Source organism: Aeromonas dhakensis, assembly GCF_000820305.1.
In the GTDB taxonomy this organism is placed as follows: Bacteria; Pseudomonadota; Gammaproteobacteria; order Enterobacterales; family Aeromonadaceae; genus Aeromonas; species Aeromonas dhakensis.
This window is the reverse complement of the sequence record NZ_CDBH01000033.1, coordinates 1-46,981: the sequence shown is the minus strand read 5'-3', so window position 1 is coordinate 46,981 and position 46,981 is coordinate 1. Positions and strand designations below refer to the sequence as shown.

41 protein-coding genes, 1 pseudogene and 1 riboswitch are annotated in these 46,981 nt (G+C 62.1%); of the genes and pseudogenes, 16 read left to right on the top strand and 26 right to left on the bottom strand.

The window, feature by feature from the left end; genetic code table 11:
• The 6 genes from BN1143_RS08370 to arcB all read right to left on the bottom strand — a co-directional run.
• Positions 1-1,081 (bottom strand): CHASE3 domain-containing protein (locus BN1143_RS08370; RefSeq protein WP_042050266.1); only part of this gene is annotated, 1,081 nt, incomplete at its 3' end.
• Positions 1,082-1,119: 38 nt separating this feature from the next.
• On the bottom strand, positions 1,120-2,331 hold the full coding sequence (locus BN1143_RS08365) for an EAL domain-containing response regulator (protein WP_024942274.1): 1,212 nt from the start codon (positions 2,329-2,331) through the stop codon (positions 1,120-1,122).
• On the bottom strand, positions 2,312-6,589 hold the full coding sequence (locus BN1143_RS08360) for a transporter substrate-binding domain-containing protein (protein WP_042050265.1): 4,278 nt from the start codon (positions 6,587-6,589) through the stop codon (positions 2,312-2,314). Before BN1143_RS08360 ends, BN1143_RS08365 begins: the two co-directional genes overlap by 20 nt.
• Positions 6,590-6,737: 148 nt before the next feature.
• Positions 6,738-6,941 carry a hypothetical protein gene (locus BN1143_RS08355; RefSeq protein ID WP_017787667.1) on the bottom strand — a complete coding sequence of 68 codons (204 nt, stop codon included), beginning with the start codon at positions 6,939-6,941 and terminating at the stop codon, positions 6,738-6,740.
• A 321-nt stretch (positions 6,942-7,262) separates the two neighbouring features.
• Positions 7,263-8,639, bottom strand: a complete 1,377-nt coding sequence (gene dgt / locus BN1143_RS08350) for a dGTPase (protein ID WP_042050264.1) — start codon at positions 8,637-8,639, stop codon at positions 7,263-7,265.
• A 28-nt stretch (positions 8,640-8,667) separates the two neighbouring features.
• Positions 8,668-10,980, bottom strand: a complete 2,313-nt coding sequence (gene arcB / locus BN1143_RS08345; RefSeq protein ID WP_042050263.1) for an aerobic respiration two-component sensor histidine kinase ArcB — start codon at positions 10,978-10,980, stop codon at positions 8,668-8,670.
• Between the two features lie 207 nt (positions 10,981-11,187).
• Here arcB and BN1143_RS08340 point away from each other — a divergent pair, with 207 nt between their 5' ends.
• Positions 11,188-12,186: a DUF2860 family protein gene (locus BN1143_RS08340; protein WP_010634959.1), complete on the top strand. Its 999-nt coding sequence runs from the start codon at positions 11,188-11,190 to the stop codon at positions 12,184-12,186.
• A 68-nt stretch (positions 12,187-12,254) separates the two neighbouring features.
• Here BN1143_RS08340 and BN1143_RS08335 read toward each other — a convergent pair whose 3' ends face one another.
• The 4 genes from BN1143_RS08335 to BN1143_RS08320 form a co-directional block, all read right to left on the bottom strand.
• A complete protein-coding gene (locus BN1143_RS08335; RefSeq protein WP_010634960.1) occupies positions 12,255-12,953 on the bottom strand; it encodes a DUF3334 family protein in 699 nt (232 codons plus the stop codon).
• 98 nt (positions 12,954-13,051) lie between these two features.
• Entirely contained in the window at positions 13,052-13,489 is a 438-nt protein-coding gene (locus BN1143_RS08330; protein ID WP_017763836.1) for an HIT domain-containing protein, read from the bottom strand.
• A 72-nt stretch (positions 13,490-13,561) separates the two neighbouring features.
• The gene (locus BN1143_RS08325; RefSeq protein WP_042050262.1) at positions 13,562-14,218 is read right to left on the bottom strand and encodes a DUF2057 domain-containing protein; all 657 of its coding nucleotides are present in this window, start codon (positions 14,216-14,218) and stop codon (positions 13,562-13,564) included.
• Positions 14,219-14,290: 72 nt separating this feature from the next.
• The gene (locus BN1143_RS08320; protein ID WP_017782125.1) at positions 14,291-15,190 is read right to left on the bottom strand and encodes a LysR family transcriptional regulator; all 900 of its coding nucleotides are present in this window, start codon (positions 15,188-15,190) and stop codon (positions 14,291-14,293) included.
• A gap of 97 nt (positions 15,191-15,287) precedes the next feature.
• Here BN1143_RS08320 and BN1143_RS08315 point away from each other — a divergent pair, with 97 nt between their 5' ends.
• A complete protein-coding gene (locus BN1143_RS08315) occupies positions 15,288-15,890 on the top strand; it encodes a short chain dehydrogenase (protein WP_042050261.1) in 603 nt (200 codons plus the stop codon).
• 142 nt (positions 15,891-16,032) lie between these two features.
• Here BN1143_RS08315 and BN1143_RS08310 read toward each other — a convergent pair whose 3' ends face one another.
• The 3 genes from BN1143_RS08310 to dapA all read right to left on the bottom strand — a co-directional run bounded on the left by BN1143_RS08310 (position 16,033) and on the right by dapA (position 19,206).
• Positions 16,033-17,136, bottom strand: a complete 1,104-nt coding sequence (locus BN1143_RS08310; RefSeq protein WP_010634965.1) for a phosphoribosylaminoimidazolesuccinocarboxamide synthase — start codon at positions 17,134-17,136, stop codon at positions 16,033-16,035.
• Between the two features lie 65 nt (positions 17,137-17,201).
• Positions 17,202-18,326 carry an outer membrane protein assembly factor BamC gene (gene bamC / locus BN1143_RS08305; RefSeq protein ID WP_082038484.1) on the bottom strand — a complete coding sequence of 375 codons (1,125 nt, stop codon included), beginning with the start codon at positions 18,324-18,326 and terminating at the stop codon, positions 17,202-17,204.
• On the bottom strand, positions 18,319-19,206 hold the full coding sequence (dapA, locus tag BN1143_RS08300; protein WP_005304320.1) for a 4-hydroxy-tetrahydrodipicolinate synthase: 888 nt from the start codon (positions 19,204-19,206) through the stop codon (positions 18,319-18,321). Before dapA ends, bamC begins: the two co-directional genes overlap by 8 nt.
• A 272-nt stretch (positions 19,207-19,478) precedes the next feature.
• Between dapA and BN1143_RS08295 the strand changes: the two genes are divergently transcribed.
• The 3 genes from BN1143_RS08295 (at position 19,479) to BN1143_RS08285 (ending at position 21,405) form a co-directional block, all read left to right on the top strand.
• The gene (locus BN1143_RS08295; RefSeq protein ID WP_005304323.1) at positions 19,479-20,012 is read left to right on the top strand and encodes a glycine cleavage system transcriptional repressor; all 534 of its coding nucleotides are present in this window, start codon (positions 19,479-19,481) and stop codon (positions 20,010-20,012) included.
• Positions 20,013-20,032: 20 nt separating this feature from the next.
• Positions 20,033-20,497, top strand: coding sequence for a thioredoxin-dependent thiol peroxidase (gene bcp, locus BN1143_RS08290; RefSeq protein ID WP_042050259.1), 465 nt, complete (start codon positions 20,033-20,035; stop codon positions 20,495-20,497).
• Between the two features lie 407 nt (positions 20,498-20,904).
• A complete protein-coding gene (locus BN1143_RS08285; protein WP_024942265.1) occupies positions 20,905-21,405 on the top strand; it encodes a YfbU family protein in 501 nt (166 codons plus the stop codon).
• Between the two features lie 61 nt (positions 21,406-21,466).
• Here BN1143_RS08285 and yfbV read toward each other — a convergent pair whose 3' ends face one another.
• Positions 21,467-21,907 (bottom strand): terminus macrodomain insulation protein YfbV, encoded by a 441-nt coding sequence (gene yfbV, locus BN1143_RS08280; RefSeq protein ID WP_017779105.1) that lies wholly within the window; start codon positions 21,905-21,907, stop codon positions 21,467-21,469.
• A 302-nt stretch (positions 21,908-22,209) separates the two neighbouring features.
• Between yfbV and BN1143_RS08275 the strand changes: the two genes are divergently transcribed.
• Entirely contained in the window at positions 22,210-23,412 is a 1,203-nt protein-coding gene (locus BN1143_RS08275; RefSeq protein ID WP_005304335.1) for an acetate kinase, read from the top strand.
• A 51-nt stretch (positions 23,413-23,463) separates the two neighbouring features.
• On the top strand, positions 23,464-25,635 hold the full coding sequence (pta, locus tag BN1143_RS08270; RefSeq protein WP_017763828.1) for a phosphate acetyltransferase: 2,172 nt from the start codon (positions 23,464-23,466) through the stop codon (positions 25,633-25,635).
• 406 nt (positions 25,636-26,041) lie between these two features.
• Here pta and ilvN read toward each other — a convergent pair whose 3' ends face one another.
• The 6 genes from ilvN to BN1143_RS08245 all read right to left on the bottom strand — a co-directional run bounded on the left by ilvN (position 26,042) and on the right by BN1143_RS08245 (position 31,191).
• Complete coding sequence (ilvN, locus tag BN1143_RS08265; RefSeq protein ID WP_005304342.1) at positions 26,042-26,536, bottom strand: acetolactate synthase small subunit; 495 nt, start codon at positions 26,534-26,536, stop codon at positions 26,042-26,044.
• Entirely contained in the window at positions 26,536-28,254 is a 1,719-nt protein-coding gene (locus tag BN1143_RS08260) for an acetolactate synthase 3 large subunit (RefSeq protein ID WP_010634971.1), read from the bottom strand. The genes ilvN and BN1143_RS08260 overlap by 1 nt, the downstream gene beginning before the upstream one ends.
• A 389-nt stretch (positions 28,255-28,643) precedes the next feature.
• Positions 28,644-28,796: a hypothetical protein gene (locus tag BN1143_RS21845; RefSeq protein ID WP_005304348.1), complete on the bottom strand. Its 153-nt coding sequence runs from the start codon at positions 28,794-28,796 to the stop codon at positions 28,644-28,646.
• Positions 28,797-28,832: 36 nt separating this feature from the next.
• The gene (locus tag BN1143_RS08255) at positions 28,833-29,942 is read right to left on the bottom strand and encodes an MJ1255/VC2487 family glycosyltransferase (protein WP_042050258.1); all 1,110 of its coding nucleotides are present in this window, start codon (positions 29,940-29,942) and stop codon (positions 28,833-28,835) included.
• Positions 29,939-30,442 (bottom strand): phosphatase PAP2 family protein, encoded by a 504-nt coding sequence (locus BN1143_RS08250; protein ID WP_042050257.1) that lies wholly within the window; start codon positions 30,440-30,442, stop codon positions 29,939-29,941. The genes BN1143_RS08255 and BN1143_RS08250 overlap by 4 nt, the downstream gene beginning before the upstream one ends.
• Positions 30,443-30,567: 125 nt before the next feature.
• Complete coding sequence (locus BN1143_RS08245) at positions 30,568-31,191, bottom strand: TetR/AcrR family transcriptional regulator (RefSeq protein ID WP_005304358.1); 624 nt, start codon at positions 31,189-31,191, stop codon at positions 30,568-30,570.
• A gap of 407 nt (positions 31,192-31,598) precedes the next feature.
• Here BN1143_RS08245 and leuA point away from each other — a divergent pair, with 407 nt between their 5' ends.
• The 5 genes from leuA (at position 31,599) to BN1143_RS08220 (ending at position 37,436) form a co-directional block, all read left to right on the top strand.
• Positions 31,599-33,173, top strand: a complete 1,575-nt coding sequence (gene leuA, locus BN1143_RS08240; protein ID WP_042050256.1) for a 2-isopropylmalate synthase — start codon at positions 31,599-31,601, stop codon at positions 33,171-33,173.
• Positions 33,174-33,175: 2 nt separating this feature from the next.
• Complete coding sequence (leuB, locus tag BN1143_RS08235) at positions 33,176-34,261, top strand: 3-isopropylmalate dehydrogenase (protein WP_082038483.1); 1,086 nt, start codon at positions 33,176-33,178, stop codon at positions 34,259-34,261.
• A 32-nt stretch (positions 34,262-34,293) separates the two neighbouring features.
• A complete protein-coding gene (leuC, locus tag BN1143_RS08230) occupies positions 34,294-35,691 on the top strand; it encodes a 3-isopropylmalate dehydratase large subunit (protein ID WP_042050254.1) in 1,398 nt (465 codons plus the stop codon).
• Between the two features lie 99 nt (positions 35,692-35,790).
• Positions 35,791-36,390 (top strand): 3-isopropylmalate dehydratase small subunit, encoded by a 600-nt coding sequence (leuD, locus tag BN1143_RS08225; protein WP_042050253.1) that lies wholly within the window; start codon positions 35,791-35,793, stop codon positions 36,388-36,390.
• A 116-nt stretch (positions 36,391-36,506) separates the two neighbouring features.
• Complete coding sequence (locus tag BN1143_RS08220; RefSeq protein ID WP_042050252.1) at positions 36,507-37,436, top strand: hypothetical protein; 930 nt, start codon at positions 36,507-36,509, stop codon at positions 37,434-37,436.
• 88 nt (positions 37,437-37,524) lie between these two features.
• On the opposite strand, the gene BN1143_RS08215 is transcribed toward BN1143_RS08220, so the two are convergent.
• Complete coding sequence (locus tag BN1143_RS08215; protein WP_005304376.1) at positions 37,525-37,815, bottom strand: PilZ domain-containing protein; 291 nt, start codon at positions 37,813-37,815, stop codon at positions 37,525-37,527.
• Positions 37,816-37,906: 91 nt separating this feature from the next.
• Positions 37,907-37,997: riboswitch (TPP riboswitch) on the top strand.
• 52 nt (positions 37,998-38,049) lie between these two features.
• Between BN1143_RS08215 and thiB the strand changes: the two genes are divergently transcribed.
• The 4 genes and pseudogenes from thiB to BN1143_RS22620 all read left to right on the top strand — a co-directional run.
• Positions 38,050-39,030 (top strand): thiamine ABC transporter substrate binding subunit, encoded by a 981-nt coding sequence (gene thiB, locus BN1143_RS08210; RefSeq protein WP_042050251.1) that lies wholly within the window; start codon positions 38,050-38,052, stop codon positions 39,028-39,030.
• Entirely contained in the window at positions 39,027-40,649 is a 1,623-nt protein-coding gene (gene thiP / locus BN1143_RS08205; protein WP_042050250.1) for a thiamine/thiamine pyrophosphate ABC transporter permease, read from the top strand. The genes thiB and thiP overlap by 4 nt, the downstream gene beginning before the upstream one ends.
• A gap of 72 nt (positions 40,650-40,721) precedes the next feature.
• Entirely contained in the window at positions 40,722-41,429 is a 708-nt protein-coding gene (gene thiQ / locus BN1143_RS08200) for a thiamine ABC transporter ATP-binding protein (protein ID WP_042050249.1), read from the top strand.
• Between the two features lie 37 nt (positions 41,430-41,466).
• Positions 41,467-41,609: pseudogene (locus BN1143_RS22620) on the top strand (thiamine ABC transporter ATP-binding protein); the annotation flags it as partial.
• 68 nt (positions 41,610-41,677) lie between these two features.
• Here the strand turns inward: BN1143_RS22620 and BN1143_RS08195 are convergent.
• The 5 genes from BN1143_RS08195 to BN1143_RS22750 all read right to left on the bottom strand — a co-directional run.
• A complete protein-coding gene (locus tag BN1143_RS08195; protein WP_042050248.1) occupies positions 41,678-43,048 on the bottom strand; it encodes a PhoH family protein in 1,371 nt (456 codons plus the stop codon).
• 186 nt (positions 43,049-43,234) lie between these two features.
• Entirely contained in the window at positions 43,235-43,918 is a 684-nt protein-coding gene (locus BN1143_RS08190) for a TSCPD domain-containing protein (RefSeq protein ID WP_010634984.1), read from the bottom strand.
• Between the two features lie 10 nt (positions 43,919-43,928).
• Positions 43,929-46,076 carry an adenosylcobalamin-dependent ribonucleoside-diphosphate reductase gene (locus tag BN1143_RS08185; RefSeq protein ID WP_042050267.1) on the bottom strand — a complete coding sequence of 716 codons (2,148 nt, stop codon included), beginning with the start codon at positions 46,074-46,076 and terminating at the stop codon, positions 43,929-43,931.
• Positions 46,077-46,284: 208 nt separating this feature from the next.
• On the bottom strand, positions 46,285-46,737 hold the full coding sequence (locus BN1143_RS08180) for an early set domain-containing protein (RefSeq protein WP_042050247.1): 453 nt from the start codon (positions 46,735-46,737) through the stop codon (positions 46,285-46,287).
• 56 nt (positions 46,738-46,793) lie between these two features.
• Positions 46,794-46,981 (bottom strand): hypothetical protein (locus BN1143_RS22750; protein ID WP_231570565.1); only part of this gene is annotated, 188 nt, incomplete at its 5' end.

Genomic DNA, 46,981 nt, shown 5'->3' with positions numbered 1-46,981 from the left:
CCAGCTCATCCTGGCTCTGCACCGGCAGGGGACGGGCCGGCAACCGACCATTGGCCACCTGATCGGCTCGCAGCACCAGGCTGGCGATGTCCCGGGTCAGGCGGCGACTGAACAGCAGCGCCACCAGGGTACCCAGCACGATCACGGTCAGGGTGGCCAGCAGCAGGGTACGATTGATGGCCTGACCGGCACTGGTCATCTTCTGGCCCATGCTCTGTACCTCGGCACGGGTCTCGGTCACCTGGCCGGCCAGCTGGGTCGCCAGCTGGCCGAGGGCGGGTTCAATCTCGGTCGCCATCAGGTAATTGGCCTGATCCCAGTCCGGGGCCTGACGCTTCTCGATCACCTGGCCCACCAGCTCGGCAAAGGGGGCCGACATCTCCTCGAACAGCGACCAGATCCCTTTCTGCGCCTCGGTAAAGTTGGCCTCTTGCTGCTTCAGCTCGGCCACCCGCTGCTGGTGGAACTGGTAATAGTCCTGGTATTTGGTGCGATAGTCCGGATCCCCCGAGATGAGGAAGTCACGCAGGGCGGAGAGCGCATTGGAGAGGCCGTTGTAGGCATCCCCCACCTGCTTGAGCAGCAGGCGGCGATCGCCGGGCAGCTGATCCTGCGGGGTCGCCACCTCTTCGTTGGCAAAGGACTGCAGTTGATCGAGGGCTGACTCTGCCAACGGCCCCGCCTCCTGCAGCATCAGGGTATGGGCGGGCAGATTCTCGTCGGTCTGGGCGATGTCCCACACCTTCTGCTGGCTGGTCTTGAAGGCCTTGAGCGAGCGGGCAAGCTCGGCGGTGAACTGCTGGTGTTCGATCACCTGCCAGGCCCCCTCCCACTCCTGTTTGAGGCGGTCGGCCTGCGCCGGATCCTTGCCCAAGATGAGATAGGCCCGCAGGGAGGAGATAGTCGCCACCAGCGCCTTCTGGCTGGCCTCATCCCGTTGCAGGGCTGGCAGGGCCTGCTCCATCAGAGCGCTGCCGGCCTGTCCGATGCGGCCGAGCTGGTGGTAGACCAGGCTGGAAGAGAGGATCACCAGCAGATTGATAAAACAGAAGCTGAGCAGCAACTTGCTTGAAATTTTCATGAACGTCCTTGTTTCTTTGCGGGCATCCTGCCCGATATTCACTCCCCGAGCAGCGCCGGTAGCCGTTCACGCCAGGAGTCGTGCCATCCCAACAACTCCTCGCGCGGCATGGGCCGGGCAGAGAAGAAGCCCTGGCACACGTCGCACCCCAGCCGTGCCAGCAGCCGCCAAGTGAGTTCGTCCTCCACCCCTTCGGCGACGGACTTGAGCCCCAGTTTGCGGGCCAGCTCGATGCTTGACTCTATTATGGCCAAGCGAGAGGGGTCCTCAAAGCAGTGATCCACGAAAGAGCGATCCAGCTTGAGTTCGGTGAAGGGCAGCAGGGCCAGCTGCTGCATGGAGGAGTAGCCGGTACCGAAGTCATCGATGGAGAGGCCGAAACCGTGCATGCGCAGGCGCGTCAGCACCTCCAGCGACTTGCCCAGATCCTGCACGAACGCGCTCTCGGTCACCTCCAGGGTGATGAGCTCGGGGTTGATGCTCCAGCGCTGGCACTGGTTGATCAGGGTGTTGCACAGATCCCCCTCGATCAGCGAGGTGGTGGAGAGGTTCATCGAGAGGTTGAGGGATAGCCCGGTCTGCTCCCACAGGTGGCCGTCTCGCAGCGATTTGCTGATGATCACCTCGGTCAGCCGATCGATGAGACCGTTGTGCTCCGCCAGCGGAATGAAGCGGGCCGGCGAGATGAGGCCGTACTCCGGATGCTGCCAGCGGGCCAGCGCCTCCATGCCAACCCACTGGCCGGAGCCGAAGCTCACCTTGGGCTGATACCAGGGCAGCAGCTGATCCTGCTCCAGCGCCAGGCTCAGCTCATCCAGGGTCAGACGGTGGCCATCTTCCTCCTGGGCTCGCTCCTGCTGCGGGCGCCAGGCCCCGATCAGCTGGCTGATCTGCTGCTGGCTGGAGGGTTTCTCGATGCGCCCCAGCACCTGCAAGCCATAGGCGGCGCTCATGCGCAGCACGGCCTCGACCACGTCATCCTCCAGCGCGCTGGAGAGGATGATGCCGCCGCGAAAGCCGCCGAGGGAGAGGCGGCGCAACAGCGCCATGCCATCCATGCCCGGCATGCGCAGATCGCAAAACAGGATGTCGACCTGATGACGCTGGCACATGGCCAACGCCTCCACCCCGTCCTGCGCCTCCAGCAGGGAAGCGTAACCGAGCCCGCGGATCTGGTGCATCAACGCCTTGCGCTGGAAGGCGTGATCTTCCACCACCATGATCACCAACTCATGCTGTGTCTTGTTCATCGAGCCATAATCCAATTTCACCTGTAATAGCCTTCATCAGCGCCAGCACCGTCTGGCTCAGTTCACTGAGCTCGTCCAGCTGCTTGAGGCGGGCCGCCGCTTCGAGCCGGGCCGCCTCCTCCGCCAATGCCTGCTGCCCCACCATGCGGGCAGCCCCCTTGATCCGATGCGCCGTCTCCACCAGGGCATAGGTATCCTGCCTGGCCAGTGCCTGCATCATGTCATCTCCGTCCTGGCGATTGGAATCCAGGTATTCCCGCGCCATGCTGCGCGCCACCGCCTCATCGCCAAACAGCGAGAGCCAGCGCTCCCCCTGCTCGCTGGCAGGGGCAGGGACCTGGCTGGGTTCCTGCGCCTGACGGCTCACCGGCAGCCAGCGCATCAGCACCTGCCGCAGCGTATCCAGGGTATAGGGTTTGAACAACATGTCGTTCATGCCCGCCTCCTGCATCTGCAGGCCGGCCTCTTCGGAGGTGTCGGCCGTCACCCCGATGACAGGGGCCGATACCCTCTGCTCTCGCAGCGCCCGGGTCAGGCTGTAACCATCCATCGCCGGCATGTGGCAGTCGGTCAGCAGCAGGGCGAATCCCTGCCCCTGCCAGGTGCGCAAGGCCTTGTCGCCGTCATCCACCACCTCGGCATCCACGCCGAGAATGGCCAGCTGGCGGGCCAGCAGGGCGCGGTTGATGGGGTGATCGTCGGCCACCAGCACCCGCCCCTGCAGCTTGGGCGCATTGGCTTCCACCGGGCTGATCGCCGCCTCCCCCAGCAACTGATGGCAAGTCTCCAGCAACAGGTCGGGATAGAGCGGCGATTGTCCCAGCCGCCACCAGGCACTCGACCCCATGCGACCGCGCAGGGCCTCCTGCGGGGAGAGCACTATGCCCTTGAGGGTCGACTGCTGCAAATGGCCCAGCCAGTCGCTGCCGAGCGCCTGCTCGAGCCAGCTCTCCTCCGCCAGCAACAGGCCGTTGAGGGGCTGCCGCCACTGCTGTGGATCCAGACGATGCAGCCTGGCCCCCAGCCGCTGCATGGCGCTCTGCAAGGCAACATCTTCGCCAAACAGCCACCACTCCTGGCCGGCCAGCGGCGGGGCATCCCACTGACACTCGCTCAGCGGGAACTCGAAGGTGAGCCGGGTGCCGTGCCCCGGTTTGCTCTCGAGCGTCAGCGTGCCCCCCATCTTCTGGGCCAGCTGGTGGCAGATGGCCAGGCCCAGCCCGGTACCGCCGAAGCGTCGGGTTATGTCGGACTCCACCTGCTCGAACGGGGTGAACAGGCGATCCTGCTTCTCTTCGGCGATGCCGATGCCGGTGTCGCTGACCGTGATGGCCAGTCGCTCGGCCTGCAGGCCCACCTGGATGCGGATCTCGCCCCGCTCGGTGAACTTGACCGCATTGTTGAGCAGGTTGGAGAGCACCTGACCCACCCGCACCGCATCGATGCGGGCCTGATCCGGCACCTCGGTGCCCCAGTCCAGCGTCACTCTGAGCCCCTTGCCATGGGCCAGGGTGGCATGGCCGCGGATCACGTCACAGATGACGGAGGCAAGCCGGCACTCCTGATAATGGAGCTGCAGTTGGCCCGCCTCTATCTTGGAGAAGTCGAGCACATCGTTGACCAGATAGAGCAGGTTGTTGGTGGAGGTGACCACGTTACGCAGCAGGTAGCGCTGATCCTCGTTCAGCTCGCTCATCTGCAGCAGCTCCAGCATGCCATGCATGCCGGAGATGGGGGTTCTGAGCTCGTGGCTCATGGTGGCGAGGAAGCGGCTGCGCACCTGCATCGCCTGCTCGGCATAGGCCCGCGCCTCCCTCAGCTCGTGCTCCTGGCGCTTGAGGGCCGTGATGTCCTGGATCACCCCGTTGAGGATCAGGTGCCCCTCCTCCTGCGGCACAAAGCTGCCGCGCACCTGCAGATAGCGCGCCCCCTCAGGCCGCTCCACCTTGACCTCGAGATCGAGAGGGGCCAAGGTCTGAGCATGGTTGGCCACCTTGCTGACGAAGTCCTGCAGCGCCTCCTCGGTAAAGCCGAACACCTCTCCCCCCGACTCGGCCGACAGCATCTCCTGCCGGCTGGCCCCCAGGATCTCGCTCGCCCCCTGCGAGGCATAGAGGAAGCGCCCCTTGCCGGGTCCGATCCAGAGGTACTGATAGACGATGCCTGGCATGCTGTCGGTGATCTGGGTGAGGCGGGTCTCCGCCTTGCGGGCCCGCGCCTCGGCCTCCTTGATGCGGGTCACGTCGGTCAGCACGGTCAAGACACCGAGCATGTCTCCATCCGGGGAGGTGTAGGGGCGCTTGGTATAGATGACGTGGAACATGGCGCCATCCTGGCGGCGGCTGTTGCCCGCCCCCTCCAGTTGTGCGCCGCTCTGCCACACCTCCTGCTCTTCTTTCAGTACCCGCACCCGCTCTCTGGCCGGCATGCGGTCCAGATCGTCGCCCCCCTCCTTCATCGGGTCGCCGATGAAGGCATCCCGATAGGCCCGGTTGCAGAGGGTGATGCGCTGCTCGCGATCCCGCAGCACCACCATGTTGGGCAGGGAGTTGAGCAGGGTCTGCACAAACGTCAGCTGCTCGTTCAATTTGTGCTCGGCCAGCTGGCGCTGCACTATCTGGCGACGCAGGGTCCGGTTCCAGCCCATGAACAGCAGCACGCAGAGCAGGAAGGCCCCCAGCCCCAAGGCGGACCAGAGCGCCACCGTGGTCGGATTGATGCCGGTCTGGATGGTCAGAGTCAGCCACTTGTGCTCCAGCTTGGTCATCTCTTCCGGCCGGATGGAGAGCAGCACCTTGGTCAGGATCTGCTGCAACATGGGATCCTGTTGATGCACCGCCATGGCGACCGGCACCCTCAGCTCGTTGCCGGAAAATACTACCTGGTAGCGGTTGTTGAACCCTTTCTGCAATGCCTGCTCCAGGGTGGTCATGCTCATCAGCACATAGTCGACCTGGTGCCCGTCCAGCAGGGGCAGCAGCTTGGTGTCGCTGCTCGTTGCCACAGGGCTGGCGCCCACCTCCTTGAGCACCAGCTCCTCCACCGAGCCGCCGACGATCCCCACCCGGCGTCCCTTGAGCTCGTTGAGACTGGCCAGCTCTTCACTCCCCTGCCTGGCGGCAATCACCCGGTGGATGAAGGCGTAGTCGGGGGTAAACAGGGCGTACTGGCGCCGTTCGGCGGTCGGGGTGATGGCCGGAATGAAATCCAGCTTGCGCGCCTGCAGCAGGCTCTGGGTCTCGGCCCAGCTGCTGGTAGGTACCAGGCTGAAGTGCAGGCCGGACCGCAGGCTCACCAGCTTGAGCAGGTCGGCGATGAAGCCCTTGAGCTGGCCATTGCCATCGATCTCGCTCACCGCCGGCCAGTCCGGCGCCACCCCGAAGCGCAGGGTCGGATGGCGGGCCAGCCAGTCCAGTTCGCTCTGGTTGAACACTATCTGGCGAGGGCCGTTGGCCAGCTCGTAGTCGACGATACCGCCGGTCTCCAGAATGCGGCGGCGCTCATCCAGCGACATGTCGTTGAGAGCCAGCTCCAGCAGATCGCGCAGCCCCTGATTGTCCCGCCTCACCGCCATGGCCAGCGAGGTATCCGTCACCCACTCCGGGGTGATCACCTTGAGCCCGGTCTGCGGCTGCAGGCGCTGCAGTCGCATCAGCGAGGGCAGATCGGAGAGATAGGCATCCGCCAGCCCCTTCTTGACCATGAAGACGGCTTCGTCGCTGCTGTCCGCCTCGATCAGCTGGGTCATTCCGAGCTGGGCCAACTCCTCGCAGGAGCTGAAGCCGTGCTCGCACACCCAGCGCAACTGGCGTGCCGCGGCCAGGGTCGGCTCCCCCTCTTCCCGCGTCAGCAGGACGGCGCGCGGCAGGGTCATCAGATCCGAGGTAAAGCGCATCTTCTCCTGACGCGACTGGCTGGGCGTCACGCCGATCAGCATGTCCACCTCCCCATCGAGCAGCGCCTGCTGGGCATCGGCATAGTAGGGATAGGTCTTGTAGCGCACGGTCAGCCCCAGCCGGCCGGCAATCTGGTTGGCAAAGTCGTCGAGCGGGCCATTGAAGCCACCCCGGCCATTGGTATAGATGTAGGGGGGCCAGGCCATCGAGGGCATGCCCACCACCAGGTCATTGCGCGAGGCGAGCCACAGCCGCTCCGTCAGTCCCAGCTGATCCTTGTCCAGAGAGGTTTCTGCCGCAGCCACATGGCTCCAGCAAGCAAACCAGCACAACAGAATGGCGCGATAACAGAGGCGCAGCATGGATGACTCCTGAACAGATCGGAGAGCGATCATAGGGATTTTGGCAAAATGTGTGAATAAAAATTCGTAACAGAACTCGTGCGGATACGAAAAACGGCAGGCTCACGCCTGCCGTTTTCTAGCAAGAAAGGGGCCAAGCCCCACCTTATCAGGTTATTCGGTTCCCAAGCCGGAAGCCGGTTTGATACTCCTGCTCACGGATGTGGGCGATCTGCACATTTTGCCCTTCCAGACCTATGTCTTTGAGCAGGGCGGGCGACAGGTGCAGATAACAGGTGCGGCGTTCCAGCCGGGTGATCCGTTTCTGGACCAGGGTTTCGACGGTGCGCAGCAGGGTCAGTTCGATAGACATAATATTCTCCAGTTGAACGTGCGGTTCCCCCGGAGAGAAGAGATCACCCTGCGGGACAACCGCGGGTGATAAAAAAGCAGGTGTTACCTGTTTCCTCCACGCGGCAGAAAAAGAGCACGAGTCTTCGCGCTGCTGATGCAGCGGTCGAACGCAACGTTTAGCATTGAATGTTGCATATCCGTCTCCTTACCGTGTGAAAGTTGAACAAGTTGCCACAGTCTAAAAAAAGACCGAATTTTATACAAGAACCTCACCCCCCATATGGGGAGGTGAGCCATCTATCAATACTCATCCGGAACAGAGAGCCTGACGCCGTCCCACTCAGATCCCGGACAGCAGCCGAAACTCCTCCAACGCATAGGTGTCCGTCATGCCGCTCACGTAGTCGAGCAGCAGCCGCACCCGGTAATACCACTCCTGCTCGGCCTCCTCGGCAAAACGGGGATCCCGGCTGGCCACCGCCAGTCGATAGGCCTTGAGATGGCGGGCCGACAGGCGATGGTAAAGCCGGCGGGCAAAGAACAGCTCGCTGCCCCCCTGCCCCGCCAGCAGACGCTCAAACTGGCTGGCCGGCAGGGCCAGCAGGCAGGCGTAGGTGGAGAGCACGCCGCGCAAAGCGGCATAGCCCTCCAGCTCCAGCGCCTCCACCTCGGGCCGCATAAACACCAGCTCGCGAGCAACCCGCTTGAGGATGTCGAGCACCCGCGCCGCTGGCGCCTGGCCGTGCAGCAGGGCCTGAGGATAGGCGCCGCTCAGGATCTGGGCGTGCTCACTCACATAGGTGCTGGCGGCCAGCGCTACCAGATCCCGGGTCAGCTGTTGGCGGAAATGGGGAAAGAAGCCGCGATCCGAGTCGACGACCGCACTCAGCAACGCCGCCATGTAGTCACCGCCATCCGCCTCCCGCAGCGCCTGCAGCAGCTCGCCGAGGCCGAGGATGCGCCGATCCACCGCATCTTCCAGATCCGCGATGCAGTAGGAGATGTCGTCCGCCGCCTCCATGATGTAGACCAGCGGGTGACGACAGCCGGCGGCCAGCCCCAGGCTCTGGCCGAGGGCGCTGTAGAGGGGTTGTTCGCTGAAGAAGATGCCGCGCTTGCTGCTCCAGCCATGATGCTGGCCATAGTAGGGGGTTGCCTGCCGGCCCGCCGGCGGTTGCTGCGGATATTTGCACAGTGCCGCCAGCTGCCCCAGGGTCAGATTCAACTCGTGCAGGCTGTGTACCAACCGCAGGCTCTGGGCATTGCCGTCAAACACCAGCAGATCCTGGCGAAGATCGGCCCACTGTGGGCTAGGTGCCTTGCCCAGCGCAGCGGCAAACAGGCCGTCCAACTCCTGCGCCAGCCACTGGCTCATCACCTGCTCGCCAAAGTGGCCGAACGGCGGGTTGCCGACGTCGTGCAACAGGCAGGACATCTCCACCAGATTGACGAAGGCCCCCTCGCACACAGCGCCTGCCGGCAGGGCCGCCAGAACGCGGCGGCTGATCTGGCGACCGGTCTCCTGTACTTCCAGGGAGTGGGTCAGTCGGCTGCGCACCGAGGCCTTCACGTCGAGCGGGAAGACCTGGGTCTTCTGCTGCAGCCGGCGCACCGGCGCCGCCTGCACGATACGGGCGCGATCCTGCTCGGTCGCCTCCAGCAATTCTTCGTCACCCCTGGGATGGATCCGCTCGGGGGTAATCAAACGGCTATACATGTTGCAGCTCCTTGCCAGCGCAGCGCGTTTATGAGAGCAGCCAGCGCCGCAGGCGGGCGATATCGCCCGGGTACTCCCGACGCAGCGTCTCAATCCAGTCTTCCACGTTCTCCCACCAGGCCGGATGATCCGGACTCTGGATCAGCTGGGCCGTCTGCTGCAGCCGGCGCAGGCCGATGGAGCCCGCCGCCCCCTTGATCTTGTGCGCCTCCTCCACCACGCCGGCCTGATCCCGGGCAATCATGTTGGAGTCGAGCACCGCCATGTAGTCGGGCATCATCTTCTCGAACAGATCGACGCTGGAGAGCAGCACCGGCTTGCCCACGGTATCGGCATAATCGATGAGGAAGGGCAGGTCCAGCAGTGCATCCTGGCTGACGGTGTCGGCCTGCTCGTCCGCCTCGTCCCCGGCCAGATCGGCAAACAGGTGACCAATCACCTCCCGCACCGCCTTCGAGCCGAGCGGCTTGTTGATCACATCCTGCATGCCGTGATCCCGGTAGTACTGGCGATCGCCGGTGGCGTTGGCGGTGAGTGCCACCATGGGCGGCAAACTTTCGCCGTAGCGCTCGAGCAGCTGTTCCGCCACATCGAACCCCGTCATGTCCGGCAGCTGGATGTCGAGCAGGATCAAGTCGAAATCATCCGGGTTGGCCATGGCCAGCGCCTGGGCGCCATCGCGCGCCACCTTGACCTGATGGCCAAGCTTGCTCAGCAGGGCGCAGGCCACGGTCACGTTGAGCTCGACGTCCTCCACCAGCAGGATGTCGAGGGACGGCATCTCGGGCTCGAGGGCGGCAACCTCTCCTTCGATGCACTCCACCTCCAGCTCGGCGGTGAAGCAGGAACCCTCGCCCGGATCGCTGTCCACGTAGAGCTGGCCACCCATCGCCTGCACCAGCTGGTGGGAGACCGCGAGGCCGATGCCGGTGCCGGTGGCGTGCTTCTTGCCCTGTACCTGATAGTACATGGCGAAGATCTTCTCCTGCTGGGCCCGTGGAATGCCGATGCCGGTATCCTCCACCTCGAAGTGCAGCGCCAGCTTGCCCGGCGCGTCGGCAGCATGGGCGAGGCAGCGTACCGTCACCCCGCCTTCGTCGGTGAACTTCACCGCATTGCCCACCAGGTTCCACAGCACCTGGCGCAGCCGGGTGCCGTCCGCCATCACGAACTGCGGTACCTCGCCATCCCGATCGAAGTGCAGATAGAGCCCCTTCTGCTCCGCCTGGATGCGCGACAGCGTCTCCAGCTCGTCGAGGAAGGCGGGCAGATCGATGCGGGTCGGCGCAATCTCCAACCGGCGCCGATCCAGTTTGTCCAGATCGATGATGTCGTTGAAGATGTTGCCGAGCGTCACCGCGCTCAGGTGAATGGTCTTGAGCTGCTGATGACGTTTGGGATCGAGCGGCGTATCCATCAGCATCCGGCTCAGGCCGACGATGCCGTTGAGCGGAGTGCGCAGCTCGTGGCTGATGGTGGAGATGAAGGTGGTCTTGTCGCGGCTCGCCTTCTCCAGCTTGTCCTGGTACTGCTTGCGCTCGGTGATGTCGCGGCCAAAGCCAAGCAGGCCGAGTCGCTTGCCGAATCGGTCGAAGAAGGGCACCTTGCGCAGCTCGAAGTAGGCCTTGCGGCCATCTGGGTACTCCAGCCACTGCTCATAGGTGAGCGGCTCATTGCTCGCGAAGACCTGCTTGTCGGTCTCCACCACCTTGCTGGCAATGTCGTGTTTGTAGACGTCAAACGGAGTCAGCCCGATGAGTTCGGCCTCCACCTTGCCGGTCAGCTCCTCCATGGCGCGGTTGCAGCCGGAGAACTGCTCGTCTTCGTTGCGGTAGTAGACCAGATCGGGGGAGCAGTCGATGAAGGAGCGCAGCAGGGCGGTGCGCTCGCCCAGATGCAGCTGGGCCTTCTCGCGCTGGAACACCTCGTTCTCCAGATCCTCGATGGCCTGCTGACGCAGGGTCTCGGCCCGGTTGGTCTCGGCGATCTGGGCGTTGAGGCGGCTGATGTTCTCCTGCAGCTGGCTGTTGAGCTCGAGATCCCGCTCGCGCATGTCCTGCAGCTTGCGCACCATGCGGGTCAGCCGCTGGCGGGAATCCTCCAGCTGATCCACCACGATGGAGAGAAAATAGACGGCCCAGGGGGTGACCAGCAGGCCGAAGAAGACCGAGCGCACCAGGTCGACGATGTCCACAGTGCCGCGCAGAAACAGGGTGACCCCCATCTGGATGGAGACGGCCAGCACTATGATGCCGGTGGCCAGGAACATGCTGAATCGCACCAGCCCCAGCTTGGTCATCAGGTCGACGTAATATTGCGCCCAGGATTTTATTTGTTTCATCTTATTGTTTTCTCCCCGATATTCGCCGAACAGAATACCAGCACGACGCGCCGAACTCTTCTGCCGTCGCACGATAAATTATCGATTAACCTCCTCCGCCCGCTGGGGTAGCATGCCGGAGTCAATTCGGTCAGCCCGGATTAAGCCTGGCTGGCTATAATGCCAGGCCGTTCAATTCAACCAACTGATAATTCAGGAGTCTCATCGATGCGCAATCTCACCCTGCTGAGTCTTGGCCTGCTGGCAGCCAATGCCGCCCACGCCGACCTGGGCGAGATCCCCAAGCAGTCAGGCTGGTCCGGCTTTCTGCTGGGCGGGGTCAACGCCGTCAGCTACCAGTCCAACTTCTACGCGGGCGATGACAACCACAGCCGTATCAATGATCTCGGCTCGCCCGACAGCGAGAGCGGCCTGACGCCGCTGCTCAACGCCGACATCCGCTATACCTTCGCCGATACCCGCACCCAGATCTTCCTCGGCAACCTGATCCAGGATGCGGTGCGTTTCGACTTCACCCAGCAGCTCGGCCTGCGCCAGGAGATGGGCGACAAGGGTATCGTCGCCACCTCGCTGGTGTTCAACGTCATGCCGGTCGAGTTGTGGAGCGATCCCTTCGCCACCGGCGTGGACCGAAGCTCGACCGACCTGAAGTCCAAGGGGGCTCGCTTCGCCTGGGACAAGATCTGGGGCAGCAACTTCTACGGCAACCTGACCACCCGGGAGGTGGACATGGACGAGGAGCGCAGTGGCCAGCAGTATGATCAGAGCCACGGCACCCACTACGCCGGCATGCTGGATCGCAACGGCAAGGTGCACGACATGGAGCTCTCCTACCAGTTCCATTTCGGCGGCAACCAGCTGCTGGAGCCGGCCATCCTCTACAAGGAGGCTCGCCTGGACGGCAGCGCCGAGAGCTTCAAGAACACCGGCCTGAAGCTGACCTACGCCAAGCGCGGCCCCCAGTGGTCCTTCGTCAGCAACCTCTACACCGGCAAGCGCAAGTACGACGAGGCGAACCCCATCTTCGGCCAACATGCCGACGCGGACGAATTCGCCGTCAACGGTACCTTCTTCTGGCACAACCTGTTCGGCGTCAAGGCCCTGGCCGCCACCTTCACCGCGGCCTACTCCAATGCCGACTCGGACATCGACTTCTACGACAGCCAGTCCACCCGTTTCAGCACGGGTCTGCTCTACAACTTCTAACGGCGAGCAGCACCAACAAACGAGGCCACCTCATGGGTGGCCTCGTGCATTGGCGGACGGCGGGAAAATCAGATCCCGAGGGAGTCCAGCAGATCGTCGTGGTCGTTGGCCACCGGGGCGGCGGCCGGAGCCGGCTGGGCAGCCTCGCGCTTGGTCTGGGCGATCAGGGCATCCGGATCCAGCTCTTCCTGATCCATGCCGTCGTTGTGGATGCGGATGAACTCGGTCTTGTCCATCGCCAGCTCCAGATAGAAGATGTTGTTGCGGGCGGTGAAGAAGGTGACCCGGCGCGACTCCGGGCTGTCGAGATTGGTATCGACGCTCAGCATCACCTGCTTGTTGAGGGCCAGCATCTTCGGCTGGTTCTGGGTGATGTGGGTCTGCAGATCCCGGCCGACCTTGACGGTGAAGCTGCCGACGATCTGGTTCATCAGCTCGCCCATGACGTTGCTCACCTCGTCCGAGGTGTGGGAGATGGCGAGATCTTCCTTGGATAACCCCATGCTGAGCATATAGCTCTCGTAGAGCTCCATGGCGGCGGAGGCGGAGAAGTTAATCACCACCAGGCCGGAGAAGCCGCCGTCAAACAGCACGAAGCAGCCGATATCCGGCTTGAGGCAAGTCTTGCTGATCCGCTGCACCATGCCGGAGAAACGCACCTGACTCTGGGTTGCCGCACTCAATACATCCGTCACCGAATGGCACAGGCTCAACAGCACGTCCTCTGTGGTCAATACGGTATCATCGTCGGCTCTTGTCACTATCATGGGACCTTCCTGAACATCGAAAATGGGCTTATCTATACCATAACTCTAACAGATAGCGCGGCCCGGGCGTCGAAATAGCGAGCCGCCTCTCACTTGATTCAACTGTCAGTTTCAAGGGGAGTGAATCCAGCCAGATTGGCCAGCTTGCGTCGCCAGCCGGCGGCTTCCCGCTGCAGGGTCGATTCATCATAGGGCAAGGAGGGATGAGCCCCCCAGATGGGGCCAGGCCAGGCCTTGTCGGTACTGAAACGGGCCACGTGGTGCAGATGCAGCTGGGGCACCAGGTTGCCGAGCGCCGCCACGTTGATCTTGTCCGGGCGCAGCGCCTGCTCCATCAGGGTTGCTACCGCGCAGGACTCCTGCATCAGCTGCTGTTGCTGGGCCGGCGCCAGGTGGTGGATTTCCCGCAGATTGGCCACTCTCGGCACCAGGATGAGCCAGGGATACTGGCTGTCCTTGGCCAGCAGGACGCGGCAGAGAGGCAGATCGCCGAGCAGGCGGGTATCCGCCTGCAGGCGACTGTGCAATTCAAACATGAAGACCTCGTTGCAATAAGATGGGCGCTAGACACGATGAGAGCCCCCACGTTACTGCAACGGACGGCAAACTTAAAGCCGCGGCACGGCCCAGCTGACAAAGCGCTTGCGCAGGGCCGGATCCGCCTTGAGGAAGAGTTGCTGCAACTGCCCCTCCAGCTCGCTGGCCGCTACCGGTGCAACCTCGCTGGCGACCACGGCCGCAGGAAGTGCAGAACCAGAAGCCGCCGTCAGCGCCGCCTTGCCACCGCGCTGGTTGTATTCGGCCAGCTTGGCACGCCAGTCCATGCCGATCAGCATGCCGCTGGTCACCAGCGCATCCTGCTCGCTCGCCATCACCTTGCCATCGGCCTGCAGCCCCATGACGGGAGACTTGGCATACTGCGCCATGCCCCGCTCATCCCTCGGCAAGTTGGCGACCAGCTGTAATTGTTGCTGGCTCGCCTGATAGCGCAGCACCTGCGGCGCGGAGCGCAGCTGGCGGTCATTCTCGCTGCTGCTGCGACTCGGGATCACCCCTTCATAACGCACCAGCAGCTGCTGCTCGCCATCCGGCAGGGTGGCGTGCTGCTCGTCGTGCAGGGTGCCGGCGCTCACCGCCAGGATCTGAAAATCCGCCGGCACCGTCACCTCAACCGCAGCATGCGCCGAGCCTGTGCCCAGCATCATGTTCATGCCCAGTGCGGCGCACAGCAGCGACACACGGTTTTTATATCGACAACCCTTCATCTTCGTTCATCTTCCTGATCGCGTTGATGGGCGCAGGCTAGCAGCCGAAGATGACAGAAAAATAACGGCAGTTCAGAGCAGGTAGTGGGGCCGCTCGGCAAACCACTGGGCCAGCACCTGCTTGAACAGCCGGATCTTGCGCGGCACCCGCCGCTGCTGGGCATGCAGGATATGAAGCGGGTGCAGACCGCTGTGCCAGCCGTCGAGCACGGTCACCAGCTCCCCCGCCGCCAGCAGGGCATCCACCGCAACCAGCGGACACTTGGCATAGCCCAGTCCCGCCCGGGCCAACTGCAGCGCCGTGCTGTAGTGATTGGCCCGCACCTTGCCTTGCACCAGGATGTGCGCCTCCTCCCCCTCCCGGCTGAAGTGCCACTGCTCCCAGGCCGGGTTGCTCCCCATGAGCAGGCAGGCACGGCCGCTGAGCTCATAAGGGGTGGCCGGCTTGCCCTCCCTTGCCACCAGTGTAGGGCTCGCCACCACCACATCCCTGAGCCGCCCCAGCGGCATGGCCACCAGGTTGTCAGGCACCTCGCTCATGGCGCGCAGGGCGATGTCATGCTCACCCTGACTCATGTCGACCATCTGATTGGTGAAGTTGAGCTCGACCGCAACCCCGGGGCAGAGCTCGGCAAAGCGAGCCAGCAGCTCGCTCACCATGCGATCGCCGGCGCTGATCGGGCAGGTGAAGCGCAGCCGGCCGCCATCCTCCTCGGTCAGAGCCTGGATATCCTGCTCCGCCTGGCGAGCCAGCGCGAAGATCTCCCCCGCCTGCAGGTAGAGGGTGGAACCCGCCTCGGTCAGGCTGAGCCGGCGGGTGGTGCGTTGCAGCAACTGGGCATTGAGAGAGGACTCCAGCGCACTGACATGACGGCTCAGCATCCCCTTGCTCACCCCCAGCGCATCGGCGGCGGCGGAGAAACTGCCCCTTTGTACCACTTCGTAAAAACTGGCCAGATGGGCGATGTCCATCATTAGCTCCAATTTGGAAACAATGGGTTTATTTTACGCGCTTTTTCCCCTTTTTTAGCGCGCTAGAATCAACACATCCCAACCAGGAGTGACTGAGATGAAGATTGTGATTGTGGGTGCCTCCGGCACCATAGGCTCTGCTGTCAGCGACTTGCTTGCCAAGGATCACCAGGTGATCCGGGTCGGCCACAGCCAGGGGGATGCCAGGGTCGACATGCGCGATCCCGCCTCCATCAGGGGGCTGTTTGCCAAGCTGGGGCAGTTCGATGCGTTGGTGGTGGCCAGCGGCAGCGCCGCGTTCAACGCCCTGACCGAGATGACCGATGAAGAGTGGCAGCTGGGGATCCAGAGCAAACTGATGGGCCAGATCAACCTGACCCGTGCCGCCATCCCCCACCTCAACGACAGGGGCTCCATCACCCTGATCAGCGGCATCCTGAGCGAGGAACCCATCAACTGGGGCGCCAGCGTCACCACCATCAACGGCGCCGTCGAGCACTTCGTCAAGGCGGCCGCCTGCGAACTGCCGCGGGGCCTGCGCATCAACGTGGTGAGCCCGACCGTGCTGGCGGAGTCGATGGACAAATACGCCAGCTTCTTCCCGGGCTTCGTCCCCGTGCCCGCCGCCAAGGTGGCGCAGGCCTACCAGAAGTCGGTACTGGGCGTACAGACCGGCCAGGTGTTCAGGGTCAACGGCTGATCACCCCCTCGTTGTGACCAGCCCGACACGGCAAGAAAAACGGGCCCCGTGATGGGGCCCGTTCCATTGCTGCCAACATGCCGACTTGCCGCTGGCCGATGGCAAACGTTTGTTTTTACGGCAACAAAAAAGGCGGTACGCCTCAGTCGATCAGCCCGTACTGCTCGCGCAGCACCTCGATGATCTCCTGCTTCGGATTGGCACTGCGAACCAGCGGCTGACCGATGATCTTCTCGGCGATCCCCACGTAGGTGTTGGAGATGTCCATCATCACCTCGGTCGGCAACTTGTTGTCGCGGGCCAGGGCGAAGCGCTCGGGCATGCGGTGCTTGTTGAGCAGGATGTCCGGATCCGGGAAGTGATTGAGCAACCACTGGCGGAAGCCCTCTTTCGACTTCTCGACGATCTGGCCGTCGCGCAGGGCGGCGCCGTCCCAGATGCGGGAGCTGTCAGGGGTGCCCACTTCATCCATGTAGATGAGTTTTTCGTTGCCGGCGGCATCCTGGACGTAGCCAAACTCGAACTTGGTGTCGACGAAGACCTGATCCAGCTCGGCCAGTGCGTCGCTGATGACGTTGAAGCCCTCTTTGAGCAGCACTTCGTAGCGGTCGATGTCGGCCGGCTTGCTGAAGTTGAAGCCCTGGTAGTGGCGCTCGATGTCGGCACGGGAGACGTTGACGTCATCGGCTTCCGGCACGCCGTCCAGCCCTTTCAGCACGCCCTTGGTGGAGGGGGTGATGAGGATCTCGGGCAGCTTCTGATCCTTTTTCAGTCCTTCCGGCAGGGTGATGCCGCAGAACTCGCGCTCGCCATCCTTGTAGGCACGCCACATGGAGCCGGTGATGTACTGGCGGGCAATCGCCTCGATCATCACAGGGCGGGCTTTTTGCACGATCCAGACGAAGGGATGGGGGATGTCCAGGATATGGCTGTCGGCCAGTCCCTTCTCCTTGAACAGCTTGAACCAGTGGCTGGAGATGGCGTTGAGCGCAGCCCCTTTGCCCGGCACACCGTTGAGCCCGTCCACACCCTGCCAGATGCAGTCGAAGGCCGAGATCCGGTCGCTGATCACCATGATGGCGAGCGGCGCATCCGCCGGCACGTCGTAACCCTTCTCGCGGATGAGGCGGGCACTGTCTGCGGCGGTCAGCCAGTAGACGCTGCGCACCTTGCCGGAATGGACGGGTTTATCGGTACGGATCGGCAAATCATCGTTCACCGCCAATACTTGGTCTGCAAGACTCATGGCTAATAACACTTCCTGTTTGTGGGGGGTTAACATAACAAAACAGGGGCACAAGGCCCCTGTTTCTATTCTGTTTTTGCAGCTTGGTCAGCCAGGCCCTTGGCGAATGCCTCGGACAGGCTGATGTACATCTGGGAGATGACACCGGACGACACGGGCTTCTTGTCCTTGTCGAACAGGGTGATGGAGGTCTTGCCCCCCGCCATCTCGCCAAGCTGGAAGCGATACTTGTCTTCGTCCAGCTTGAACGGCTCGCTGCCCTTGGCCTTCCAGAACTCGCTGCCCGGCTCGTCGTACTCCACGTCGATCCAGCCCAGCGACTGCTGGGTATCCTTGATGGTGAAGCCGTAGGCCGGCAGCACCTGATTGAGACGACGCCACACCTGGTCAAACGAGCCATCGACGATCCAGGCGCTCAGCTCGTTGTTGTCCAGACCCAGCTCCAGCCCCATGCCATCGTTGGCCTTGTGCTGCTCGCGGGACTTGAGCTGCTTGTCGTAGTAGAGCGAGAACTGGTTGAGGGCCCGGGTCGCGTAGCGCTGGGCATCCGCCGGGGTCAGCTCCTTGCTGGTCTCGCCATCGATGGTCTCTTCATGATCCAGTACCCGGACCGACATGTTGACGGCGTGGCGCTGGGGATCGTTGCGCAGGGTGAACTGGTAGCGCTGGCGAATGACGAAGTCGTCGTCCTCTTCGCTCCAGCCGTCGAGCGCCTTGGTATTGTCAAACCAGCCGGTCTGCAACACGCCGGCCTGCTGGTCCAGCTTCTCGGTGGTGACCTTGTACTGGGCGAGGAAGTTCATCAGGAAGGCCCAGGTATCGCGCTCCACGCTCTGGGAGGTGCTGAGAGCGTAGAAGGCCATGGTAGGTTCACCGGCATTGATTACCACCTGGCTGCCCGGTACCACGGTCAGCAGCTGGGCGGGCGGACGCACATCCACCTTGGCCCCCAGGGCGCCGTCACGGCTGCTCTCTGGCAGGGGCGGAATGTCGAAACTGCTGTTAAAGGCGGGGGCACTCAACCCGGCCGGCACTAGGAAAGCACGGCCTTCAAGGCGGGCATCCTCGTACTCGAAACCACGGTTGGCCATCTTGCGTTCCTGGGGTGAGCTACAGGCTGCCAGCACGGCAACGGTCGCCACGCTCAGCACCAGGCGCACTGCATTTCCCTTTCCATTTGCTTTAAACACTCGCCATCAACTCCGCAGTCGTCAGTGCTCGCGCCATCGCCCGCTCGCCCTCGGCAGTGAGGTCGGTGAGCGGCAGACGCAAGGTGGCCGTCGCAATCAATCCCAGCTGGGCGCAGGCCCATTTCACCGGGATGGGGCTCGGTTCGCAGAACAGAGTCTGATGCAACGGCATCAATCGATTGTTGATGTCATGCGCCCGCCCGGCATCGCCGGCCAGCGCAGCACGACACATGTCGGCCATCTGGGCCGCTGCAATATTGGTGGTGACCGAAATGACACCGTCACCGCCTTGCAGCATAAAATCACATCCACTGGCATCATCGCCACTATAAAGTGCGAATTGCGCACCACACAGTTCACGCAGCAGCGGCGTACGGCTCAGATCCCCGGTCGCCTCTTTCAGGCCTATGATGCCGGGCACCCTGGCCAGTCTGGCTACCGTTTCCGGTTTGAGATCGCAACCGGTACGACCGGGCACATTATAAAGAATTTGGGGCAGACCACTAGCCTCGGCGATCGCACAATAGTGACGATAGAGACCTTCCTGGGTGGGTTTGTTGTAATAAGGTGTGACCGAGAGACCCGCTACCACGCCGGTTTCGGCGAAGCGCTTGGCCAGGGCGACGGCATGGGCGGTATTGTTGGAGCCGCAGCCGGCGATGACCGGGATGCGTCCGGCGGCCAGTGCCACGGTTTTCTCCACGACGGCAATGTGCTCCTGCTCGCTCAGGGTCACCGACTCCCCCGTGGTCCCCACCGCGACGATGGCGCTGGTTCCGGCGCTGACATGATACTCGACCAGATTGGCAAGACTGGCCCAATCGACTTCACCTGAAGCCAGCATGGGGGTAACGAGGGCAACAATACTACCGCGCAACATGGATATTTCTCCCGATTTTCAGGGGCGTTATGGTAAAGCTGCCCCCTTGGAAAAACAAGGGAGGCCACGGCCAAGCCGTGTTACCATCCGGCACAAACAGCCGTGCGCAAGCGCCGGAAACTGGCGCCGGAACCGGGCCGCCACCACCCGGCAGGACGCTTGCCACAACGAGATTCTCAGCAGGGTCGCCACGCGGCCGCGCGGGCCAGATCCCTTCGGTCGACGTGCCCGCCGCTCGCATTCGCTACCTGCTAATGGACGAGAGAAGATTTATGACTCATTACCTGGTCGTAACGGCCATCGGCACGGACAGGCCTGGCATCGTCAATGAGGTCACCCGCCACGTCAGTGGTTGTGGCTGCAACATTGTCGACAGCCGTCTTGGCATCTTCGGCAATGAATTCACCTTCATCATGCTGCTGTCCGGTGACTGGAACAGCCTGATGCAGCTCGAGATAAGCCTGCCCCTGCGCAGTCAGGAGTGGGACCTCATCACCATGATGAAACGCACCGAGCGCCACCAGTCGCTGCAATACGACATCAGCGCCAACGCCGAGATCCTGATCCGGGACCAGCCGGGCATCGTAAGCCAGTGCACCCAGTTCTTCAGCGATCACGGCTGGGACATCCAGGCCATGCAGACCATCACCCTGGAGCAGCAGCCGTTCAACCTGCTCAAGGCCAGCTTTCAGCTCAATCTGGCCAAGCAGGGAGAGGCGGCCGGCTCGCAGGCGGCCTTCGCCGGATTCTGTCGTGAACTGGGCGCAGAATCGTTCGAATTCATCGTCAACAACAAACACGCCTGACGGCTCATCAAGGAGATCCCATGCAACCTTTATCCGCTGGCAGCCTGGCCCCCGACTTTTCCCTCTCCGACCAGGACGGCAACCAGGTGCGCCTGGCCGACCTGCGCGGCAAGAAAGTGCTCGTCTATTTCTACCCCAAGGCGATGACCCCGGGCTGCACCACCCAGGCCTGCGGTCTGCGCGACGTCAACGCCGAACTGGCCGCCCTCAATGTGGTGGTGCTCGGCATCAGCCCGGATAGCGCCAAGCGGCTGAAAAAATTCGAGGAGCGCGACAACCTGAACTTCCGCCTGCTGGCCGATGAAGATCATGCGGTGGCTGATGCGTTTGGCGTCTGGGGCCCGAAGAAGTTCATGGGCAAGGAGTATGACGGTATCCATCGGCTCAGCTTCCTCATCGACGAAGAGGGCAAGATTGCCCACCGCTTCGACAAGTTCAAGACCAGCGATCACCATCAGGTGGTGCTCGACCTGATCAAGGGCTGAACCACAGATACCGGTACTGCTGATATGGAAAGGGCCTGCAAGCGCAGGCCCTTTTTTATTCGCATGTCGCAGCCCTTCCGCATTGCAGACGGGGGGCACGCGATCTCCCCCATTCGGTCACCTGCCCGGATGAGGGGCGGCAGCCTTGTTGTTTTCCATGGCGGGGCAGTGTGCATCCATAACGGGATGCCTTGGTGACGGATCTTTCGGCACAAGCCAAATGATGCCCTTATTGTTGCGCCAACGGGCCAGAAAGCAAGGCGCCGGCCGTTACATTTAATTAACCAACCCGCGCCTGCGTTGATTTAGCGCCCAGCAATCTCGCCAACCTCCCCTGCCAGATCAAAAAATTCATCCTATATATGGGTTAACGTGACCCCAGTTTCATTTTCCAGTGAGAAAAGCCCATGAACATGAGCCACACCGAACGTCTGATCCTGAGCAACCAGTACGAGATCCTGGCCAAACTCAATCCGGAGAAGGCGGCGTTTTACCAACGGGCCAGCACCATTATCGAGCGCGGCTACTGCCTGCAGATCCTCGAACTGGAGAAGAGCTTCGGTCATCTGGAACTGGCCACCTGCCAGGAGGTGATCGACACCCTGGAGCTGCACCATGCGCTGGCCATCTCCTGGGGCAACCTGGACGCAGCCGATCAGGGCGAAATCAATGCCAGCCGACTGGAGTTCAACGGCTACAGCCGCAGCCAGGAGCGGGAGCTGGCCGACTACGTCTGCTTCCTGCTGGAGGTGGACAAGCGCTTCCCCGAGCTCAAGTGCCCCTGCGACGAGCTCTCCAGCGACATCGCCATGCGTGACAAGTACCAGCGCATGCTGGCGGTCTGGCGCCAGTGCCCGCGCCAGTACAAGCTCTCCATCCAGGAGATCCGCAAGGTATTGGCGGCCTGATCCGGCAGCCATTAAAAAGGCGCCGCGAGGCGCCTTTGTCCGGTTGGCAGGCCGTGGGGCCTCACTCGTAGAGGAAGGATTTGTCCAGCTGCTTGAAGGCGGCGTTGAGGGTATCGGCCAGCTCTTCGTATCTCGGCTGGGCCACCAGCTGGCGCTGACCGCCCTGTTCGTTCATCTTGCCGTTGATCTCGCGATACCAGCTGGCAAGGGAAGGCGGCAACCGGGTATCGGCACGCTGGCCAAGCCAGTAGTAGCCCTGCAGCGGCAGGCTGAGCAGAAACAGCACCGAGGTCATGACGGAAGGCCAGTAGTGCTGCTCGCCAAACTGGAACTGCAGCATGACGCTGAGCACTGCCAGCGCAGGAATCACCTTGAGGGCGAACTCGGTGGCCTTGATCACCCGATTCTCCGGGAACATGGAATTAAGCTCGGGACGGCGGGGCCAAAGGGTCATATAATGACGGCCTTGCTGTAACTTAGTTCCAAAAATGTTCATGCTCATGCTACCTCCGAGCTCTTTTTGAACGTATTAACGGCAAAACCACGACAATATTTGATGCGCAATAACAAAGGTTGAGGATGACTTTGTTATTTTTCAACAATCGGGTTATCCTTTGTACGCCCAATTTTTGCGCCAACGGCCTGCCGTTGAGCCGTCAGGGACGTCTGGATTTCGGGTCTTGTATCACTATACAAGGGGCAAGCAACAGATTGCCAACCCTCATAAGGATAAGTTGAAAGTTTTTGGACACAGCGCGTCCAACGCATCCTCCTACACAACCCAATCTGCGATAGGATTTATTCATGAGTAAGCTGGTTCTTGTTCTTAACTGTGGCAGCTCTTCCCTGAAGTTTGCTGTCATTGACGCAACCACCGGTGATGACCTGCTGTCCGGCCTGGCCGAGTGCTTCAACCTCGACGACGCCCGCATCAAGTGGAAACTGAACGGCGAGAAAGGCAGTGCCGATCTGGGCGCCGGTGCCGCTCACCAGGAAGCGCTGGACTACATCGTCAACAAGATCCTGCCGCTCAACCCGGAGCTGTCCAAGAACCTGATCGCCATCGGCCACCGTGTCGTACACGGCGGCGAGCGCTTCACCTCCTCCGTGCGCATCTGCGACGACGTCATCGCCGGCATCGAAGCCGCCGTACCGTACGCCCCGCTGCACAACCCGGCTCACCTGATCGGTATTCGTGAAGCCCGTCGCGTGTTCCCGGCGCTGGCCGAGAAGAACGTGGCCGTGTTCGACACCGCTTTCCACCAGACCATGCCGGAAGAAGCCTTCCTGTACGCCCTGCCGTACAAACTCTACAAAGAGAACGGCATCCGTCGCTACGGCGCCCACGGCACCAGCCACTACTACATCAGCCTGGAAGCTGCCAAGCAGCTGAACAAGCCGGTGGAAGAGCTGAACATCATCAACTGCCACCTGGGCAACGGCGGCTCCGTCTGCGCCATCAAGAACGGCCAGTCCGTCGACACCTCCATGGGTCTGACCCCGCTGGAAGGTCTGGTGATGGGTACCCGCTCCGGCGACATCGATCCGGCCATCATCTTCTTCCTGCACGACAAGCTGGGCATGAGCGTTGATCAGATCAACACCATGCTGACCAAAGAGTCCGGCCTGCAGGGTCTGACCGAAGTAACTTCCGACTGCCGTTTCGTTGAAGACAACTACGACAGCAAAGAAGAAGCCAAGCGTGCCATGGACGTTTACTGCTATCGCCTGGCCAAATACATCGGCGCCTACGCCGCCGCCATGGACGGTCGTCTGGACGCCGTGGTCTTCACCGGTGGCATCGGTGAAAACTCCGCCCCGATCCGTGAAATCACCCTGAACAAACTGGGTCTGCTGGGCTTCGACGTCGATCACGACGCCAACCTGAAGGCTCGCTTCGGCAAGGGTGGCGAGATCACCAAGGCTGGCTCCACCAAGGCCCTGGTTATCCCGACCAACGAAGAGTGGGTCATCGCCCACGACGCGCTGGAACTGGTCGGCGCATAATTTCGCTGTAGAGCAAGGCCGCCCAAGGGCGGCCTTTTCCTGATCCCAAAAATGAACAAGGGGTATAAAGTGGCACGCACTATTATGCTTATCCCGGTCGGCACTGGTGTCGGCGTAACTTCCGTGAGCCTTGGCGTCGTTCGCGCCATGGAACGTCACGGTGTCAATGTCAGCTTCTTCAAACCGGTCGCTCAGCCGCGTCCGGGTGAAACCGGTACCGAGCGTTCCACCGCCGTGATCCGCGCTGCTGCCAACATCAACCCGCCCGAGCCGTTCGCCCTCTCCTACGCCGAGAACATGATCACCTCCAGCAACACCGACATCCTGCTGGAAGAGATCGTTGCCCGCTTTGAAGAGCACGTGAAGGCCAGCGGTGCCGAAGTGCTGGTCATCGAAGGCATGGTGCCGACCGACAAGCAGCCGTTTGCCAACAAGCTGAACTACGACGTCGCCAAGGCGCTGGACGCCGACATGGTGTTCGTAACCCACCCGGGCAACGACTCCAGCCAGAAGCTGAAAGAGCGCATCGAGCTGGCTTGCTCCAACTTCGGTGGCGTCAGCAACCCCCGCATCGTGGGCTGCGTCATCAACAAGGTGGGCGCACCGGTTGACGAGCACGGCGTGACCCGCCCCGACCTGACCGAGATGTTCGAAGCCCATCACCACGGCGCCGACACCGCTCACAACCTGGAAGTACTGCAGGTATTCGGCAAGAGCCCGCTGCGCATCCTCGGCTGCATCCCCTGGAACACCCAGCTGATCGCCCCGCGCGCCAAGGATCTCGCCAAGCACCTGGCCGCCAAGATCCTGCACAAGGGTGAGCTGGACAGCCGCCGTCTGCAGACCGTGACCTTCTGCGCCCGCTCCATCCACAACATGATCGAGCACTTCCGTCCGGGCAGCCTGCTGGTGACCTCCGGCGACCGTTCCGACGTCATCGTCTCCGCCTGCCTCTCCGCCATGAACGGCGTCAAGCTGGGCGCCCTGCTGCTGACCGGCAACTATCACCCGGAACCCCAGGTGATGGCGCTGTGCCAACAGGCCATGGCTACCGGCCTGCCGATCATGATCACCGGCACCAACACCTGGCAGACCGCCGTCAGCCTGCAGAACTTCAACGTCGACATCCCGGAAGATGACCGCGAGCGGATCGAGCTGGTGCAGGACTATGTGGCAGGCCACATCGACAAGCACTGGATCGAGTCTCTCTCCGCCAAGTCCACCCGTTCCCGTCGCCTGAGCCCGCCGGCCTTCCGTTACCAGCTGACCGAGCTGGCCCGTCAGGCCAACAAGCGCGTCGTGCTGCCGGAAGGGGAAGAGCCGCGGACCATCAAGGCTGCCGCCATCTGTGCCGAGCGCGGCATCGCCCGTCCGGTGCTGCTGGGCAACCCGGAAGAGATCCGTCGCGTCGCCGAACAGCAGGGCGTGGTACTGACCGACCGCGTCGAGATCATCGATCCGGTTGCCGTGCGCGAGCGCTATGTGGCCCGTCTGGTCGAGCTGCGCAAGAACAAGGGCATGACCGAAGTGGTTGCCCGCGAACAGCTGGAAGACAACGTGGTACTGGGTACCATGATGCTGGAGCGCAACGAGGTCGACGGTCTGGTATCCGGCGCGGTGCACACCACTGCCAACACCATCCGTCCGCCGATGCAGATCATCAAGACCGCCCCGGGCTCTTCCCTGATCTCCTCCATCTTCTTCATGCTGCTGCCGGATCAGGTACTGGTCTACGGTGACTGCGCGATCAACCCGGATCCCACTGCCGAGCAGCTGGCCGAGATCGCCATCCAGTCCGCCGACTCCGCTGCCGCCTTCGGCATCGAGCCGCGTGTAGCCATGATCTCCTACTCCACCGGCACCTCCGGCGCCGGCGCAGACGTAGAGAAGGTGCGTGAAGCGACCGAGCTGGCCAAGGCCAAGCGCCCCGATCTCATCATCGATGGTCCGCTGCAGTACGATGCCGCCATCATGGAGAACGTGGCCAAGTCCAAGGCCCCGAACTCTCCGGTAGCAGGCAAGGCCACCGTGTTCGTGTTCCCGGATCTGAACACTGGCAACACCACCTACAAGGCGGTACAGCGCTCCGCTGACCTGGTCTCCATCGGCCCGATGCTGCAAGGCATGCGCAAGCCGGTCAACGACTTGTCCCGTGGCGCCCTGGTTGACGACATCGTCTACACCATCGCCCTGACCGGTATTCAGGCAGCCCAGGCCGAGTAATCGTCCGAGGCTCTGCCTGCTGAAAAACCCGCCGCAAGGCGGGTTTTTTTATGGCTGATTTGGGGAAATGTTGATCCACAAGATCAAATCGGGATCCTGGCAGGATCACCTGCTCGGCGACAGGCGCCAGTCCCGCAAGGGCGGCGGGATAAGCAAACACTCACACCCGCCAGAGTCGATTGCACAATTGCGCCCCAGCGCAGATCAGATCCAAATATCCTTTTAAGATCAGCACACTAACGCCAGACACACCGCTAATCTACAGAGTTTTCCACAGCTTTTGTGGATAGTTTACCGATCATTTGAAAGAAAATGACAGACTCGTGTCAGCCCTCCACTCCACCAAGCGCCCACAAGAAAGGGGCTCCCCTGAGCCCCTTTAATCTGCCTGCTGCCAAGCGATGGCTCAGGGACGCAGCGCCTTGTCGGCGCGGGAGATGCCACACACTCCGGAGCGCACCACTTCGACAATCTCGTTGGTCTGGGCGGCGGTCTTGATGAAGGCATCCAGCTTCTCGCTGGTCCCCACCAGCTGCACCGTGTAGAGCTCGGGGGTGACGTCGACGATCTGGCCGCGGAAGATATCCGCCAGCCGTTTCAGCTCGTCGCGACCACCACCGGCGGCGCGCGCCTTGACCAGGGCGATCTCCCGCTCGATGTGCTCCCCTTCGCTAAGATCACACACCTTGAGCACGTCCACCAGCTTGTGCAGCTGTTTCTGGATCTGCTCCAGCACCCGCTCGTCCCCCATGGTGACGATGGTCATGCGCGACAGGGTGGGATCCTCGGTGGGGGCCACCGTTAGGGTCTCGATGTTGTAGCCGCGCTGGGAGAAGAGGCCCACCACACGGCTCAGGGCGCCGGATTCGTTCTCCAGCAGAACGGAAATTATATGTCTCATCAGGTTCTCTCCGTCTTGCTCAGCCACATCTCGTCCATGGCACCGAACTTTATCTGCATTGGATAGACGTGCTCATCCGGGTCGACCGAGATGTCCATGAACACCAGCCGATCCTTCATGGCGAAGGCCTTCTCCATGGCGCTCTCCAGCTCGGCCGGATCGCTCACCGCGATGCCGACATGGCCATAGGCTTCTGCCAGCTTGACGAAGTCAGGCAGGGATTCCATGTAGGAGTGACTGTGGCGACCGCCGTAGAACATCTTCTGCCACTGCTTGACCATGCCAAGGGCGCGGTTGTTGATGGAGATGATCTTGATGGGCACCCCGTACTGCATGCAGGTAGAGAGCTCCTGAATGTTCATCTGCACCGAGCCGTCGCCGGTGACGCAGCAGACCACCGCATCCGGGTTGGCAAACTGGGCCCCCATGGCGGCCGGAATGCCGAACCCCATGGTGCCGAGGCCGCCGGAGTTGATCCACTGGCGCGGCTTGGCGAACGGGTAGTAGAGGGCGGCAAACATCTGGTGCTGACCCACGTCGGAGGCCACGAACGCCTCCCCCTTGGTCACCTTGTAGAGGGTCTCGATCACCTGCTGCGGCTTGATCAGGGTGGGGTGGGTCTCATAGGCCAGGCAGTTGCGCGAACGCCACTGGCCGATCTGGCTCCACCAGTCCGCCAGCGCCTGCTTGTCGTTGTCAAAACCGCATTCGCGGATCACTTCCAGCATCTGCTCCAGCACGGTTTCCACCGAACCGACGATGGGCACGTGGGCCTGCACCGTCTTGGAGATGGAGGTGGGATCGATGTCGATGTGGACTATGGTGGCGTTGGGACAGAACTTGGCCACATTGTTGGTGACGCGGTCATCGAAACGGGCACCCACGGCGAAGATGAGATCCGCGTTGTGCATGCTCTTGTTCGCTTCGAAGGTACCGTGCATGCCGAGCATGCCGATGAACTGCGGATGGGTGCCAGAGAAGGCCCCCAGCCCCATCAGGGTGGTGGTCACCGGCAGGTTCAGCAGCTCGGCCAGCTTGGTCACCAGGTGATCCGCATTGGCATTGATGGCACCGCCACCGACATACATCACCGGCCGGCTCGCCTCCACCAGCAGCTTGGCGGCACGCTTGATCTGGCCCTTGTGACCCGACTTGGTCGGGTTGTAGGAGCGCAGGGAGACCGTCTCCGGGTACTCGTAGGGGAATTTTTCTTTCGGGTTCTGCACGTCTTTGGGCAGATCCACCACCACCGGCCCCGGGCGGCCGCTGGCGGCAATGTAGTAGGCCTTCTTGATGGCCTCGGGAATGTCGCTGGCTTTCTTACACAGGAAGCTGTGCTTCACCACCGGGCGGGAGATGCCGATCATGTCGGTCTCCTGGAACGCATCCTCCCCGATCATGCTGGTCGGCACCTGGCCGGACAGGATCACCAGGGGAATGGAGTCCATGTAGGCGGTCGCGATCCCCGTGATGCAGTTGGTGGCACCGGGACCCGAGGTCACCAGCACTGTGCCCACCTTGCCGGTGGAGCGGGCGTAACCGTCCGCCATGTGCACCGCGGCCTGCTCGTGCCGCACCAGGACATGCTCCATCTTGCCGTTTTCAAAGAGAGCGTCATAGATGTCGAGCACTGAGCCACCAGGGTAGCCGAAAACGTGCTCAACTCCCTGATCTTCCAGCGCTCTAACCACCATCTGGGCGCCTGATAACATCTCCATGATAAAGCCCTCCAGGCTTTGCTCCGTTAAGCGAAAGCTATCGGCAGTCCGCTGCTTCCCGGCACCGCCGGCCCGTGCGTTGTTGTTGTCTGAATACGGACCCGGCGAGTTCGGCGCTGTCGATAGTAGAAAAATAGGTTTTTTCCATCATTCACCCGCAAAGCGGGTGAAAAACCAACTTAACCCGCTTGTGAACGGTTGTCCACGGCTTTGTCTGACCACAACAGTCATAAATTTCAAACAACTATTAACATTCAGTGACTTGCTGGAAAGGGTGGGAACAATGCGGGGAAGATGGGTGGCAAGCCAGCGGATCATGCTGCAACAGCCGCCAAAAGCGGAAAAAAAATGGCCCACCGCCAGGGTGGGCCTTGGTGGCAGGCTGCGGATCAGTGATCCTGTTCCGGCTCCGCCAGCCAGATCTGCTGATCCGGATCCGTCTCTTCGCAGACCGAGATGCTGACCCCCATGTCCAGCAGCTCGTGCAGGGTGAGATTGTCCGCCAGGTTCATGGTGTCGCCGTTTTCATTGGTAAAGCGCATGGTGTCCGTCCTCTCCTTGGTGGGATCCCTCTCAGTCTAGTCAAAGGCGCTCACTTGCGATAACCAGCAACTGCTGAGGGCACTCCCCTCCTCCAGCTCGCTCAGCCGATCGCACACCTCCTCCGGAAACAGGGTTCGGGCCCACAGCCGGCGGGAGAGATCCGCCACGCTCTCCTGGGTGCCGGCGGCGAGCCAGCCGGCCAGCTCCCCCGCCACATCGGGGTAGCAGATCTGGCCCGGGGCCGTCGCATCCAGCCAGGCCCGCACCGCGTTGGCATCGAGCGCATCCATCAGCCGCGCCAGCCCCATCAGTTCCAGGGTCTTGCTGTTGGTCAGCTGCTCGAACTGGCCTCCCAGCGGCTTGACCAGCAGCTTTTTGCCAAGGGAGAGCGCCTCCGAGGCGAGCTCGAAACCACCGTTGGTGATGACCCCGCGACAGCCGGCCAGCACCTGCTTGAACGCCTCACGGGCCTGTGGCTCGAAGCGGATGTTGCGCCACTGGCTGGCACTGCGAATGGCCGGATGAAAGCAGACGAAGCGTTGCTGGTTGAAGCGCGACAACAGGGCCGCGATCGCCTCGGTCTGCTCGAACGGCAGATAGACCAGGATCTGCTGGTTGTCGGGCCCATGGCTGATGGGATCTATGATGGGCGGCAACAGGGGCTGGCCGAAGTGAAACCAGTGCAGCCCGAGCGACTGGCGCACCGGCGCGAAGTGGCGCATCAGCTGGCGGTTGAAGCCGCTCTCCCCCCAGCGTGGAATGGGCCAGTCGAAACTCGCCTGATGGCTGATGGTGAGGCTCGGCTTGTCCCAGCGGCGAGCGGCATGGGCGCTGATAGGTTCGAAATCGCTGATGACGAGGTCGTAGTCACGACAATCGAGCGCTCGCATGTCGCGCCAGAAGCGCAGGGGCGAGAGCCCCTTGAGGGTGCGCCAGTTCGAGATGGCCCCCTCATGGCTGACAAAGGTGATGCCGGGAAAGGTGCGGTAGTCGCCGAATTCGGCCATCTCGAAGTAGCCGTCCGCAGGGCGGCCGCTGAACAGATAGTCCACCGCGAGACCACGGACCCGCAAGGCCCGCGCCAGGGTACGGCTGCGACTGATGTGGCCGTTGCCGGTCCCCTGCACACCGAACAGTATCTTCATCCCTGCCCCCACATGAGCGCCAGCAGGGCGCAGCCACCGCCGAGCAGGGCGCCGGCCACCAGATCGCTCAGATAGTGGACCCCCAGCAGCAAACGGGATGCCCCCACCAGCGCGGCCCAGACGAACAGCAGCGGCGCCCAGAGCGGGAAGCTGGCCGCCAGCACGGTTGCCATCAGGAAGGCGGCGGCGGTGTGGCCCGAGGGCAGACTGTAGCGGTCGGAGGGGGTGATGAAGACCGGCAGCCCCACCGGGCGCTGGCGTTTGAGGGCATTCTTGAGCAGCAGGTAGAGCGGCAGCTCGAGGGCGAAGGCGAGCAGTGCCAGCTTCACCAGCTCGCGCTCGGCGTCCCCCTGCCACCAGAGCAGGGCCGCCAGCACGGCGTAGAGCGGGCCGTCACCGGTACGGGAGATGAGCCGGCTGATCCTGGCCTGTGGCCGGTTGTAGGCGTGGAGCAGGCAGATGCGGCACACCTGCAGGTCCCATTGCTGGATCTTGTTCATAACCCCTCCTTCCCTAGCGTCTCAGAGCAGACTAGGGCGGCGGGGTGACACTTGGTTGACGTTCAAATAACAGATTTATGAAAAAAGGGCCGAATGGCCCTTTTTGCTACCAGCATGGCAAATGATCAGTTCAGGGTACCGCGCAGGCCGTTTTCCATCAGGCGGCAGTTGTGATCCGCCAGGCGAGCCATGAAGTGCTCGTCCACGGTCAGGCCAAACACCTGCTCGTAGAGATCCTTCATCACGAAGGGCTGCCACATCATGCTGAGGAAGGAGATCTTCAGCATCTCGGGATCCAGGTTGTCACCCAGTTCACCGTTGTTTTTCATGGACTCCAGCAAGGCATCGAACTGGGGCAGCTGGCGTTCCAGCAGACGGTTCAGCACAAAATCCCGACCCGGACTCTTCTCGGTCGATAATGCGCTGGAGATGGCGGAGGTCAGCTCGCTGTTGGGCGCCATCACCTGGTAGTAGGTATTGAGCAGATCGTTGAGGCTGCGGTTGCCGGTCTCGTCGTGCCAGGCCTGGTCGAGCGGCTCGGCCACATCCCCCAGCACCGCCTTGTAGAGGCCCTCTTTGCTGCCGAAGTAGTAGTGGATCATGGCCAGATTGGAGCCAGCCAGCTCGGCGATCTCGCGGGTCGTCACCTTGCTGTAGGGGGTGTTCAGAAAACGCTCGCGAGCGGCACAGAGCAACTTGTCACGAATGTCAGAACGTCCGACCGGACGACCAGGTCTACGTTTTTCCATTTAATACCTCGGATAATTCAGCAGAAACTGACAAGTCGATCTGATTGTACAGATGATCGAGTACAGCAGGAATGACCAGATAATCGGGCAAGGGCCGAATATGGGACAAGTAAATTTGCACTCCTTTACAATCCGATTAAATAAACCAGCGAAATGAACCGGGTGCGTACGGTTGACACAGCATAAAAATCTCGATATTGGTAAAAGCGTTATCGACTGCAAGGATTGATTCATCATGCGTATTGCCGCTCCGCTACTACTAATCTCCCTAATCGCGACCTCTCGCGCGGGATCCTTGTAGCCGGGCTCAGGCATAGCCGGAATTTACAAAAACCCGTGCACCCTGCACGGGTTTTTTTATGCCAACGCAGGATGCACGTCACCGAACTTAGGAAGAGGGAAGTCACATGTCAGATCGGGTCATCATATTCGACACCACCCTGCGCGATGGTGAGCAGGCCCTGGCGGCCAGCTTGACGGTCAAGGAGAAGCTGCAGATCGCCCAGGCACTGGAGCGGCTCGGTGTCGACGTCATGGAGGTGGGGTTCCCGGTCTCCTCCCCCGGCGACTTTCAATCGGTGCAGACCATCGCCCGCCACATCAAGCAGAGCCGGGTCTGTGCCCTCGCCCGCGCCCTGCCCAAGGACATCGATGCCGCCGGCGAGGCACTGCGGGTCGCCGAAGCGTTTCGCATCCACACCTTTATCTCCACCTCCTCCATCCACGTCGAGAGCAAGCTGAAGAAGAGCTTCGAGGACGTGCTGGAGATGGGGGTCAGCGCCATCAAACACGCCCGCCGCTATACCGACGACGTGGAGTTCTCCTGTGAGGATGCAGGCCGCACCCCGATAGACAACCTGTGCCGCATGGTGGAGGCCGCCATCAAGGCCGGCGCTCGTACCATCAATATTCCCGATACCGTGGGCTACACGGTACCGACCGAGTTCTCCGGCATCATCCAGACCCTGTTCAACCGGGTCCCCAACATCGATCAGGCCATCATCTCGGTGCACTGCCACGACGATCTGGGGCTCTCGGTGGCCAACTCCATCGGCGCCGTGCAGATGGGGGCCCGCCAGATCGAGTGCACCATCAACGGCATCGGCGAGCGGGCCGGCAACTGCTCGCTGGAAGAGGTGGCGATGATCCTCAAAACCCGCGCCGACCTGCTCGGGGTGCACACCAACATCCGTCACAACGAGATCCACCGCACCAGCGCTCTGGTCAGCCAGCTCTGCAACATGCCGGTGCAGCCGAACAAGGCCATCGTCGGGGCCAACGCCTTCTCCCACAGCTCCGGCATCCACCAGGATGGCGTACTCAAGGCGAAAAACACCTACGAAATCATCACCCCGGAGAGCATCGGCCTCACCCAGAACAACCTCAACATGACCTCCCGCTCCGGCCGCCACGTCATCAAGCACCGGATGGAGTCCATGGGCTACACCGAGAGCAGTTACGATCTCGACGATCTCTACGCCAAGTTCCTCACCCTGGCCGACAAGAAGGGGCAGGTGTTCGATTACGATCTGGAGGCCCTCGCCTTCTTCAGCCAGATCCACGAAGAGCCGGAGCACTTCAAGCTGGAGTACCTCGGCGTGCAGAGCGGCAGCTCGGTGATGGCTACCGCCTCGGTGAAATTGAAGGTGGGCCAGGAGATCGTCAGCGAAGCCGCCACCGGCAACGGCCCGGTGGATGCGGTCTACCAGTGCATCAACCGCATCACCGGCTACGAGATCAGCATCGACAAGTACGAACTCAAGGGCAAGGGGGAAGGCAAGAACGCCCTCGGCCAGGTCGACATAGTCGCACAGTACAAGGGCCGCAAATTCCATGGCATGGGCCTGGCCACCGACATCATAGAGTCTTCCGCCCAGGCGTTGATCCACGTGATCAACAGCATCTGGCGCGCCGATCAGGTGGCCGAACAGATGGAACGCAACGTCGCAAAAACAGACAAGATCAATACGGAGAGCGTGTGAGTATGAGCAGTTATCGGATCGCAGTATTGCCGGGTGACGGCATTGGCCCGGAAGTCATGGCCGAGGCCGTCAAGGTGCTGGAAAAGGTGCAGGCCAGGTTCGGCTTCACCCTCGACTACGAGCGCCATGACGTGGGCGGCATCGCCATCGACAACCACGGCACCCCGCTGCCCCAGAGCACCATAGCCGGCTGTGAAGCGGCCGACGCCGTGCTGTTCGGCTCGGTCGGTGGCCCCAAGTGGGAGCACCTGCCCCCCAACGATCAGCCGGAACGCGGCGCCCTGCTGCCCCTACGCGCCCACTTCAAGCTGTTCTGCAACCTGCGTCCGGCCCGTATTTACACCGGCCTCGAGCAATTCTCGCCGCTGCGGGCCGACATCTCGGATCGCGGTTTTGACATCGCCTGCGTGCGCGAGCTGACCGGCGGCATCTACTTCGGTCAGCCCAAGGGGCGTGAAGGGGAAGGCCCCACCGAGAAGGCATTCGACACCGAGGTGTACCACCGCTTCGAGATCGAGCGCATCGCCAAGATAGCGTTCGAGTCGGCCCGGGTGCGCAAGGCCAAGGTCACCTCCATCGACAAGGCCAACGTGCTTGCCTCCTCCATTCTGTGGCGCGAGGTGGTGACACAAGTCGCCAAGTCCTATCCGGACGTGGCGCTGAACCACATGTACATCGACAACGCCACCATGCAGCTCATCAAGGATCCGTCCCAGTTCGACGTGCTGCTCTGCTCCAACCTGTTCGGCGACATCCTCTCCGACGAGTGCGCCATGATCACCGGCTCCATGGGGCTGCTCCCCTCCGCCAGCCTGAACGAATCGGGCTTCGGTCTGTTCGAGCCGGCCGGCGGCTCGGCCCCGGACATCGCTGGCAAGGGGATCGCGAACCCCATCGCCCAGATCCTCTCCGCCGCCCTGATGCTGCGCTACAGCCTCGGCCAGGAAGCCGCCGCCCAGGCCATCGAGCAGGCCGTGGCCCAGACCCTGGCCGAAGGCTACTTCACCACCGACCTGCATCAGGCGAGCGCCAAGCACCCGGTGCAGAGCACGGCCGAGATGGGCAGCCAGATCGCCGCGCGCATCTGACCCCACGGCATAGATAACAAGGAAACCGAGCAATGGCCAAAACCCTCTATCAGAAAGTATTCGACGCCCACGTGGTGCGGGAAGTGGAAGGGGAAACCCCCCTCATCTACATCGACCGCCACCTGGTGCATGAAGTGACCAGCCCGCAGGCGTTCGACGGCCTGCGCGCCATGAACCGCCAGCTGCGTCGCCCGGATCTGACCTGGGCCACCATGGATCACAACGTCTCCACCACCACCAAGGACATCGCCGCCTCCGGCGAGATGGCCCGCATCCAGATGGAGACGCTGGCCCATAACTGCAAGGAGTTCGGGGTTCGCCTCTATGACCTGAACCACAAGTACCAGGGTATCGTCCACGTGATGGGCCCCGAGCTCGGCATTACCCTGCCCGGCACCACCATCGTCTGCGGTGACTCCCACACCGCCACCCACGGTGCCTTCGGCTCGCTCGCATTCGGCATCGGCACCTCCGAGGTGGAGCATGTGATGGCCACCCAGACCCTGAAACAGGGCCGTGCCAAGACCATGCGCATTTCGGTCAACGGCAAACTGAGTGATGGCATCAGCGCGAAAGACGTGGTGCTGGCCATCATAGGCCGGGTCGGCCACGCCGGCGGTACCGGCTATGTGGTGGAGTTCGCTGGCGAGGCCATCGAAGGGCTGACCATGGAAGGGCGCATGACGGTGTGCAACATGGCCATCGAGCTTGGCGCCAAGGCAGGCATGATCGCCCCCGACCAGACCACCATCGACTACATCCGCGGTAAGGAGTTCGCCCCCAAAGGCGAGGCGCTGGAGCAGGCCATCACCTACTGGCAGAGCCTCAAGAGCGATGCCGATGCCAAATTCGATGCCGAAGTGGTGCTGGACGCCGCTGACATCGCCCCTCAGGTAACCTGGGGCACCAACCCGGGTCAGGTGATCGCCGTCAATGAACCCATTCCGGCGCCGGAATCCTTCAGCGATCTGATGGAGCAGCAATCCGCCCGCAAGGCGCTCGCCTACATGGACCTGCAGCCGGGCCAGAAGCTCTCCGACGTCGCCATCGACAAGGTGTTTATCGGTTCCTGCACCAACAGCCGCATCGAGGACTTACGCGCTGCCGCCGCCATCGCCCGCGGTCGCAAGGTCGCCGCTGGCGTGCAGGCGCTGGTGGTGCCGGGCTCCGAGCAGGTGAAGGCCCAGGCCGAGGCCGAGGGGCTCGACAAGATCTTCATCGAGGCTGGCTTTGAGTGGCGTCTGCCTGGCTGCTCCATGTGTCTGGCCATGAACAACGACCGGCTGCAACCGGGGGAGCGCTGCGCCTCCACCAGCAACCGCAACTTCGAGGGGCGTCAGGGCCGCGCCGGCCGCACCCACCTGGTGAGCCCGGCCATGGCCGCCGCCGCCGCCGTCACCGGCCGCTTCGCCGACATTCGCGCGCTGTAAGAGGGGTTGAGGATGAAAGCATTCAAACAACACGGATGGCCCTTCGCCGTCACCGACATCATCTTCGCCGACATTCGTGCACTGTAAGAGGGAACGTACATGACAGGTTTCAAACAGCATAAAGGGATCGTCGTTCCCCTCGACAGCGCCAACGTCGACACCGACGCCATCATTCCCAAGCAGTTTCTGCAGAAGGTCAATCGCATCGGTTTTGGCAAGCACCTGTTCCACGACTGGCGCTTCCTGGACGATGCAGGGGAGCAGCCCAACCCCGAGTTCGTGCTGAACCAATCGCAGTTCGCCGGCGCCAGCATCCTGCTGGCCCGCGAGAACTTCGGCTGTGGTTCGAGCCGCGAGCACGCCCCCTGGGCGCTGGCGGACTACGGCTTCAAGACCATCATTGCCCCGAGCTTTGCCGACATCTTCTACGGCAACGCCATCAACAACGGCATGGTGCCGGTGCGCCTGAAGGAGGAGGAGGTCGACGCCCTGTTCCAGCTGGTCGCCACCCAGCCGGGCATCGAGATCGAAGTAGATCTGGAAGCCAATCAGGTGCGGGCAGGTAGCCTCACGTTCGGCTTCGAGATCGACGAGTTCCGTCGCTACTGCCTGCTCAACGGGCTGGATGCCATCGGCCTGACCCTGCAGCACGAGGCCGCCATCAGCGCCTTCGAGGCGAAACAGCCGAGCTGGATTTAATCAGCCAGTTGCAAAAAACGAGTAGAATCAACAGGGAGCCTTGGCTCCCTGTTTTATTGTCAGGACCAGGTGTACGCCATGGCCCGCCACTTCTGCATACCCGACGAGACACCTGGATGAAGATGACACTCGCCCTCCCCCTGCTCTGCGGCCTCTGGCTGGCGCTGCCGGTCTGCGCCGGGCAGACCTATTTCAACAGCAGTGGCGGTCAGCTCAACGTCGGCTGGCAGGACAAGGACGGCAAGGCGCAGCAACTCACCTATCGGCTGGAGGCAGGCAAGCTGCCGCCGCTCATCGCCTATCGGTCGGCCCGCATGCAGGAGGACGTGCTGCAGAGCCTGCTGCAACAGGGAGTGGCCGAGTTCCCCGCCGTGCAGTTCTCCCTCTCCCGCCCCGAGATGGAGCTCAGACTCAAGGGCCGCCAACCCGAACAGGTCGCCAAGGCCATGAGCTGGCTCACCCAGCAGCGAGACAAGCAGGAGGCTGCGTGGCTCAAGCTGCACTATTTTCAGCCGTTCACCGCCCCCGACGGTGCCGCCGCCATCAAACAGGATCACGTGCGCATCGCGCTGGAGAGCCGCAGCGAACTGGCGCCGCTGACCGAACAACTCAAGCAGCAGGGCAGCACGGAAACCGAGGCGCGCCAGAAGAGCACGGCCCAGATGCTCGACTTCATTCAGGCCATCCCCTATCAACAGCTCGACAGCCAGTCGGGCCGCCAGGGCAAGGGCTTTCTCAGCCCGCGCCAGGTACTGGAGCAAAATCAGGGCGACTGTGACAGCAAGGTAACCCTGATGGCCGCCATGCTGGCCCAGCTCTTTCCCGAATTGAAACAGGCCATGGTGTTCGTGCCGGGTCACGCCCTGCTGGGAGTGGCGCTGCCGGCCAAGCCGGGCGAGGCCACCTTGAGCTGGGAAGGGGAAACCTACCTGTTGATGGAGCCCACCGGCCCGGCCCAGCTGGCGATGGGTCAGCTGGCGCCGACCAGCAAGACCTTCATCGACAGCAAGCAGCTCAGCGTGCAGCCGGTTCGCGCCGACAAATAGGTGGTGGACGTCATGAAAACGAGGGGGACAGGCCACAATGAAAGCGACCAGCGCAGTGCTGGTCGATGGAGGCAAGGAGGTGGATGGCTCAGGCAAGGGACTGGAACTCGATGGCCAGCAAGAGCCCGTCCTCTTCCTCCAGTACCCTGATGATGCGGGCCTGCGCCTCGAAGGGGGGCAACAGGTTGTTGTTGGTAGCCAGACTCACCCGGATGGGCTGGGTCGTATCGAGCTGGTGCTCCGGCACCGAGATGCCCATGCCGTTGGCGCTGAGATCCCGGCAGACCCCCTCCAGCACCTGCTGCTGCTGGAAGATGGTGACGGGAGCATTGATTATCATGCGCTGGAAGGCGCGTCTTTCCTTGGTGCTGGTGATCACGCAAACATCCTCTGTTGAGCTGATCCGTCTCGCTGGCCCGCAGAAACAATTGTGCTGGCCTCCCCCCAAGAACGTTAATACAATGCGGTGCGTTTCTCAAACGGGGTGCGGTCTACCGCTGAGATTATACCCGTGAACCTGATCCAGATAATGCTGGCGGAGGAATTTGAGGCATGGCGCTCATTTTATGCGCCCTCATCCGCTGGCACCTCATTGCTAAAGGGAGTGCCACCCATGAAAACCCTGCTGCTGGTCGCCACCGGCCTGCTCTCCGCTCAGGCCTTCGCGGCGGATACCCTCACCGTCTACACCTACAGCTCCTTCACTGCCGAGTGGGGCCCGGGTCCCAAGATCAAACAGGCCTTCGAGAAGGAGTGCGGCTGCACCCTCAATCTGGTACCGCTCGAAGATAGCGTGGCCATCCTCAACCGGTTGCGACTGGAGGGCAAACACAGCAAGGCCGACCTGGTGCTGGGGCTGGACGATGCCCTCGTCAGTGAAGCCAAGCAGAGCGGCCTGTTCGCCCCTCACGCCACCAAGCTGGATGGCCTCAAGGTGCCCGGCGGCTGGCAGGATGACACCTTCGTCCCCTACGACTACGGCTACTTCGCCTTCGTCTACGACAAGGAGAAGCTCAAGCAGCCCCCCAAGAGCCTGAAGGAGCTGGTGGCGCGACCCGACCTCAAGATCATCTATCAGGATCCCCGCACCTCCACCCCGGGCCAGGGGCTGATGCTGTGGATGAAGTTGGTCTACGGTGACCAGGCCCCCGCCGCCTGGGAGCAACTGGCCAAAAAGACGGTCACCGTCACCAAGGGGTGGTCAGAGGCCTACGGCATGTTCCTCGATGGCGAGGCGGACATGGTGCTCTCCTACACCAGCTCACCCGCCTATCACCTGATTGCCGAGCACAAGTCCCAGTATCAGGCCGCCGCGTTTGCAGAGGGGCACTACCGTCAGGTGGAAGTAGCCGCCAAGCTCAAAAATGCCAAGCAGGGCAAGCTGGCGGATCAGTTCCTGCAGTTCATGATAAGCCCCGCCTTCCAGAACGAGATGGCGACCGGCAACTGGATGTATCCGGTGATCGACACGCCGCTGCCCAAGGGCTTCGAGCAGATGATCACCGTAGCTAAGCCGCTCGCCTTCAGCTCTGACGAGGTGGCCGCCAATCGCAAGGGCTGGATCCGCGAGTGGCTGCAAGCCGTTACCCAGTGAGTCGTCTCTTCGTGAAACCTGGGACGCGTCTGCTCTGGTGGCTGCCGGGCAGTGCCGCCACCGTCCTGATCCTGCTGTTGTCGCTGGGGCCGCTGGCGGCCCTGTTGTGGCAGGCAGGGGGGCTAGCCCCTCGCACCCTGCTGGCCGATCCCTACCTGCGCCACGTGCTGGGCTTCAGCCTCTGGCAGGCGCTGCTCTCCACCCTGCTGAGCCTGGGACTGGCCATTCCGGTGGCCCGCGCCCTGGCGCGGCGCCGCTTTCCGGGGCGCACCCTGCTCATCAAGCTGTTCGGCCTCTCGCTGGTACTGCCGGTCATCATCGCCGTCTTCGGCATTGTCGCGGTGCATGGCAAGCAGGGCTGGTTGCCGCAACTGCTGCACGGGTTCGGGCTCGCTCCCGGCAACTACCTCTACGGCCTGTTCGGCATCCTGCTGGCCCACGTCTTCTTCAACATGCCGCTGGCCGCGCGTCTCTTGCTGCAGAGCCTGGAGAGCATCCCAGAATCCTCCTGGCGCCTCGCCGACCAGCTCGGCATGCGCTCTTCCCATATCTTCCGACTGCTGGAGTGGCCGCTGATCCGGGCCCAGTTGCCAGGGCTGGCCAGCCTCATCTTCATGCTCTGCTTCACCAGCTTCGCCACCGTGCTGGCGCTGGGGGGTGGCCCCAAGTCCACCACCCTGGAGGTGGCCGTCTATCAGGCGCTGCGCTTTGACTTCGATCTCGCCACCGCCGGCGGACTGGCGCTGGTCCAGCTCATCCTGACCGCCGCCCTGCTGATGCTGCAGCACAAGCTGCAGAGCAGCCCGGCCAGCCGGATCACCTCTCATCGCCCCTGTCTGCGACCGGACCGTCATCAGCCGGGCAGCGGCCTGGTGGATGCCCTCGCCCTTGCCACCGGGCTGGCGGTATTCCTGCCCCCCTTGCTGGCCATAGTGGTGGCCGGCCTCAATCCCGGCCTGCCGGATGCCCTGACCTCAGGCAAGCTGTGGCTGGCCAGCGGCCAGTCGCTGCTGATTGCGCTGGCGGCGGGCAGCCTGGCCACCCTGCTCGGCAGCGCCCTGCTGCTCACCAGCCGCCATCTGCGGGTTCGGGAGCACAAGCGGCGGGCCGCCGCCCTGTGGGAGACCAGTGGCTCGGTGATCCTGATGATCCCGGCGGTGGTGCTCTCCACCGGCCTGTTCATCCTGTGCATGCCGTTTGCCGATGTCTTTGCTCTCGGCCCCTGGCTGGTGGTGCTGGTCAACGCCCTGATGGCGCTGCCCTATGTGCTGCGTACCCTCTCCGCCCCCATGCAGCTGGTGGTGCGCCAGTACGACCGGCTGGCCGACAGCCTGGGGGTACACGGCCTGCATCGCCTGCGACTGGTGGAGTGGCTCCTGCTGCGCCGTCCGCTGGGCCAGGCGGCGGCACTGGCCATGATCTTGTCGCTCGGGGATCTCGGCGCCATCGCCATGTTCGGCAGCCAGGAGCTCACCACCCTGCCCTGGCTGCTCTATCAGCAGCTCGGTAGCTACCGGCTGACCGAGGCGGCCGCCACCGCCCTGCTGCTGCTCACCCTCTGCTTCTCCCTGTTCTGGCTGGTAGAGCGGGGGCTTGGAGGAAAGCATGCCGACCATTGAGAGACAAAAGACCCGGCGCTACCGTCTCGGCGGCTGTGCTGGTCGCTCAAACGCCCCCCTTGAGAGGAAAACATGCTGAACATTGATGAGCTGGTGACCAGCTACCCGGACTGGCGCGTCAGCTTCAGCGCCACCCTGCCCAAGGGGGAGATCACCGCGCTGATCGGTCCGAGCGGGGCAGGCAAGTCGACCCTGCTCGGCATGATCGCCGGTTTCGTGCCGATAGAATCAGGCACCCTCAGCTTCGATGGTGAAGATCTGCTGCCGCTCGGCCCGGCCGCACGGCCGGTCACCACCCTGTTTCAGGATCACAACCTGTTCCTGCACCTGTCGGTATTCGACAACATCGCCATCGGCCTGCACCCCGGCCTGCGCCTGAACGCCGCCCAGCGGGCTCAGGTGAAGGATGCCGCGAACCGGGTTGGCCTCGGCGAGATGCTCACGCGCCTGCCGGAGCAGCTCTCCGGCGGCCAACAACAGCGGGTCGGGCTGGCCCGCGCCCTGGTGCGGGGCAAGCCTCTGCTGCTGCTGGATGAGCCCTTCTCGGCGCTCGATCCGGCCCTGCGCCGGGAGATGCTGGCAGAAGTTGCCCGGCTCGCCTGCGAGCAGGGCATTACCGTGTTGATGGTCTCTCACAATCCGGAAGATGCCCAGCTCATCGCCGATCAGGTATTGTTCGTGGACGAGGGGCGCATCGCCCTGCAGGGTACGCCGGATATCCTGCACAACAGCGACCACCCTGGCCTGCTGCGCTACCTTGGCCGCGCTCTAGCGCCATAGTGAATGGCTAACAAGCTGATGGTCTCCCACTATCAGGCCGGAGGATGCCCTGCTGATTTCGCCGATCAGGTATTGTTCATCGACGAGGGGCGCATCGCCCTGCAAGGCAAACCTGACATACTGCAAAACAGCGATCACCCCGGGCTCCTGCGCTACCTTGGCCGCACAAAGGAGCAGTGACCGGCAACGGGATCAAAAAAGGGGAAGCCGGTCGGCTTCCCCTTTTCATATGAGGATGGATAGTCAGATCAGAGGTTTTCCTCGGCGAAGGAGGCGAGCTTGCTGCGCACCACCCCGTTCAGGAAAATGTTGGCACTGCCATCGAAGTCTTTGAAACGCTCGACTATGTAGGTCAGACCCGAGGTCACCGGGCTCAGGTAGTTGGAGTCGATCTGGGCCAGGTTACCGGAGCAGACGATCTTGGTGCCCTCGCCGCAGCGAGTGATGATGGTCTTGATCTGGGACGCGGTCAGGTTCTGGCACTCATCCAGCAGCACGAAGGTGTTCTGGATGCTGCGCCCGCGCATGAAGTTGACCGATTTGAACTGGATGTTGGCCTTCTCCATGATGTAGCTGAGGGACCCGCTCATGTTCTCGTCCTGCTTGTGCAGCACCTCCAGAGTGTCGGTGACCGCAGCCAGCCAGGGCATCATCTTCTCTTCTTCGGTGCCGGGCAGGAAGCCGATGCTCTCGGCAATTTCCGGAGTATTACGGGTTACGATGACCTTCTCGTAGATCCCCTTCTCGATCACCAGCTCCAGGGCGGCGGCCATGGCCAGCAGTGTCTTGCCGCAGCCCGCCGGGCCGGTCAGGATCACCAGATCGATGTGCGGGTCGAGCAGCGCATCGAGCGCCATGCCCTGATAGACGTTCTTCGGATGCACCCCCCACGCCTTGCGGGACATCAGTCGCTCGCGCCCCAGATCCTTGATGCGGATCTTCTGGTTGTCGTGGCTGAGTACCCGGGCGGCGAAGAAGTTCTCTTCATCGATCAGGTACTGGTTGACGTGAACCCCCTCCAGCAGCTTGGCATCGATGACGTGGACGGTATCGCGGCCATGGGTCTCGCTGTCACACTCGCCGACCCGCTCCCAGAAGCTGCCTGGCACCATCTGGAAGCCCTTGGCGAGCAGCCGGATGTCGTCGATCAGCTGGTCGCTGCGGTAATCCTCAACGTGAGCAAGCCCGGCCCCCTTGGCCTTGAGCCGCATGTTGATGTCTTTGGTGACCAGCACCACCTGCCGCTTCAGCTCATGCTTTTGCAGGTAGAGGGCCGCGTTGATGATGCGGTTGTCGGCCTCCTTGTCGGTGAACACCTCGGCATCCTGGGGTAGATGGTGGTCACTGAAGATGGAGATGTGGCCACTCGCCTCGCCGGCCAGCGCCACCCCCTGCACTATCTGCTCGGGTGTCGCGTCGCGGAACACGTCCTCCAGCGCCCGGATGGCGATGCGCGCATCACGGCTGACATCCTTGTGGCGATCCTTGATGTTGTCCAGCTCTTCCAGCACCGTCATGGGGATGAGCACGTCGTGCTCTTTGAAGGAGTAGATGGCGAGGGGTTCGTGAAGCAGAACGTTGGTATCCAGGATAAACAGCTTTCGGTCCGTATTGTCCATAAGCATCCTCCTTGGCACTGAAGGTGCCACGTGTGTGAATCTCAGATGTCATTGAAACCACACAGCCGTGACAGTTTTATTACCTCCAACGCTACGCCCGATTTTACCATCACGCAACAAATCACTTGGGCACCCCGCGTGTTTGCGCAGAAAAACAGTAGCTGGCCTTTACTGGCCTTCAAGGGTTCAACTGCACTTGGAGTCGCCGCAGTTGAGGCAGGTCATGCAGCCATCTTTCTGCACCAGCGCCTTGCTGTGGCACTTGTAGCAGAGCGCCGCACCGGGGGGAAAACCACTCCCAGCCTGCTGCTCGTCGGCTTCTTGCGCGGCTTGGATCTCCGCCTGCTTGCCGGCCAGAAACGCCTGCTGGTGCTCATCCAGCCCGGCCACCTTGAGCATGCCGATCTCGGTGAGGTGGGTCTCGATCACGTTGCCAATTTCGGCGATAAGGGACGGTACGTACTTGCCCTTGTTCCAGTAGCCGCCCTTGGGATCGAACACGGAGCGCAGCTCCTCCACCAGAAAGGTAACATCACCCCCCTTGCGAAACACTGCCGAGATGATGCGGGTCAGCGCCACTATCCACTGGTAGTGTTCCAGGCTCTTGGAGTTGATGAAGATCTCGAATGGCCGGCGGGTCTCGTGCACCGTCCCCTCATTGAGCACTATGTCGTTGATGGTGATGAACAGCGAATGTTCGGAGACATGCTCCGGCGTCTTCAGCTTGTAGGTGGTGCCCATCAGCCGCTCCGGCCGCAGCACTGTCTCGTGCATCTGTACCACGGCATCCTGCTGGGCCGGCTCTGCTTGCGGCTCGTCCCGGGTTTTCACCTGGTAGGCGACGATTTTCCCGTCGATCTTCTTGACCATGAACTCGTCCTCAAAATTTGCCGTAATAGCCTTCTTTCAAGGCGTCGTAGAGGTTGGCGGCGGTATGCAGCTCGCCATCGTATTCGATCTCCTCATTCCCTTTCGCCGTGACGACCGAGCCATCCTCCAGGGTGAACTCGTACAGGGTCTTCTCCAGATCCTGCTCCTTCACCAGCACGCCCTGGAAGGCTGCCGGATTGAATCGGAAGGTAGTGCAGCCCTTGAGTCCCGAATCCGAGGCGTAGAGGTAGATGTCCTTGAACTGTTCGAACGGAAAGTCGGTCGGCACGTTGGCGGTCTTGGAGATGGATGAATCAATCCAGCGCTGAGCTGCCGCCTGAATGTCCACATGCTGCGCCGGCGTGATGTCGTCGGCGGTGATGAAGTAGTCCGGCAGCCGGGTCGCCTCATCCTCGGCATAGGGCATGGCGGCAGGATTGACCAGCTCGCGGTAGGCAAGCAACTCGTAGGAGTAGACATCCACGCTCTCCTTGCTCTTCTTGCCCGGCTTGATGACGTTGCGGCTGTAGTGGTGGGCAAAGCTCGGTTCGATACCGTTGCTGGCGTTGTTGGCGAGCGACAGCGAGATAGTGCCAGTCGGCGCTATGCTGCTGTGGTGGGTGAAACGCCCCCCCACTTCGGCCAGCTCGGCAACCAGGGCGGGAGCCACCTCGGCCACCCGTTGCATGTAGCGGCTGTAGCGCGCGTGCAGCACCTTGCCCTTCACCTTGTCACCCGGCTTGATGCCGTCTGCCACCATCTCGGGGCGCAGCCGCAGCAGCTTGCCGGTTACTTCGAACTCCTGCTCCATGATGGGGGCCGGGCCCTTCTCCTTCGCCAAGGCCAGGGACTCGCGCCAGCCGGTCATGGCCAACTCCAGGGATACCTGTTCGGTAAAAGCGACTGCGGCGGTAGAGCCATATTTTATCCGCAGCATGGTGAGGGCCGAGCCGAGGCCGAGAAAGCCCATGCCATGCCGGCGTTTGCTGATGATCTCCTCGCGCTGCTTGGCCAGCGGCAGTTGGTTGATCTCCACCACGTTGTCGAGCATGCGGGTGAAAATGGCCACCACTTTGCGAAATGCGGGCCAGTCGAAGGCCGCCTGTTCGGTGAAAGGATCGCGCACGAGGCGGGTCAGGTTGACGGATCCCAGCAGGCAGGCCCCATAGGGAGGCAGCGGTTGCTCGCCACAGGGATTGGTGGCCCGGATCTCCTCGCAGAACCAGTTGTTGTTCATCTGGTTGACCTTGTCGATCAGGATGAAACCGGGCTCCGCATAGTCGTAGGTGGAAGTCATGATGACGTTCCAGAGCCTGCGGGCCGGCAGCGTCTTGTAGACCTTGCAGGCGACCTGTCCCAAGGCGTTGACGACAACCCCCTCCTTGTTGGGCCAGTCGGCCCAGACCACCTGGGCGGGATCATCCAGCGCAATGCCATCCTGCCCCACCTCCCTGGCGGTGTAGGGGAAGATCAGTTGCCAGGGGGCATCCTCCTTCACCGCCTTGACGAACTCTTCGGTGATGAGCAGGGAGAGGTTGAACTGGCGCAGGCGGCCATCCTCCCGCTTGGCCTGAATAAACTCGATCACATCGGGGTGACGGATATCCATGGTGCCCATCTGGGCGCCACGACGCCCTCCCGCCGACGAGATGGTGAAACACATCTTGTCGTAGATATCCATGAAGGAGAGCGGGCCAGAAGTATGGGCCCCGGCGCCGGAGACGAAGGCCCCGCGCGGGCGCAGGGTCGAGAAGTCATAGCCGATGCCACAACCGGCCTTCAGGGTCAGCCCTGCCTCGTGCACCTTGCCGAGGATATCGTCCATCGAATCCTCGATGGTGCCGGACACGGTGCAGTTGATGGTGGAGGTAGCGGGCTTGTGCTCGAATGCGCCGGCATTGGAGGTGATGCGACCAGCAGGAATGGCACCATGGCGCAGGGCCCACAGGAAGGGCGCATACCAAGCATCAGAGTCATGCTCCTGCGCGGCGAGAGCGCGGGCAACCCGCTGGTAAGTGTCATCGATGGTACCATCGATGGGAGTGCCGTCCTTGCTCTTGAGCCGGTACTTGCTGTCCCAGATCTCGAGGGAAGTCTCCTGCAGAGGGATCTGACGAAAGCCGCTTTCGCTCTCTCGCACCGGATGTGATTTAGCCATGTTCAATCAACCTCCTGGATATGCCGCGACCTCATGACAGTAACAGCCATTACTACATATAGCCAACAGAGAAGGTAAAATCACAATATATAGTAATTACTTGCGCTTTCTGGTCATGTCTGCCACAAGCAAATGCCCCGGCCAGCAGGATACTGATCCGGGGCATTACATCGCGTCATTGCTCGGGAAGCTCGCTTCCCGTCGCAGATCAGGGCTTCTTGACGTATACGGTCGGGGTGTCACCAGCCATATTCAGATAGAACTCATAGACACCATCCACATCCGGTGAGAACTTCATGTCCTCATACTTGGAGCAGGGATTGACCGGTACGGCTTCGCCACCCAGCACGGCAACGCCATCGCTTGGGCTCTTGTAGCCGAAGTTGGTGCCGCAGCTCCAGCCGGAGTCGGCAAACTTGAACTTGTAAGGAGCCCATTCTTTCTTGAGCGTTCCCTTGGCCATATAGAGCTTGTCGGCCACCTTGACCACCTTGCTCGCATCGGTTGCCATCCAGTCGTTCATCTCCCCGCGCAGGTAGATGGACTTGCCACCGAAATCGCTGTTGTCCGCCGCCGCTTGATCCGCGCCGCCATTGGATGCGCAACCGCCTAATACCAGGGTTCCCGCCGCCAGCATCATCGTTACTGTTCTTTTGAACATGTGTCCATTCCTCAGATTATTGTGATTCCTTGGCCCATCGAACGTGGGCTGACGAATTAAAGCAGAGCGAGCATCGCAAGAAAGGTAGAGGCATCACATTCCGTGCTTTTTCTGCTCAACAATTGAATTGATGGACAAATATCAGCCCCGTAATGGGCAAACTGCACAAGAAGCAATGTGAGTAAGGTGGTTGCAGATCGAACAGCTGAACTGCACTTAGGGGAGAAATGACTGAATTTCAGGC

Excerpts from the sequence above, each read along its gene's own strand:
- pta (WP_017763828.1), top strand. The coding sequence starts at position 23,464 with ATGAACAAGGGGTATAAAGTGGCACGCACTATTATGCTTATCCCGGTC.
- BN1143_RS08245 (WP_005304358.1), bottom strand. The coding sequence starts at position 31,191 with ATGGAAAAACGTAGACCTGGTCGTCCGGTCGGACGTTCTGACATTCGT.
- BN1143_RS08315 (WP_042050261.1), top strand. The coding sequence starts at position 15,288 with ATGAAGATTGTGATTGTGGGTGCCTCCGGCACCATAGGCTCTGCTGTC.
- BN1143_RS08220 (WP_042050252.1), top strand. The coding sequence starts at position 36,507 with ATGAAGATGACACTCGCCCTCCCCCTGCTCTGCGGCCTCTGGCTGGCG.
- arcB (WP_042050263.1), bottom strand. The coding sequence starts at position 10,980 with ATGAAACAAATAAAATCCTGGGCGCAATATTACGTCGACCTGATGACC.
- leuD (WP_042050253.1), top strand. The coding sequence starts at position 35,791 with ATGACAGGTTTCAAACAGCATAAAGGGATCGTCGTTCCCCTCGACAGC.
- bcp (WP_042050259.1), top strand. The coding sequence starts at position 20,033 with ATGCAACCTTTATCCGCTGGCAGCCTGGCCCCCGACTTTTCCCTCTCC.
- BN1143_RS08295 (WP_005304323.1), top strand. The coding sequence starts at position 19,479 with ATGACTCATTACCTGGTCGTAACGGCCATCGGCACGGACAGGCCTGGC.
- BN1143_RS08365 (WP_024942274.1), bottom strand. The coding sequence starts at position 2,331 with ATGAACAAGACACAGCATGAGTTGGTGATCATGGTGGTGGAAGATCAC.
- BN1143_RS08285 (WP_024942265.1), top strand. The coding sequence starts at position 20,905 with ATGAACATGAGCCACACCGAACGTCTGATCCTGAGCAACCAGTACGAG.
- thiQ (WP_042050249.1), top strand. The coding sequence starts at position 40,722 with ATGCTGAACATTGATGAGCTGGTGACCAGCTACCCGGACTGGCGCGTC.
- BN1143_RS08340 (WP_010634959.1), top strand. The coding sequence starts at position 11,188 with ATGCGCAATCTCACCCTGCTGAGTCTTGGCCTGCTGGCAGCCAATGCC.
- BN1143_RS08320 (WP_017782125.1), bottom strand. The coding sequence starts at position 15,190 with ATGGACATCGCCCATCTGGCCAGTTTTTACGAAGTGGTACAAAGGGGC.
- leuB (WP_082038483.1), top strand. The coding sequence starts at position 33,176 with ATGAGCAGTTATCGGATCGCAGTATTGCCGGGTGACGGCATTGGCCCG.
- ilvN (WP_005304342.1), bottom strand. The coding sequence starts at position 26,536 with ATGAGACATATAATTTCCGTTCTGCTGGAGAACGAATCCGGCGCCCTG.
- BN1143_RS21845 (WP_005304348.1), bottom strand. The coding sequence starts at position 28,796 with ATGCGCTTTACCAATGAAAACGGCGACACCATGAACCTGGCGGACAAT.
- thiB (WP_042050251.1), top strand. The coding sequence starts at position 38,050 with ATGAAAACCCTGCTGCTGGTCGCCACCGGCCTGCTCTCCGCTCAGGCC.
- BN1143_RS08335 (WP_010634960.1), bottom strand. The coding sequence starts at position 12,953 with ATGATAGTGACAAGAGCCGACGATGATACCGTATTGACCACAGAGGAC.
- leuC (WP_042050254.1), top strand. The coding sequence starts at position 34,294 with ATGGCCAAAACCCTCTATCAGAAAGTATTCGACGCCCACGTGGTGCGG.
- dapA (WP_005304320.1), bottom strand. The coding sequence starts at position 19,206 with ATGTTGCGCGGTAGTATTGTTGCCCTCGTTACCCCCATGCTGGCTTCA.
- leuA (WP_042050256.1), top strand. The coding sequence starts at position 31,599 with ATGTCAGATCGGGTCATCATATTCGACACCACCCTGCGCGATGGTGAG.
- BN1143_RS08330 (WP_017763836.1), bottom strand. The coding sequence starts at position 13,489 with ATGTTTGAATTGCACAGTCGCCTGCAGGCGGATACCCGCCTGCTCGGC.
- BN1143_RS08180 (WP_042050247.1), bottom strand. The coding sequence starts at position 46,737 with ATGTTCAAAAGAACAGTAACGATGATGCTGGCGGCGGGAACCCTGGTA.
- yfbV (WP_017779105.1), bottom strand. The coding sequence starts at position 21,907 with ATGAGCATGAACATTTTTGGAACTAAGTTACAGCAAGGCCGTCATTAT.
- BN1143_RS08190 (WP_010634984.1), bottom strand. The coding sequence starts at position 43,918 with ATGGTCAAGAAGATCGACGGGAAAATCGTCGCCTACCAGGTGAAAACC.
- BN1143_RS08255 (WP_042050258.1), bottom strand. The coding sequence starts at position 29,942 with ATGAAGATACTGTTCGGTGTGCAGGGGACCGGCAACGGCCACATCAGT.
- BN1143_RS08325 (WP_042050262.1), bottom strand. The coding sequence starts at position 14,218 with ATGAAGGGTTGTCGATATAAAAACCGTGTGTCGCTGCTGTGCGCCGCA.
- BN1143_RS08360 (WP_042050265.1), bottom strand. The coding sequence starts at position 6,589 with ATGCTGCGCCTCTGTTATCGCGCCATTCTGTTGTGCTGGTTTGCTTGC.
- BN1143_RS08195 (WP_042050248.1), bottom strand. The coding sequence starts at position 43,048 with ATGGACAATACGGACCGAAAGCTGTTTATCCTGGATACCAACGTTCTG.
- BN1143_RS08250 (WP_042050257.1), bottom strand. The coding sequence starts at position 30,442 with ATGAACAAGATCCAGCAATGGGACCTGCAGGTGTGCCGCATCTGCCTG.
- BN1143_RS08185 (WP_042050267.1), bottom strand. The coding sequence starts at position 46,076 with ATGGCTAAATCACATCCGGTGCGAGAGAGCGAAAGCGGCTTTCGTCAG.
- BN1143_RS08355 (WP_017787667.1), bottom strand. The coding sequence starts at position 6,941 with ATGTCTATCGAACTGACCCTGCTGCGCACCGTCGAAACCCTGGTCCAG.
- dgt (WP_042050264.1), bottom strand. The coding sequence starts at position 8,639 with ATGTATAGCCGTTTGATTACCCCCGAGCGGATCCATCCCAGGGGTGAC.
- BN1143_RS08310 (WP_010634965.1), bottom strand. The coding sequence starts at position 17,136 with ATGAGTCTTGCAGACCAAGTATTGGCGGTGAACGATGATTTGCCGATC.
- BN1143_RS08275 (WP_005304335.1), top strand. The coding sequence starts at position 22,210 with ATGAGTAAGCTGGTTCTTGTTCTTAACTGTGGCAGCTCTTCCCTGAAG.
- BN1143_RS08260 (WP_010634971.1), bottom strand. The coding sequence starts at position 28,254 with ATGGAGATGTTATCAGGCGCCCAGATGGTGGTTAGAGCGCTGGAAGAT.